Origin of the sequence: Georgenia sp. SUBG003, assembly GCF_000715355.2 — a bacterium.
Classification (GTDB): domain Bacteria; phylum Actinomycetota; class Actinomycetes; order Actinomycetales; family Actinomycetaceae; genus Georgenia.
Genome location: NZ_CP180204.1, coordinates 4334329 through 4385542, shown reverse-complemented (window position 1 = coordinate 4385542; position 51214 = coordinate 4334329). Strand labels below are relative to the sequence as shown.

The window sequence follows — 51214 nt, the reverse complement described above, 5'->3', positions numbered from 1 at the left end:
CCTGGCGCGGCGCCGAGCACCAGGAAGTACGGGCGTCGTGGGAGGGGTCGTAGAACCGCGCGAGCCAGCCGGAGGCCGCCGACCCCACGGCGACGGAGAGGAAGAACAGCGCGATCATCTGCGTGTGGAGGCCCGGGGCGCGAGCTTCGTGGAGAGCGACTGGCCCACCGGGGAGAGCAGCAGCTCGGCGATCGTGAAGAGGAAGAGGATCAGGACCAGCCACAGCAGCGGGGTGCTGTTCTCGCCGCCGCCGGCGTAGGGGATGAAGAGCAGGAACGCGATCCCCATGACGGTCGTGCCGATCGCGAACTTCCACGGCGTGGTCGGCTGCCGGGGACCCATGCGCTGCCACATCCCGGCGAAGACGCCGGCGAAGATGATGATGAAGATGGGGTTGATGGACTGCACCCAGCTCGGCGGCATGGTCCAGCCGAGGAACGTGCGGTCGAGGCGCTCGTCGGCGTACACGGCGACCACGCTCGACATCGCGTTCGACGGGTCGGAAGGCTCGTTCGTCGGCCCAGTTCGGGACGAAGGCGATCTTCTTCTCGTCGCGCCTCTGCGGGCGACCAGTTCCGCCATGCCCGGGGAAGTCACCGCGACAGTGTGCGCGTGGCGGTAGACGGTGTCGCAGTAGCGGTGAAGGGTGCGCTCGACCCAGCCGGCCCGTGACTCGTCGAGAAACCCGCTCGAGACGACCGTCTGCGGCCAAAGATCTTGGATGTGGACGACGAAGGGCTTGCGTCTCAGCGCCTTCAGCGCGAGCGCGGGAAGCGCAGCGGTGGCGGGGTCGAGTGTACAAGCACCGAGTCAACGTCGCGCAGGGCAGCAGTGGCCACCGCGGAAGCTGCCACAGCGAAACTCAGATAGTTGGTGGCCCGCTTGATCGGGTTGGAATCGTGGCTCGGGTAGAGGGGCGCCCGATGCACCGTGACATTTTGGATGTTTTCACGTCTGTATGGCCTGACCGAGTAGCCGGAGTAGACGGAACCGGTTGGATAATTCGGAACCCCCGTGACGACGTCGACCTTATGACCGCGCTGGTGCAGACTCCTCGAGATGATTCCCGGCAGGGCGGCGGACCCACGTTCGGGGTCGTACCACTGACTCACCGGAGCACGACCACCACCCCGAGACGCTCGTCGACGAGTCGAGAACGAGAAGGTCGATGCGTCGGCTCGGTCCAGCAGCACCGATGGCGCCGTCGACGCCACGTCGTCGCGCACCATGCGCTCCTGGAACGGGGAGACGAGGGACGGCTGGGCGGGCAGCACAGCAGCGGGGGACATGGCGCTGATCAGCGACTGTCGGGCGACGTACTGCAGGAGTTCGTAGCCGCCGCCGAGATGCTGAAAAGCGTCGCGTGAGACGCAGCTGCCGTACAGCAGGGCGCGGACGCGCTGGGTCACGGGCATCCTCCCCGAGGTTCCCGGCCCGTCCTTCACCGCTGGAGTGTCGCACGCGGGGCGGCTCTATTTTGGCTTTTCAGCTGGCCGGAACTGCCGTTCCGAAAACCCTCATACCGGAATTGCTCCTTGAGCAGCCGGAGGACGAGGGCGGCCTTGTACCCGGCGATGCCTCCGGTGACGCCGAGGACGATGCGCAACGCGCCGCCCGACGAGGTCGTGGCGGCGCGTTCCTGTGTGCTGCTCATGCGGGAGATTCTGCCCTGTCCCCGACGCAGGTGGCGTCGGGACGAGGCGGGTGCTCACTCCTCGATGCGGGTGAGGGTCAGCATGCCCTCGTTGACCTCGCGCATGGCGATGGAGAGCGGCTTGTCCTCCTGCGCGGCCGGGACGAGGGGGCCGACGAACTCGAGCAGACCCTCCTGCAGCTGCGCGTTGTAGGTGTTGATCTGACGCGCACGCTTGGCGGCGTAGATGACCAGCGCGTACTTGGAGTCGACCTTGTCGAGCAGCTCGTCGATCGGCGGGTCGGTGATGCCCTCGGGGGCGGCGACGGTTCCGTACATGGGTACCTTCTCCGGGCTCGGAATTCAGCGGGTTCGTGGGTGGCCGGGACGGCGCGACGGACGACCCGCACACATACAGCGGTCTACTCTACCCGTTCGGGCACGCCCATGAGGGTGAGCAGCTCGTCCGTGGCGCGTCCCACGCTGTCGTTGACCACGCGTGATCCAGTGCCTCCAGTGCACATGCGACGCCGCACGCAACGACGCTCACTACCGACGTATACCGGCTAAATCTACGGCGAGGACGGTAGCCCTGGTGGCGAGTTAAGCAGTTTCGGGCTGGGGCGCCAGTATTCGAACACCGCGCTGGGTGCCGTCGCCGGTACTTGTGGTGCGGTGGCGCGCTCTTGACGCGGTGAGCGCCTCCCTGGTCCGCGTGTCATTTGCCGACTGCGAAAGCCCACCGTTCGACCTCGTCCGGGGCAACAACGCGCTCTTCTGTTGAGAGCCGCTCCGCCCACGTCGAGAGCACCCTCATCGCCACCTCGTAGGTCTTGGGGCCGAACGCCTTCCGCGGGTTGGCGAACCAGGGCCACTTTAGTTCCCGGTACAGCGTGGTCATCACCCGTGCGTCGACGATCAAGCACGGATGTGCAGGGCGGCCCGCACCGGCGAAGTACAGGTACTGGCACTGTTCGACAACCCGCAAGTCATCGGGCTCAAGCACACCTCGCAGGATCTCTATGCTCTGGAACGGCTGCGCGCCGCCTACCCCGACAAGGTCTGCTTCAACGGCTTCGACGAGATGTTCCTCGCCGGGGCTGGCTGCCGGCGCTGATGCCGCCGTGGGAACGACGGTGAATCTTCAGCCCGAGCGTTTCCGTGCCTTGCGTGAGGCATTTGCCCGAGGAGCGTCGCCGAGCCCAGCTGCAGCGACAGATCAACCACGTGGTCGAGGTGCTCGTAGCGCACGGGATCTTTGCGGCGGTGAAGTACCTCATCACCCTCGACGGTTACGAGGCCGGTGCGTGCCGGGCGCCGTTCGCAGAGCTCGACGCGGCTGGGCGGTCGGCGATAGAGACACTGCACGCCCAGCTGCTGCAGGCGCGTGCAGCAGTGCCGGCACGGGCTGAAAGATGAACACGAAGGTGGCGGTCGCGACGATCGTGGACGTGGCGGCGCGTGCCGGGGTCTCGACCGCGACTGTCTCCAGGGTGATCAACGGCAAGTCCGTGCGCCTGATCTAGCGGACGCAGTGCGCGCGGCCGCCGAAGAGTTGAATTCACCCAACAGGACACTCCGTCCGGGCGTGTCGCGGGAGCGGGTGATAGTTTCTAAGTCCGTGGTCAACCATTCGACCCGGCTCCCCCGGGAACCAGGCCAGCATCCCCCGACAGATCGTGACGGGCGGCGTCGCCAGCTCGCTGGGGAAGGGCCTGACGGCCTCCAGCCTCGGCCATCTCCTCCGTGCCCGCGGGCTGCGGGTGGTGATGCAGAAGCTCGACCCCTACATCACGTCGACCCCGGGACGATGAACCCGTTCCAGCACGGCGAGGTGTTCGTCACCGACGACGGCACCGAGACCGACCTGGACATCGGCCACTACGAGCGCTTCCTCGACGTGGAGCTGTCCGGCAAGGCCAACGCCACCACCGGCCAGGTCTACTCCACCGTCATCGCCAAGGAGCGGCGCGGCGAGTACCTCGGCGACACCGTGCAGGTCATCCCGCACATCACTGACGAGATCAAGGCGCGCATGCGTGCCCAGGCCGAGCCGGCCGGCGAGGAGCCGCCGGACGTCATCATCACCGAGATCGGCGGCACGGTCGGCGACATCGAGTCCCTGCCGTTCCTGGAGGCCGCCCGCCAGGTGCGCCAGGACATCGGGCGCGACAACGTGTTCTTCCTGCACGTCTCGCTCGTGCCGTACCTCGCCGCTCGACGAGGAAGTTGGCCACGCCGCCCACGGTCTCTGCCGAGATCGGGATCTGCTCGTACGTGTCGGAATCCATGAAGACGAAGTCGTCGCCGTCCCGGTACAGGTACTGCATGTCGCGACGGTCGACGGTCGCGGTCTCGACCTTCGCCCGCGTTGAACGTCTTGTCGACCGTCTTGCCGGAGAGCACGTTCTTGATCTTCGTCCGGACGAAGGCGGGACCCTTCCCCGGCTTGACGTGCTGGAACTCGACGACGGACCACAGCTGCCCGTCGATCACGAGCACCATGCCGTTCTTGAGGTCGTTGGTCGAAGCCATGCTTGGGCCGTCCTAATGTCGGTTTCGTGTCGGGAACGGCGGCCGGTGACGCGTCTGGTCACCCGGCCGCTCAGCGCCCGTCAGGATACCTTGCCGAGCAGCAGCCCCGTCCTTTGGTGGCCTACGCCGGCGCAGCCAACTTCGACGATGAATCGGTGCCGGCGCCAGTCGTGAAGGCATACGACGAAGGCGTCCGATGCTTGTCCATTCAGGTCCCCAATGCCGCCGCCGCGATGCTGCGCAGCGCCCTGGCACAGGTCGTCCAAGACAAGGGGTCGGAGGCCGCCCGGGATAAGAAGACGCTCAACGACGCAATCAAACAGATGGTCAGCGAGCAGACACTGCCGCCAGTGTTCAAGGACTGGGCCGAGCACATCAAGAACATGGGCAACGCGGGCGCACATCCCGAGATTTTGGTGCAGTCACCATGGAGGAGGCGGAGGATCTGCGAGCTCTCGTCCTGCAACTGCTTCGGTTCCTCTACGTCCAGCCAGCCGCCCTTGAGAAGGCACGGAAAGGGCGATCCGGCTTCCCGGCGAAGAAGGCCGCAACGGCAAGCGTTTCGTCGGTCGACCACGGCGGAGCATAATCTTGCCGGAACTGTTGGAGTGGCTTACGGCGGGCGGCACCATTGCGGCCGCGGTGGTCCCATTCGTGTTGTTCCTGGTCGAACGAAGCGACCGTAAGTCCGCGGAAGCGGAGGTCTCCGCGATCCGGGCACGCGAAGATGAAGAGCGCGTCATGGCACAGGCGCGGCGAGTCACTATCGCGGCGTTGTAGTCGGTCTGACCGTGACGCCACAGGATGACGGTTCCGGCGGTCATGCGTGGCTGTCACCGTCGCCGTCGACCGGGGCGTGCAGGTCCGCCGGGAGGTCGACGACCGGGCAGTCTTTCCAGAGGCGCTCGAGCGCGTAGTACTCGCGGTCCTCCTCGTGCTGGACGTGGACGACGACGTCGCCGTAGTCCATGAGGACCCAGCGGGCCTCTCCGCCCTCCTTGCGCACGGCCTTGGCGCCCTCCTTGTGCAGCGCCTCGTCCACGGCGTCCACGATCGCCTTCACCTGGCGCTCGTTCGCCCCGGAGACGACGAGGAAGACGTCGGTCAGCACGAGCCGTTCCGAGACGTCGAGCGCGATGATCTCCTGCGCCTTCTTGTCGGCCGCGGCGCGCGCGGCGACGACGGCGAGATGGCGGGATCGGTCGTCAGCAGCCACAGGTCTCCTCGGGACGGGAAAGGGTCTCGGGTGATCCTACGGGTTGTGGCCGCCCGGGGCCGAGCGGCCGCGGCCATGGACTGGATCCGCATGGACGCGCCGTCGTCGATGAGCATCTCCGGCGCGGGGGCAGCCGGGCAGGTAGATGTCGACCGGACGATGTGGTCGACGCCCTGCACGATCGCGTAGTTGTTGAACATCCCGCCCGAGGACGCGCACACGCCCATGGAGATGACCCACTTGGCTCGGGCATCTGGTCGACGTTGCGGATGACCGGGGCCATCTTGTGGCTCACGCGGCCCGAGACGATCATCAGGTCGGCGTGGCGCGGAGATGCGCGGAAGACCTCCATGCCGAAGCGGGAGATGTCGAATCGCGGGGTGCCCGTGGCCATCATCTCGATGGCGCAGCAGGCCAGACCCATGGTCACCGGCCAGACCGACGACTTGCGCGCCAGGCCCACGATCGACTCGACCGTGCCCAGCATGAAGCCGGCGGGAACCTTCTCCTCGATACCCATGCGTGCTACCTCAGTCCCACTCGAGCCCGCCGCGGCGCCACTCGTACAGGTACGGCACCGTGATCAGGAAGATGAAGCCGAGCATGGCCACCAGACCGAAGAGGGCGAGCTCGGAGAACGCCACCGCCCACGGGTAGAGGAAGACCACCTCGATGTCGAAGATGATGAACGTCATGGCGACCAGGTAGTACTTCACCGGCAGCTCGGCAGCGTCGACGACCACCGTGATCCGGGAGATCTCCGGGTGCTCCGTGGGCCCCACCGCCAGGGAGTGGATGTTGAGGCCCGCCGGGCGAAGAGGGCGGCCACGCGCGTGAGGACGCCGGGCTTGTTCTCCACCAGCACGGACAGGGTGTGCCTGGTGCTCATCTGCTGCTCCTCACTCGTCGCGGTCCCACGCCGGGGTGATGCCGCGTGCGTACTGGATGTCGTCGTTGCTCACGCCCGCCGCCACCATGGGCCAGACCATCGCGTCGCGGCTGACCACGAAGTCGACGACGACGGGCTGGTCGTCGATCTCCATGGCCCGCTTGATGGTGTCGACGTCGGCGGTCGACGTGCACCGCAGCCCCACGCAGCCGTAGGCTCGGCGAGCTTGACGAAGTCCGGGATGTGCTTGGTCTCGTGGCCGGTGTGCAGGTCGGTGTGGGAGTAGCGGCCCTCGTAGAAGAGGGTCTGCCACTGCCGGACCATGCCGAGGGAGGAGTTGTTGATCAGGGCCACCTTCACCGGGATCTCCTCCAGGGCGCACGTGGCGAGCTCCTGGTTGGTCATCTGGAAGCAGCCGTCGCCGTCGATGGCCCACACGGTGGTCAGGACTGCACTCACCGCCGTGGTACCTGATGATAGCGATGCGCGTGCAAGCCGCCGTAGATCCCGCGTGCGTTCCGACTTCATAGATTTACTCGAGTCAATTGCAATGAATGAAGTATGGTGTCAAGGGATTCGCCGAAGTCGAGACCCTTCCTGCCAGTGACGTGCGCTCTGCGCTGTAGTTCGAGCCTGGAAGAGGCTGGAGCTGAACTAATTTGTCTATCTGCTTGGCGCACGCTCTTGGGCGAGTTCGGTCGATAAGAATAACACCGCCAGCCTCTCCGGCGGACGACCAGGGCGTCGAGTCCGTCACGAAGACGGGCCTTCCGAGTGCTAAGCATTCCGCGATGGCGTGCCCAAAATTCTCTCCATGCGTCGGGGAGACCAAGGCATCGTGTGAACGAATGAGGTCTGGCAATTCCGAACTGGACGCATGTCCTAACCACGTGACGGATACGTGGGCGGGTAAGAGTTCAGCCAATTGTTTCACATCGCGCAAGTAGGCACCGTCCTCGGCGTTGCCCGCGACAGTTAAGTGAGCCGGAGATGTGACTGACGAGTCTGTGGGAGAGTGGAAGTGATGGCGACGATGCGTGACGTCGCGGCGCTGGCAGGGTCAGCGCCAAGACGGTGTCCAGAGTGCTCAACCAAGACCCGCACGTGCGCTCGAGCACCCGTGAGGTGGTTGAGACGGCGATGCGGCAGCTCGACTATGTGCCGAACACCCTCGCAACCACCTCGGTCGGGCAGGTCACCCGTCATCGGGGTGGCCGTGCCCGACATCGTCGATCCCTTCTTCGCCGCGATCGTTCGCGCGGTCGAGCGGATTGCGCTCGCGCGTGACATGTCGACCCTTGTCACCACGTTGGGCGACGATCCCACACGGGAGCGTTCAGTCCTGGAGTCCCTGCTGCGCCGGCAGCTCGGAGGCCTCATCGTGGCCCCGATCGGTACGGACTACAGCTACCTGAAGCCGTGGGGCTCGCGGACCCCTTGGTTTCGTGGACCGATCGCCCGGACGACTGCCGTTCGACTCCTTCGTGGAAGACGACTACCGGGGGAGCGTTTGACGGAGCGAACCACCTGCTTCACCACGGGCATCGCCGCGTGGCATTCCTTGGTGACAGCCCAACTTTGACAACCACGTCAGCTTCGCGTTCGCTGGTGCTGCTGGTGGGGTCGGGGCGCTAGGTGCGGCCGTTACACAAGGCAGCGTGGAGGACGCGTTCTTTGACGGCGCCATGGTCGGGCTCGCGGCCGTGGCCGTGTGGGCGATCTACGCGGTTCTAGTTCTTGGTGTGTTGTGGGTAATGGGCCTGGGCCCGGATGAAGTGGTGTCGGGAGCGGGAGGAGAAGGTCGGGGCGCCACGTCGGATCGCCGGAGATGTCCGGGTGGCGGCGACGGGGCCATGATCCGCTTGTACCGGTCAGCCTTATCGCTGTCTTTGCCGTCCTCGGCGTGGTGTTCGCCGGAGTTTCGCTGTGGACGTGGCATGCGGAGGAGCCGTTTCGCGGGGACATGGCGACAGCGCATGCGAGGTGCTGGCTTGGGATCACGGGTGGCTCGGTCTTGGCGACCGCGAGCTTGTCGTCTGGTTTGTCGACGCCGGCACGGCGGTTACCGCTCGTGTCCGAGCCGAGGACGTCGTTGAGGAGGCCGTTCCTGCCCCGGGCGGCTACTTGACGGTGGAGTACCCGCCTGATGCACCGCAAGCTCGACCTGTCGGTACCGCGGAGACGAGGCGTGCGGCGATGAAGATCGTGTCGCAGGGGTAGGGACCCTGCGCGTCCACGCCCTCGACCTGGGCCAGCCGGACACCGGGGGCGATGTGGTCGATCTCCTCGCGGCCGAACTGCCCGTTCTCCCCGGCATGCGGGTTGAGCGCGCACACCGCGAGACGCGGCTTGTCGATCCCGTTGGCCCGGATCACGTCGTTGAGCAGACGGATCGCATCGAGGACGGACCGGGCGCTGATGCGCTCCGGCACCTCCGCGAGCGCACAGTGGGACGTCACCCGGGAGGTCGTGAGACCCGGGACGAAGTTGAGCTCGGAGGTGACGCCGTCGTGCTCCAGCTCCTTGGCGAACCAGCGGAGCTCGTCCTCCTCGTGCATGCCGGCGTCATGGAGTGCGGACTTGTTCAGAGACAGGAACATGATGGAGTCAACCCTGCCCTGCCTGTACATCTCGAGGCTGTCGAGCAGGTCGTGGAGCACGCGCGAGCCCCCGCGACGGAGGCGACGCCACGCTCGACCGGCTGGTCGGCCAGCTTCCCCGACGCAAGGCGCAGGCGAAAGAACCAGGCAAGAAGAACTAGCACCTCGCCGCCCCCTGCGCGGCGCCCCCGACCACCATCACCGCACCGGCGGTGACGTACGAGAAGAGGAACATCCGTGAGCGAGGACGAGAAGGCCGGTGTCGAGACCCCCGACCCGGGAGTTCCGAGACTGTGAAGCGCCTCGAGGAAGAGGGCGAGGTCGCGGCCGACTACCTGGAGGAGCTGCTCGACATCGCGGACCTCGACGGCGACATCGACATCGATGTCGATCATGGTCGTGCGGCCGTGGAGATCATCTCCGAGGAGGACGGCTCCCGCTGGCTCAAGCGTCTCGTCGGCAACGACGGAGAGGTGCTGGACGCGCTGCAGGAGCTTACGCGACTGGCGGTCCAGGCGAAGACCGGGGAGCGGAGCCGGCTCATGCTCGACATCGCGGGCTACCGCAAGGGCCGGCGCAAGGAACTGACCGAGATCGCCGAGCAGGCGATCCGAGAGGTGCGTGCTTCCGGCTCGCGCCAGATGCCTGGAGCCGTCACGCTGCCCGTTCTCTCCGTAGAGCTCGTCCTCGGTGGCCCCGTCGGGCCAGTCAAGATCCTCCGGGCACTGGGCGACAGCGATGCGCTCCGCATGCTTCCGCAGTTTCGTGACCAGTTCTTGGGCGTGCCGCTCGCACCGGAAGCCGGTCGCACAGGTGGGACACGACGTCTCTTCGCGGCTGGTGTCCGGCGGTCTCTCCGTCATGATCCAAACATACGTTCGACCACTGACATCGGGCGTGGGAGTAGAGAAACGCCCCGGCAGATGGGGAAGACCAGCGAAGAGCTGGGCGGGGCCAGCGAAGAGCCGGGGAGACGAGCGAAGAGCCGGGCAGGGCCAGCGAAGAGCCGGGCAGGGCGGGCCGCTGCTACCGTGCGGCCATGAGCCGACCGCCTGGTGACGCCAAGCAGGGTGACGGAAAGCCACGCGAGGACATGAGGGTCGTGGTGATGTGCATCCTCGCGCTCGCGGCCACCGCGTTCCTTCTGTACGTCACGCGCTGACGGTCCACGCACCCGGGCCGGGATGCCCCGCGCGTCGCCGTTCAGGTCGCCGTCCTTGATGTGGAGCAGCTCGATGCGGTCCCCGTGCTCCTCGAGGCCCGCGACGTCGCGCCCGCGTCCGCGGCCCAGAACGTGTCGAGCTGGAAGGTCACGTACCGGGGGTCCGTGTTCTCGACGATGATCTCCCACGCCGTCTTCGTCTCGCCGTCCACCTCGAACTGGGTGGTGAACTCCTGCTGGTGGTTGTGCCCGAAGACCTTGCCGGTGCCGTTCTTCACCGACGCCTCGCCGAGGCGGTTCAGCGACTCGGCGATGTCGAGCACCTGGTCGTACGTGGTGCTCCCGTCCCGGGCGATCCCGGACAGGGCGAACCCGCCCGAGCCCACGTACTTCTGGCCGACCTCCTTGGCGAACGCGAGCGTGTCGCCGAAGGTCGCCTCGTTCGTGCTGCCGTGGGAGGTGGGGACTTCAGGCCGTACTCCTTGAGCAGCGCGCTGAAGTCCTCCGCGCTGCGGCCCTCGTAGGTGCCGCCGAAAGGCTCGACGTTCTTGTAGCCGATCTCCGCGAGCTCGGCGAGGACGGCCTCCGTGCCGATCTCACGGGCCCAGCCGGCGTAGCTGAACATCTGGATCGAGATCTTGCTGGCTGGGATGCTGCGGCCGGCGCATTCAGCAGCCTCGCGCAACTCGCCCGCCACGGCCACAAGGTGGCGGTGCACAACCGCTCCTGGGCCAAGACGGAGAAGCTCGTCACCGAGCACGGCGAGGACGGGGTCTTCATCCCGTCGGAGTCGGTCGAGGACTTCGCCTCGCTCTCCAGGCCGCGCGTCGCGGTCATCATGGTCAAGGCGGGCCCGGGGACCGATGCAGTCATCGACCAGCTCGCCGAGCACATGGAGCCCGGCGACATCATCGTCGACGCCGGCAACGCCCACTTCCCCGACACGATCCGCCGCGAGAACGCCCTGCGCGAGAAGGGCCTGCACTTCGTCGGCTCGGGGGTCTCCGGCGGCGAGGAGGGCGCGCTGAACGGGCCGTCCATCATGCCCGGCGGCACCAGGGAGTCCTACGACCGCCTCGGCCCGATGCTCGAGGACATCTCCGCCAAGGTCGACGGCGTGCCCTGCTGCACCTACGTCGGCCGAGCGCCGGCCACTTCGTCAAGATGGTCCACAACGGCATCGAGTACGCGGACATGCAGCTCATCGCAGAGGCCTACGACCTGCTGCGGCAGGGCCTCGGCGCGTCGGCCGCCGAGATCGGCAAGATCTTCGAGGAGTGGAACTCCGGCGACCTCGAGTCCTTCCTCATCGAGATCTCCGCGGAGGTGCTGGGGCACACCGACCCGCAGACCGGCAGGGCGTTCGTCGACGTCGTGCTCGACCGCGCCGAGCAGAAGGGCACCGGCCGCTGGACCGTGCAGAACGCCCTCGACCTGGGGGGTGCCGGTGACCGGCATCGCCGCCGGTCGATCAGCGGCAGCCGCTCGGCTGAGCCGTGGTCCCGGGAGTCGCGGTTGTAACGGACCGCGGCGGTGACGGCGCCGGCCCCAGGAAGTCCGCGGCGATGGAGACCTGCGGGCACGCCGCGTAACAGAGCATGCAGTTGATGCACATCGCGTAGTCGTGGTACGCGAGCATCTGCTCGGGTGTCTGGGTGTTGGCAGGCCCTTCGACCGGGTGGTCGGGATCCTCCACCAGCCAGGGCCTGACCGAAGAGAGCGCCGACATGAACGGCTCGAGATCCACCACGAGGTCACGCTCGACCGCCATGTTCTCGAGCGGTTCCACGCGCAGCGGCCCCGGGGCGTAGTCGCGCACGAACTGCTCGCAGCCGAGCTTCGGCACGCCGTTCAGCATGAACCCGCAGGAGCCGCAGATAGCCATGCGGCACGACCAGCGGAACGCCAGCGTCGGGTCCCGGTGGTCCTTGATCCACGTCAGCGCGTCGAGCACGGACGTGTCCTGCCCCCACGGCACCTCGTACTCCATGAGGTGCGGAGCGTCGTCGACATCCGGCCGGTAGCGCTGCACCTGGATGCGGATCGTGCCGATGACCGCGGACGCCGCGGTGTCCGGGCTCTGCCCGGTGGACGAGCAGCGCGGGTGAGTGGGCGTGCGGCGCGGCTGTCGGCGGTCCGCGCGGCTGCGCTCACGGGCGTGCAGTCACCTTGTCGATCGTTTGCAGGATGAAGCGCTCCGTCTCGTACAGGTCGTTCGCTCGGTCGCTCTGCTGCACGTCCTCTGCGAAGACCACCCAGACGTCGGGACTCAGCAGCGCCTCGATCAGCGCGGGGCCGACGTCCTCCGGCACGGTCGCTTCCGTGGCGGACCAGTCCATGACCTCGCGCATCTCGTCAGGGGGCCATGTCCTGCTCGGTGGGGGTCAACGTTGGTGTTGCTGTCGACGTAGGCCCCCGAGGATCTTGCAGGTGCCGTCCCCGGCAGGCTGGGGGGAAGGGCAGGTGCTGGCAGACGAGGGAGTCCGCGTCCCACAGCGGTGCGAAGCCAACGGTCGGGAGCGGGGCCTGCCGGCCGGGCGTGGCCGACCTCGTCCACGTCGTCCTGCCCGATCAGGCCCGAGGAGGCACCCTCGAAGAAGGTCAGGTCCAGCACGCCGTCGTCGTCGAGGTCGCGCAGCGTCAGGCCGGAGACCGAACCGTCGGTCTCCTTGCGCACGAGAGGTCGAGGATGCGGATGATGCCGCGCTCGACGAGGTCGATGAGGAGCGGGAAGGCCTCGCCGCGCATGCGGTTGCCCGGGAACTCCAGCACGATGTAGTCGATCGGGCCGCTCTGCTCCAGCCCCTCGGTCTCGAACCCCGTGTTCTCCGCCATGGCGCTGCCTCCAGCCGTTCGACGCCTGCCTGTCCTGGTCTCCTTCAGGATGCGGACCCGTCCTGCTCCGCTGCGTCGTCCTGGATGGATGAGGTCGGGCGCTCGACGGCGGGCCGCCTCAGGTGCAGCTGCCGTACCTCCACGACATCGAGGTGGAGGGAGCGCAGCCGGGCGACCCCCGTGACCGCTGAGCTCGAGCACCCCGCTGCCCGGGTACGCCGCCGCCCTGACCGCCCTGGGCGAGCCGGGCGGGCAGCACGTCCACCGACACTGGGGTCCGCCGTCCTGAGCGGAACGGCTCCGGAGGGAGACGAGGAAGGCCCCGCACCATCTGGTGCGGGGCCTTCGGCCGTGGCTCCGACCGGCGTCGATCCGGTGACCTTTCGATTTTCAGTCGAACGCTCTACCAACTGAGCTACAGAGCCCTGACACGACGCCCGGTCTCTCGACCGCGTCCGTACCGGCGACGACGGGACTTGAACCCGCGACCTCCGCCGTGACAGGGCGGCGCGCTAACCAACTGCGCTACGGGGCCTCGTGTGAGGCGTGGAGCCTGGTACTGCTGTCGTGCTTCTCCTGCTGGTGGTGCGTACCCCCAACGGGATTCGAACCCGTGCTACCGCCGTGAAAGGGCGGGGTCCTAGGCCGCTAGACGATGGGGGCCCGTTACTGCTGTGGACGCCCGTGACGCCGGAGCGCCCCAAGACCTCGGACAGGGCATTCCCGTCGACCGCGCGACGACATCCTGCACCACCCCGCTCCGGTGGCACCGCTGCAGGACTCGACCATCACGCTCGGCTCCGACGACTACCCGACCTACCCCGAGCAGCGCACGTACTCCTTCCGTGCCCAGGTGCTGGACCTGTCCGGTCAGAACGTGGTGGTCAAGGGCGGCATCCGCAAGTTCGTCGACACCCTGCCGATGGTGGGCGGGACGACGACGAACAACCTCGGCCAGGTCATCCCGGTGGCCGTCCCGACACCACCACCTACCCGGGAACCGACTACTACGTCATCGAGCTCGGGGAGTACACCGAGCAGATGCACTCGGACCTGCCCGGGACGACGCTGCGCGGCTACCGGCAGGTCAACGCCCCCGACGGCCCGACCCCCGTACCACTACCTCGGCCCTCGGGTGCTCAACATAAAGGCGTCGGACGTTCCTGAGATGTCGGGCGCCGGCGACGTCGTCCTCGGCACCCAAGCTAGCCCGCTAGCGGTGTCCGCTGCACAAGCAGTCTCCTCGGCGGCGTTGCGAGGCGCCGGTTCACCAGGTCACTTCCCGCTGATCACACTGTTGACACCCAGCGTTAGCCAGCGGTGTGCAGCAGTAGCTGACCAGGTTGCCCTCATGAGAAGCGAGCGAGTTGGTCTCAATGCTGCTCGTTTTCCGCAAGGATGGTCGTGTGCCAAATCTCTACTACAGTGAACGCGCGAATGGGCCCGTTGCCCGCGAACGAAGCCAACTCCCCACGGTGGCCGCCCAGGGACTGCTACAGCTCGTCTCCATCAAACTCTCGGCGAACTGGTTCGCTCGCACGTTCCCGGAGCTTGAAGTTCTCGATGACGACGTCGGCGCGGGCGGCGAGGTCCTGGGCGGTCCGGAGGTCGTCGTCCTTGAAGTTCAGCACGATCGACTTCTTGTTGCGGTTGATCGACGCGTAGTAGGTGGACACCCCGTCGGGACGGACGGGTGGGACCCACGTGCGCGTGTCGTCCCCGCCCGGGCCCTCGACCTTGATCACCTCGCGCCGAGGTCGGCCAGCAGCATGGTCGCGTACGGCCCGGCCAGGATCCTGGAGAAGTCCGCGACGACGATGCCGTCCAGCGGACGGGCACCCGAAACGTCGTAGAAGTTGTCTGCATCCTCGTTGATCCCTTCGTGGCGGGCGCTTGCGTCCGCGTGACGGACAGTTGTCCGCGAAACGTGGTTCCACTCTGGAGGTGCCGCGCGCACCTGTCAAGCCCTTCAGCCGCAACGGGTCGTGCACGCGGCGTGCCGGGATCGCCGTGTCGACGGGTTCCACCCGGGCGGCGGGGGGTGGTACAACTGGCCGGAAGGCGGACAGTCGTCCGTGGACTCGGGTCGGCTACGGTGGCGTCCCGGAAATGGCAGTCGACGGCCTGGGGGGAAGCATGGCACAGGACGGGCGTGGGCCCGACTTGGACGACGGCGACCGCCACCAGCCAGGTCAGCGCGACCGGGATGAGGATCTTCCAGCCCAGCTTCATGAACTGGTCGTACCGGAAGCGCAGCAGGGTCCCGCGGGTCCAGATCATGAGGAACATGACCAGCCACATCTTGGCGATGAACCACAGCATCGGCCACCAGCCGGTGTTGAGGACGCCGTCGCCGATCGTGGACAGCGGCCACGGCGCGCGCCAGCCGCCGAGGAACAGGGTGGTCGCCACGGCCGAGACGTTGAACATGTTGATGTACTCGGCGAGGAAGAACCACGCGAACTTCATCGACGTGTACTCGACCATGTGGCCGGCCACGAGCTCGCCCTCGGCCTCGGGCAGGTCGAACGGCAGGCGGTTGACCTCGCCGACCATGGAGACCAGGTAGACGACGAACGCCGGGAACAGCGCGACGGCCAGCAGCAGCTGATCGACTGGCTGCACGAGAACGAGGTCGACACGGTCGTCGGCACCCTGGGCTGGGACGAGGCCGGCCGCCCGAACGGCGCCCACCTGATCCAGCAGTACATCGACGGCGAGATCAAGATCGTTCTCCCCGAGGACGCCGCCGAGGCCGAGCTCGTCCACCCCAAGCCGGAGTGGTGACCTTCCGGTGTCCGGACCCTTCTCTTCCAGGCCCTCGTCCTCGGGTGCTGCTCGGCGGGCTGTACGCGCTGCTCGCGGCCGGGCTGACGCTCTACTTCGGCATCATGCGGGTGGTGATGCTGGCGCACGCCGCCTTCATCGTCCTGTCCGCGTACATCTCCTGGCGCTTCGCGCAGGTGACCGGGCTGGACCCGATGCTCTCGTTGATCGCCACCGTGCCGGCCTTCTTCGCGCTCGGCTACGCCATCCAGCGCTTCCTGCTCACGCGGCTGAAGCCGGCGACGATGACGATGATGTCGCTCCTCACCTTCGCAATCGCGCTGGTGATCGAGGGCGTCCTAGGCATGGTGTACTCGGGCACCCAGCGGCGCATCAACCTGCCGTACGGCGCGGACAGCATCGGATTCCTCGGTGCGCGGATCCCGGTGGTGCAGATCATCTCCTTCGCGCTGGCCGCCGTCTCCCTGGTCGTCCTCTACCTCGTGCTGAAGAAGACCAGGTTCGGGCGGGCTCTGCGAGCGACCATCCAGCACCCGCAGGCCGCGCAGCTGGTCGGGATCGACACCAACCGGACGGCCGGGTTCGGCTTCGGGCTCGGTGAGACGGACCGCGAGGGGTGGGTTCGGGTCGCCCCCGGTGGAGAGCATGGAGACGACGTAGGAGCCCGAGTCGGAGCTGGTCACGAAGAAGATGGTCACCAGGAGGATCGCCAGACCGGAGAGCACCGGCCGCCCGGGAGGCCCTCGAGCATCTGGAACAGTGCCGTGTTGTTGTCGACCTGGCCCTCGCCGGTGATGAGTCCGCCGTCGCCGAAGAGCTGGCGGTACAGGGCGGTGCCGCCCATCACGGAGAACCACAGGAACGTCACGAGCGTGGGCACGAGCAGTACACCGATGATGAACTCGCGCACCGTGCGGCCGCGGGAGATGCGGGCGATGAAGATGCCTACGAACGGCGACCAGCTCATCCACCAGCCCCAGTAGTAGGTGGTCCAGCCGGCCAGCCACTCCTCGCCCTGGACCCCCTGGTAGGGCAGCGTCGAGAAGGACAGGCGCACGATGTTCTGCAGGTACGCCCCGATCGACTGGACGAACTCACGCAGCACGAACAGGCTCGGGCCGAGCAAGGTTCCCTCAGCCTGGTTGGCAATCAGGTGTCGAGTGCAAGTGCACAAGGGAGCTTGACTGTGAGACTGACAGGTCGAGAGGGACGAAAGTCGGAACTAGTGATCCGGCGGTGGCTTGTGGAAGCGCCGTCGCTCAACGGATAAAAGGTACCCCGGGGATAACAGGCTGATCTTGCCCAAGAGTCCATATCGACGGCATGGTTTGGCACCTCGATGTCGGCTCGTCGCATCCTGGGGCTGGAGTAGGTCCCAAGGGTTGGGCTGTTCGCCCATTAAAGCGGTACGCGAGCTGGGTTTAGAACGTCGTGAGACAGTTCGGTCCCTATCCGCTGCGCGCGCAGGAAACTTGAGAAGGGCTGTCCCTAGTACGAGAGGACCGGGACGGACGAACCTCTGGTGTGCCAGTTGTTCCGCCAGGAGCATGGCTGGTTGGCTACGTTCGGAAGGGATAACCGCTGAAAGCATCTAAGCGGGAAGCCTGCTTCAAGATGAGGTTTCCACCACCCTCGTGGTGGGAAGGCCCCCAGCAGACCACTGGGTTGATAGGATGGTTCGCTTCTTTACATTTCTCCGACGATCCCGATGCGGAACCTGCAATCGAGCAGAGGGCGCCCAGTGGCTGGGATCACGTCATGTTAATAGTGTCTTGCAGGACCCATTACTTGAGGCAGGCCCGCTATGGAGTGCCGACAGCACGCCGGCACCTAACAGGGCGGTTATGGACGCTCCTTGCGACGCGAGCGTCCATAACCGTTCGTGCTTGATACTCGGCCGGGAAGTGGGTTGTCGCTAGCTCAGCAGGAGTTGTCCAGTGAGACCGACAAGTCCTATCAGAGTGGCCACGATGACCATCGGAGCCCACCACCGCAGGAACCGCCGGCGCTTCTCCGGCTGGGACGAAGCGTCTCCAGCCTGATCAGCACCACGAAAGAGAACACCACGATGACGGCCAAGCCGGCGAGCGAGGCGGCACCGAGAGCGGTCTGCACAATCGAACCCTAGAACCGAGCGTCGCCGAGGTGTGGCAATTTCCGCCACACTGGCGCCGGACCGTGCGTATCGTCCGTACGGGTGAGAAACGATGAGGAGCGGGCCGCTGCCGCCGCCGATCCGCGCCTCCCTCCGTGGTGGTACTTCGCCGTGTTAGGCGCAGCTGTGGCGCTGAGCCTGACGCTCATGTGGGTGCATTCCCTCTTCCTTCTCCTTGGCGTCCTCGTCATCATCCCGTTGGAAATACTCCAGCCCGTAGACGTAGTCCTCCTCGGGCAGGCTCATGACGAACGAGTCGGAGTGGCACGCGCCCGCCGCGGTCACCTTCAGCCGCACCTGCCCGGGCCCGGGCTCGGGGGTCGTCGACCTCGACGACCTCCGGGGCGGCGCCGATCGTGCGGTACTGCAACGCCTTCATGCTCGTCCTCCTCCGTGTCCTTCTCCAGACCCGGCTCGTCCGCCGGCCGTTTTCAGCATGTCAGCGTCCGCTGAGACCCGCCCGGGCAGTTGGTCCCCCTTCGCCGCGCGCGCCCCCCCGCGGTGAGAGGATCGAGGCAGCAACCTGACCGGAGCGTGGAGGTTTGACGATGGCACTGCCGTACGACGACGACCCGAAGTTCGCCGAGTACGCCCACCCCGAACGGCTGGTGAGCACCGAATGGCTCGCCCGCCACCTCGGCACCGACGGCCTCGTCGTCGTCGAGAGCGACGAGGACGTGCTGCTCTACGAGACCGGCCACGTCCCCGGCGCGGTCAAGGTGGACTGGCACCTGGACCTCAACGACGAAGGACTGCTGGATCGCCCTCTTGACCACCCAGTACTTCTCGAGCTGGCCGTCCGCCGACTCCACGCCCGGCGCGAAGGCGAACGTGAAGTACAGGCAGGCGCCGGAGTGGTAGCTGTGCGAGAGGTGGCACATGATGAAGCCCTTGACGCCCAGCTGGTCGAACGCCTCGCGCGCGGAGCGGAGCGTGCCGGTGTAGACGTCCATGAGCCGAGACCACGGGCCGCGGTCTCCGAGACGTCACCCATCGCGCCGATGTCGAGGAGGAAGTCGCGGATGTACGGGGTGTCGAACTTCTTCTGGTCGTACAGCGCGCCCGGTCCGCGGCCGAGCTTGATACCGCCGTGCTTCCTCACGATCTTGCCGACGATGCTCTTCTCGGCCTTGACGCGCGCATCGCCGCCCTCGTAGCCGACGTAGGACAGGCACACGGCGTCGAGGTCCCAGCCACGCTTCTCGAGGACGTCGAAAAGCACCTTCTGGACCTTGCCGGACACGCCCTTGCTCGCCTTCTGCGTGGAGAAGGAGAACGCCGTCTCGTTGGCGTCGGAGACGCGGGGTGACGGAGGGGGTGCGCGTCGGACGTGGAGATCTCCTGCATCGCGGCCAGCGCCGCGTTCCACGAGGGGTACAGGAGGGCGGGTACGGGCGCAAGCAGATCCACGAGCTCGTCCACGCCGCCGACGCGATGCGGCGCGCACCCGGGACCATCGAGGTCCGCCTGACCGACGATGTCCTCTACGTGGCCAACGAGGGAGAGCCATTCAGCGAGGCTGGGGTCGTCGCGTTGCTGTACTCCCACTTGTCCCGCAAGGCGGATGACCAGATCGGCCGCTTCGGTCTTGGGTTCAAGTCGGTCACGGCCATCTCGAGCTCGCCTCAGATCTTCAGTAGATCGGGGTCGTTCGGTTTCGACAAGGCACGCTCCGAGGCGGTGATCCGCTCCAAGGTGCCAGCTGCACCGATGATCCCGGCCCTCCGCGTGGCTTGGGCGCTGTCGCCCTCGGAGTGGCGCGCGCGACGCGATCCTTGCCGACCTCATGCAGTGGGCAACGACAGTGGTCCGCATCCCGCTGGAGCGAGGGCAGAACCACCTTCTTGAAGACCTGACGTCTTTCCCCACCCAGCTGCTGCTCTTTGCCGACCATGTTCGCCGGCTGAGGCTCGTCGCCCCGGACCGTTCCGTGCGTGAAGCCACCGTCGTCATGGCGTCCGACGACGAACGGGTGCTGCAGGAAGGACGGTCCAAGACCAGATGGCGGGTCTTCTCGCGCGAGCACCGTCCGAGCCCCGCGCACTGACGGATGCAGGCTCGGTCCGAGCGAGGGAGTCCATCGAGCTGAGCTGGGCCGTCCCCCTGGAGGGCAGGATCGGCCTGGGCGACTTCTGGTCCTACTTTCCCGTCGACGAGCACACGACCCTCTCGGGTCTGATCAACTCTCAGTGGAAACTGACCGACGATCGTGTGTCTCTGCTCAAGGGGCCGTTCAACGAGGAGATCCTCACCCAGGTCCTTCCCGAGCTCGTGGCCTGTCTTCTGAGGTCAGGTCGAACGGGAGAGGCTCGGCGCCCGTCTCGGACGCGATGGCCTCGAGCTGCGCGACGTTGCGGCCCGCAGCAAGTACGTTTGCGCCCGCTCCGACAAGCTGGCGTACTGTCGCGCCGCCGATGCCGCCGCTTGCCCCCCGTCACGAGGATCGTGCCGTTGAAATCGGTCATAGGTCTCTTCCAATCACCGTTGGGCGCGGCTGCCGTAGCAGCCACCGTGCGGTCACACTATCCCGAGTTCTCGCGAATGACACCCCGTGACATGTGCGCGGATGTCACCGGTGACATGCAATACTTCTTCGATTGGGTGGTGACCCCGCGGGTGACCGGAGACGTCGATGACGACCAGGAGGGATGACGGTGAACGAGCACGACCGCGCGTCGGCTGTCGGACGCACCGCCACGGTTGCGTCCATGGACGACTTGGTGGCCCGATGTCAGGACCTTGTCGCTGCAGGCTCGCGCCGGATCCTCGGTGTGACGGGCACCCCAGGGCCCGCGTGGACAGCTCGAGGTAGAACCCCTCGAGCCCGTAGTCCTTGAGGAGGTCCAGCACGAAGGTCAGCAGCTCGCGAGCTCGTCCTTCATCTGCTCGCGGGTGCAGTAGATGTGGGCGTCGTCCTGGGTGAAGCCGCGGGCGGGTGAGGCCGTGCACCACCCCGGACTTCTCGTACCGGTAGACGTGCCCGAACTCGAAGAGCCGCAGCGGCAGCTCGCGGTAGGAGCGCCCGCGCGAGTTGTACACGAGGTTGTGCATCGGGCAGTTCATGGGCTTGAGGTAGTAGTCCTGGCCCTGCCGGGTGATGTTGCCCTCGGCGTCGCGCGCCTCGTCCAGGTGCATCGGGGGTACATCCCGTCGGCGTACCACTCCAGGTGCCTGGAGGTCTCGAAGAGCTGCGCCTTGGTGATGTGCGGGGTGTTGACGAAGGAGTAGCCGGCCTCGACGTGGCGGCGGCGGGAGTACTCCTCCATCTCCATCCGGATCATCGCACCCTTGGGGTGGAAGACGGGCAGGCCCGACCCGATCTCGTCGGGGAAGGAGAACAGGTCCAGCTCGGCGCCCAGGCGGCGGTGGTCGCGGCGCTCCGCCTCGGCCAGGCGCTCGGTGTACGCCCGGAGCTCGTCCTTGGAGGGCCAGGCGGTGCCGTAGACGCGCTCGCGCCTTGACGGTGGAGAGGAAACGGCCGGCGTCGGCGCCGTCGACCAGTCGGTGGTCGTAGGTCAGCGACAGGTAGATCATCGAGCGGATGCCGATGGTCTCGTTGCCGTCGCGTCCGCGACGACCATCGGGCGCTTGACGATCGTCCCGACCCCGAGGATGGCGACCTCGGGCTGGTTGATGATCGGGGTGTCGAGCAGCAGCCCGGCGGACCCGGTGTTGGTGATGGTGAAGGTCGAGCCGGAGAGCTCGTCCGGGGTCACCTTGCTGTCGCGGGTGCGGGCCGCGAGGTCGTTGATCTTCTTCGCGATGCCGCCGATCGTCGAGGTCGCGCGTCCTTGATGACCGGGACGAGCAGACCGCGCGGCGTGTCGACCGCGATGCCGATGTGCTCGGCGCCGTGGTAGATCACCTGCTCGTCGTCGATCGTGGCGTTGAGCTTCGGGTGCGCCTTGAGCGCCTCCGTCGCGGCCTTGACGAAGAACGGCAGGAACGTCAGCTTCGTGCCCTCGGCCGCCTGGAACGCGGACTTCGCCCGGGAGCGCAGGCCGGCGATGCGGGTGACGTCCACCTCCACCACCGAGGTGAGCTGCGCCGAGGTGTCGAGCGACTCGCGCATGCGCTTGGAGATGACCTTGCGCAGACGCGACATCTTCTCGGTCGTGCCGTTAAGTGATACCGGAAAGGTATGTGCCGAGCACTTCTGCGCGTGCCGGCCGAGGATCGGAGAGGCTGGCGCGGCCGCACCGCCGTCGTCGGCCCGGAAACTGAGGACTGCGACATTGGGTATACCCAACGGGTATCGGATAATGCGAAATCGCTTTTGGACATGCATCACAGGCCCTGCGTAGGCTCGCCACGGTTCCAGTGCCGACTGTCGGTGCTCCCTGGATTCACCCGGGTCCCGGTCTCTCGAAGAGGAGCTCAATGAACCGTTCACATCGCTCCCGTCGCGTCCTCGTGGTCGGCGCCGGGCTGTTCACCGCACTCACCCTCGCCGCGTGCGGCGGCAACGTCACGGCCGGCGGCGGCAACGAGGGCGAGACGTCGGCGGAGTCGTTCCCCCGACGGCCCTGTCACGATCCTCGTCGGCCAGGACGCCGGCGGCAGCACGGACCTCATCGGGCGAGCGCTCGCGACCACGCCTCCGACGACCTCGCGTCGCCGTGACCGTCGAGAACAAGCCGGGGGGCCAACGGGGCGCTCGCCGCGCAGGAGCTGGAGAGCCGTCGTGCAGCCCCAGGTGAACAGCGTCAGAGCTGTGATGCCGTTGATGCCGTCCATGAAGTTGGACGTTGACCACTAGAGGCATGAGAACCGCACCGACAAAGCACCACAGTGTGCCGCCGAGAGCGGCACCGACGACCGCACCGACGATGACCTGAAGTCCTAGTCGGGGGCACCGCAGGCAGATGAAACTCGTCGAGTAGCCCGACGACTGCGAGTGCTGCCGCTGCCGTCACGGCGGAGGCAGGCACGGTTACGCCGATTAAGGCCGCGACGACGCATGCGCCAACGACACCTGCGGCGCACGCGATCCCGCCGCCGCGAGGCACGGGTGTGTTGTGCGACGAACGGTGGTTCGGCACATCGAGGACGCCTCGTCCGAGCATCACCCGTCGTACGAGTGGAACGGCAGCGCAGGTGACTATCAGAGCGGCGACACCGACGACGAGAAGGTCCATCGCGCTCACGCCCGATGCCGCCGGTGACGGCCGCCCCACCGATGAAGGCCGCGGCGATCGCGTCCAGCTCGAACATGTTGCCCGCGGCGGGCTGTGCGCCGTTCGAGCGCGACGAGTACACGACGCCGGCGACGGAGGCCAGGAAGCCCATGTTGACGAAGATCCAGAAGTTCACCTTCTTGACCTTCACGCCCGAGAGCTGCGCCGCAGCGAGGTTGCCGCCGATGGCGTAGACGTGCCGCCCGAAGATGCTGCGCTTCGCCGCGCCGAGCGAGGATCAGCAGCGCCAGGAGGAGGAGGACGATCGGCAGCCCGCGGCTCCGGGAGAGCTGGTAGGCGAAGGCCATGACGACCGCCGCCACCAGGACCAGCTTGAGCACGAAGAGCGGCATGGACTCCACGGGCTGCTTGTACTCGATCTGGCGGCGCCGCGTGCGGTAGGCGTTGAAGGCGTACCCGGCCACCCCGATCGCCGCGATGACGAGGGTGAAGACGTCGAAGCCCTGACCGCCGAGCAGGCCGTTGAGGAAGCCGCTGGCGATCTGCTGGTACTCGCGCGGGAACGGCGAGAGGGAGACGTTGCCCAGGTGCTCGTCTTCGTGTACGCGCTGTTCCCGGTGCTCTCCATCTTCATGACGTCGCTGAAGTCCACGAGCGACATCCGCTCCGGGACGTTCCTGCCCCCGAGGGTGTCCTGGGAGAACTACCAGCAGATTCTCACCGCCGAGGGCGGGGCGCGAGACCTGTTCCTCCCGGCCCTGCGCAACTCGATCGGCATCTCGCTCATCGCGACGGCCATCGCGGTGGTGCTGGCGACGCTGGCCGCCTACGCCATCGCCCGCCTGGACTTCCGGGGGAAGAAGCTCATCCTGACGACGGCGCTCGGGGTGTCGATCTTCCCGGTGATCTCGATCGTGCGCCCCTGTTCAACCTCTGGCGCAACATCGGCCTGTACGACACCTGGCCGGGGCTGATCATCCCGTACCTGTCGCTGACCCTGCCGATCTCCATCTGGACGCTCGCCGCGTTCTTCCGGCAGATCCCGTGGGAGCTCGAGCAGGCCGCCCAGGTGGACGGGGCGACCCCGTGGCAGGCGTTCCGCAAGGCGATCGTGCCGCTCGCCGCGCCCGGGGTGTTCACCACCGCGCTGATCGCGTTCTTCATCGCGTGGAACGACTTCGTCTACGGCATCTCGCTGACCTCGACGAGCGCGGCCCGGCCGGTGCCGGCGGCGCTGGCGTTCTTCACCGGGGCCTCTCCACCCGCAGCGACAGGGTCTCGATGGCCCAGGCCGATGAGGGAAGGCGTTGGAACGGGGACACGGGCCGGGCCCATGTCGCGCGAGGAGCTGGCGCGGGCCTTGAGGATGAACGCGGGGCGCCGAGGTCCTTGTAGACGAGCCCGTTGTAGCTGGGGTCCGGGGTGTTGTAGTTGGGGAACCGCTCCGGGTGCGCGGACCAGTCGAAGGTCCCGCCGTCGACGATGCGCCCGCGATGGAGGTGCCGTGGCCCCCGAGGTACTTGGTGGCGGAGTGGATCACGATGTCCGCGCCGTGCCGGAGCGGCTGGATGAGGTACGGAGTGGCGATGGTGTTGTCCACGGCGAGCGGCACGCCGACCTCGTGGGCGACCGCGGCGACGGCCTCGATGTCGAGGATCGCGCCAGCAGATGCTCGACGACGGGATCGATCCGACCCCCCGCGGGCGAGCGCGGGCCCAAACGCCCAAACACCCACCCGGCCCCTAGCCTCGACGAACTCGCCGGCGGGAAGACCGCGATGATCGTCATGGCGACTGGTGGGCAGGGTTCTCTGAAGGGAGACGATGGGCGACGCCTACGCCGACGTGGCGACTGCGCCGATCCCGGTCGGCCCGGACGCGACGCGTCGTCGTCGATCTCGTACTCCTGGCTCAGCATGGTCAACGCGAACGCCGACGAGGCGGCCCAGGAGGCCTCGTGGAAGTTCCTCAGCTGGCTCAACGGCCCGGACTCGGGCGAGAACGGCTCCTCCGCGATGGGCGACATCCTCGGATGGGCATCCTGCCCTCGCGCACCTCCGATATCGACGCCCACCAGGACGCGCTGTCCGACCCCGTTCCTGAAGACGTACGTCGACGGCCTGCCGGACGCCACCCCCGTTCCCGACCGTCGTCGGCGGTGACGCGGCGAGCCAGGCGCTGCAGAAGCACATCGAGAGTCTGGTCTTCGGTCAGGCCACCCCGCAGCAGGCGATGGACGCGGCGGCGGCCGAGGTCGACGCCGCCAGCACAGGTCGGCCTCGGTGCGACACTTCTCGCCCTCGCGCCAGTCGACCTCGTCGATGTGGTCGAAGAGCGCGTCGAGGACGTGCAGGCCGGTGCGCACGGCTCGTACGCGGCCTCGTCGAGGACGTGGACCTGGACGCCGCCGGAGAAGCGCCCGGCGTGCTTGCTGGCGCTCGGGGTGGCGGACATGGGCCGGAACGTCACGCCCTCGAGGCCGCGGGCGTTGAGGTCCTCGGCCAGGGCGTAGGACTCGGTCTCGTCGATGTACGGCGCCCCGAACCACAGGAACGGCGTGGTGGTGCCGCGCCCCTCGGAGACGTTGATCGACTCGATGAGCCCGGTGCGGGGTAGACGATCGCCGTCTCGCGGGTGGGGATGTTCGGCGAGGGCAGGACCCAGGGCAGGTCCCAGTCGCTGACGATGGAGGACCGGTCGTAACCCTCCATCTCGACCACCTTCAGGTCCGCCGGCGTCTCGAGGAACTCGTCGTTGAAGAGCCGCGCGAGCTCGCCGACCGTCAGGCCGTGCTGCAGCGGGATCTCGCGCAGGCCGACGAAGGAACTGATCTGCGGGTAGTCGAGCACGGGACCGTCGATGCGGTCGCCGAGCGGGTTGGGCCGGTCGAGGACGACGAACGTCTTGCCGTTCTCCGCGGCGGCTCCATCGCGTAGTACATCGTCCAGATGTAGGTGTAGAAGCGCAGCCGTCCGCGATCGCCCGCGCGGTGGCCTCGAGCGTGACCACGGTCTGACGGATCAGGTAGCCGTTGCTCTTCTGGCCGAGGATCGCCCACTCACCCTCGTGGTCGGCCATGCCCCTCATCTCGAACAGCAGCGTGGCGATGCCGTACTCGGCCGCGATTCCGTTGCGTCCGATGGTGTTGGCGGTGCCGCCGACGTACTTGCCGATGTGCCCCCAGCCGGTCGGGTCGACGTCGTAGACGACCGAGCCCAGCCGCTTGGAGCTCTCGACCAGCTCGGGCGAGACGGAGCTCGTGGTCGGGTAAAGCATCGACCCGGAGACCAGCTGGCCGTCGACCTCGCTCTGGGTGCCCTGGTGGTGCAGGTCGATCATGTAGTCGATGTCGTACTTGCCCAAGACGTTCTTGTGCAGCGCCTGCGTCTCGGGCCGGAGCTTGGCGACGTGGTCACGATTGAGGTCCACCCCGCGTCTCGTGGCCGTTGTAGCTGGGTCCCTCCCCGGCGATCGCGGGGGAGGCGAGGCCGGCGCCGGGCGCGACGGCGCCAGTGAGGGTGAGTCGCTCGCCAGATCCAGACACAGCTCGACATCGAGGAGCTCCGTCTCACCGGTGTCGAACCACTCGACTAACGCACCCGACCCGGACGACCGCCGTCCACCCCAGCACTACCCAGAGGGCAGGGACGGGCTCCGTATGCAGCCACCGCCAGCCCGAACTCCCCGGAAAGTCAGGACCCGCCCTACAGCAGGCGTCTGGCGGCTTCAGAGAGAACACAGTCGTGACATCGACGATCGGCTACGCCGCAGCCCTCGAGCAGTTCGCGCCCATGGAGGCCGTGGAGTACTCGGCCCTCGCGGAGGAGCACGGGTTCTCGGGGGTGATGGCGGCCGACCACTTCCAGCCCTGGACGCCGACGCAGGGGCAGGCCGGCTTCGTGTGGAACGTCCTGACCGCGGTGGCCGAGCGCACCCGCGGGGACCTCGGGCCCGGGGTGACGGCGGGGCACCAGGATGTTGCCGAACGCCGTGAACAACGGCGTCGCGAACAGCAGCATCATGATCGTGCCGTGCATCGTGAAGAGCTGGTTGTACTGCTCCTTGGACTGCAGCAGCATCCCCGGCTCGAACAGCTCCGCACGGATCAGCAGCGCCAGCACGCCACCGACCATGAAGAACGCGAACGACGTGGCGACGTACATGTAGCCGATCGTCTTGTGGTCGGTCGACGTGACCCAGCCGATGACCATGCGCCCGAGGCTCTGCCGCTGCGGGCGGAGGCCGGGAACGTCGGGGTGGGTGGTGGTGATGGTCGCCATCAGTGCTGGTCCTCCTGCGTGACGAGGTACTGGCGGTTCAGCTCTTCCCCGAGCCGTCCCGTCTGGCCGGCGTCACGCAGCTCGGCCATCTTGTCGTCGAAGGTGGCCCGGTCGACCACCTCGACGTTGAAGAGCATCTCGGCGTGGAACTCCCCGCACAGCTCCGCGCACTTGCCGGAGTAGATGCCCTCCTTCTGCGGGGTGACGGTACACGCGACCGCATCCGGCACTGGCGTTCTAGGCAGACGCCCGCTGTTCGAGGTCCATCGCGGCGCGGATTACGAGGCTCCGGTGGCAGCATTCATTCTCGGCCTCGAAACACAGGACGATGACTGGGCCTGGGGCGGAGAACTCGACGAGATCGCGGAGCGCGTCGCGTGCCCGCGCGGTACCTAGAACCTCCGCGTCAAATCGCTGCTGGGCCGCTCTTCCTTCTGAACTCCGCGGTGCGGCAAAACCGGCCCTGTTGTCCTTGGGGTTCCCGAGGCGGGGAAATGCACGTACCGAACATCTGCAGCATCGAGAGCTGCGCTGAGAGCGCGCTTAGAGAATCCCGCCTTGCGAGAGATGGGGTTGAGCCGCACATCCGCAACGGTCTTCGCGCCGGTGGCCTTGGTGAGCGCGAGAAGGTCGTCGATCGAACGCCCCTCGTAGCCCCAGCCGATCAGTCGCTCCGGGGCACGAGGTCATGCCCCCGATCGTCCCACACGAGGAGCCTGCGGAACCTCCCACGAGCCGCAGGCTCTTCGACCGGGTCAGCCCCGATGGGCGAGGGCCGCCTCCCGCTCGCCGCGCGGGAGGTTGTGCACGCCGGAACGCACGAGCTCCGCGATGACGGAGCCGTTGTACAGCGTGAGGCCGAAGACCACGCCGTAGAACGGTGGCTCGGCGCTCCAGGCCCGGGACGTAGGAGAACAGCTGCCAGAAGAAGATCATCATGATCAGGACCGGGACCGCGCGGAAGAACTCCACCACGGTGCCGCACACGCCCCGCACGATCCGGGAGTGCGAGAGCCTGCCGAGGCCGAACAGCAGCCCGAAGACGTTGGCGGTGACGATCGACACCGCCGCTGCACGAAGGGTGTTCCACAGGCCGACCAGCAGGTAGTCGGCCCACACCGACTCGGTGAGGAACGGGTTCCACTTGGCGGCGGTCAGCTGACCCTTCTGGGCCAGCCCCCAGATCACCCAGGCGAGGACGCCCAGGACGATGACGGCGCCGACGACGTTGACGAGGGCGATGCGGCGACGCGTGCGGGACCCGGGGCGTCGAAGAGGACGGAGCTCATCGTGCGACCCCCAGTCGTCGGGACAGGTACGTGCTGACCAGGCCGATAGGCAGGACGATGATCACCCAGCCGAGCGCGATGACGAGGAAGATCGCGACCATCAGGTCCGGCCGGAACTCGATCATGGTGGCCATGACGGAGGCGGCCTGCACGACGCCGGCGGCCTGGCGACCGTGGTGTTCTTCGCGAGCGCGATGAGGGTGTTGCCGAGCGGTGCGATCGCGCCGGATCGGCACCACCGGTTCCGCCGCGCTCGCGGTCGACGGCGCCTTCACCCTTCCCGTGGACGAGCTCCGGCAGGCCTCGTCCGCCACCATGCCCAGGTACTTCGGCTGACCGCCGGCCACCCACGAGAGAGACCACGATGCTGCCCGAGCTTCAGGACGTGTACGACCAGGTCATCCGCCGCAACCACGGCGAGGCGGAGTTCCACCAGGCCGTCCGCGAGGTCCTCGAGTCTCTCGACCCGGTCGTCGAGAAGCACCCCGAGTACCGCGAGCACGCCGTCATCAGCCGGATCGTCGAGCCGGAGCGCCAGATCATGTTCCGGGTGCCCTGGGTCGAACGCCGGCCGCATCCAGGTCAACCGCGGCTTCCGGGTGCAGTTCAACTCCGCGCTCGGCCCGTACAAGGGCGGGCTGCGCTTCCACCCCAGCGTGAACCTGGGAATCATCAAGTTCCTCGGCTTCGAGCAGATCTTCAAGAACTCCCTGACCGGCCGGGGGATCGGCGGCGGCAAGGGCGGCTCGGACTTCGACCCGCACGGGCGCAGCGACGGCGAGATCATGCGGTTCTGCCAGTCGTTCATGACCGAGCTGCACCGCCACATCGGCGAGCACACCGACGTCCCTGCCGGGGACATCGGGTGGGCGGGCGCGAGATCGTCCCGTGCTCGCCCAACGCCGCCCCGACATGAACGTGGCCGAGGACGCCTACGCCGCCGCCGAAGGCGCCGACGTCGTCCTCCTCCTCACTGAGTGGAAGCAGTTCAAGGAACTCGACCCCGCACGCCTCAAGGACGCCGTCCGCAACCCCTGGATCATCGACGGCCGCAACGCCCTTGCCCCCACCACCTGGCGCGGGGCCGGCTGGACCTACAACGGCATCGGCCGCCCGTAAGAGTAGCCCCCCGTTACCTTCTTCGCAGCCCTCGGGTCGTGTTCGATCGGGGGGTGCTGGCCTGTCGGAACTCGGTATGGCTCTTTCCGCCAGTCGTTGATGATCGGGGGGGTTCCGCCGGGGCCGATAGGCGGCTGGTGATCGCTAATAGGGGCCCGGCCAGACACCCTGACCGGGTGCGGAGTCGCCTTCATAACGTGGATGCCGACACCCAGCCGCCGCGGACAGTCCAGCGTCACATCGCAAGCGGGCTCCCGGGGGTGCCCTATCGGGTTCGTCAAGCCGCACCGAGATCGTGCAGAAGTTCAGCGAGATGGTCGACTCCTTCGAGGGCGAGCGGATCGCGCTGAGCGTCTGGAACAACACCTCCCGCACCGTCTTCCCTCTCACCGACGACTACGCCCTGGTCAAGGACGAGCTGGACACGGCGGCGGCGGCGCTCGACTTCGACCTCGACGCCTGGGTGTACGACCAGGAGGCGCTGGAGAAGCTCGAGGACTTCCTCGTCGGCACCGTCTCCCTCGACAACGAGTCGTCCTCGCTCGTGGGGGACGGGCTCGCCACCTGCGCGCTCGCGTTCGACGCCTCGGAGACCGAGCGGTCCCGCTCGATCATCCTCGCCACCGACAACCTCGTGCTCGGCACCCCCATCTACGCCCTGCCGGAGGCAGCGGACCTCGCCGCGGAGCGGGACATCACCGTCCACGGCATGTACGCGTCCCTCACGGACGCCGGCTCGGCGCGCGCGAAGGCCGAGATGCAGAAGGTCGTCACCTCCGGCGGCGGCCTGTTCTTCGAGGCCGACGACCCCGGACGCTCGGCACGTCGGGGTGACCGTCGTACCAGGAGACGAACTCGGAGGCGCCGTAGCTGCCCTCGAGGTCGACGCCGGGGATGTCCAGCGGGGCGTCGCGGTCGGACCCCGTGGAGAAGATGACGGCGTCGTAGTGCTTCTGCAGCTCCTCGAGCGAGACGTCCTTGCCGACCTCGACGTTGCCGATCAGTCGCACGTCCCCGCGCTGGAGGATCTTGTAGAGCGCCACGATGATCTGCTTGATCCGCGGGTGGTCGGGCGCGACGCCGTAGCGCACGAGACCGAAGGGGGCGGGGAGGCGCTCGAACAGGTCGATGTTCACGTCGAGGCCGGACTTCGACAGGATGTCCGCGGCGTAGATGCCGGCCGGGCCGCGCCCACGAGTGCCACGCTCAGCGGGCGGGAGCTCGTCACTGGTACCTCTCGTCTGGGGTGTGCCGCCCGAGCGTGCACACGCACGCGTCCAGGGCGGAGCTTTCCGCCGTCCAGTGTATGGGCACCGGGCGTGGCACCACCGCCGCACCGTCGGCTCCAGGTAGGCGGCGAGACCGTGCCGGCCACCCTCCCGCCCGTAGGCCGGGACTCCCGTTGTACGCCGCCGAAGGGTGAGGCCGGGGTCGAAGCGGTTGAAGGTGTTCGCCCACACCACGCCCGCGCGCAGCCGGTCGGCGACGGCGAGGATCCGGCTGCCCTTCTCCGTCCAGATCCCGGCGGACAGCCCGTACGGGGGTGTTGTTCGCCTTCGCCACCGCCTCCGCGGGCGTGCGGAACGTCAGCACGGACAGGACCGGCCCGAAGATCTCGTCGCGCGCGATGCGGTGCGACGTGGAGCGCCGTGAAGATCGTGGGCGCGTACCAGAATCCGTTCTCCGGGATCGTGCAGGGGGCGCTCCACCGCTCCGCGCCCTCCTCCTCGCCGATCCGCGACAGCGTGCGGATGCGGTCGAGCTGCTCGGCCGAGTTGATCGCGCCGATGTCGGTGTTCTTGTCGAGCGGGTCACCGAGCCGCAGGGTCGACAGCCGGTCCTTGAGCCGGTCGATGACCTCGTCGTGGACGTTCTCCTGCACGAGGAGCCGCGACCCGGCGCAGCACACGTGGCCCTGATTGAAGAAGATGCCGTTGACGATGCCCTCGATGGCCTGGTCCAGCGGTGCGTCGTCGAAGAGACCAGGATGACGCACAGCGCGACGAACATCAGCAGCACGATCGGGAAGGCGAGCACCATCCAGGTGAAGAAGGGGATGGTCTCTCCCGTCGCCTCCTCGATCAGCCCGCGACCGATGAGGTTCGGCGGGCTCCCCACCGGGTGAGCAGGCCGCCGACGCTCGCGCCGTAGGCGACCATGAGCATCAGGGCGGTGGCGAAGCGCAGGCGGCGCGGGTCGACCTCCTTCCCCGACTCGGAGGACATGACGCCGGTGATGAAGGTGACGATGCCGACGCCGATGGGCATCATCATGGCCGCCGTCGCCGTGTTGGACACGAAGGCGCTGAGCAGGGCGGTGATCGCGCCGAACGCGATGATGATCCTTACGGCCGAGCTGCCCACGCCGGCAGGCTCAGCACGCCGAACGCGAAGCGGCGGTCGAGGCCGTGCTTGCGCATGGACTCGGCGATGATGAACCCGCCGACGAACACGAACAGCGTGGAGTTGCCGAAGAGGGCGAACACCTCGTCGGCGGGAGCGACCTGGAAGATCACCACCACCGACATCGCGAGGATCGCCGTCACCGGGATAGGGATGGCCTCGGTGATCCAGTAGATGATGACGAAGGTGAGGATCCCGGCCAGCCGCTGGGCCGGCTCGTCGAGGGTCCCGGCGGCGAGGTAGACGGCGATCCCGGCGAGCGGACCGACTGCTGGAGCGGCGCTACGGCGTCGGGGTCCGGATGATCGCGGCCCTCATCACACTCCTCGCCTACACCGGCATCGCGGCGTACCAGTTCACCGGCGGCGGGTACATCCTCAGCGTGATCACGCCGCTCTCGCCCGAGGCCGGAGCGATCGTCGTGGCGGTGCTGGTCACCTTCCTCGCCGTCGGCGGTGGCCTGAAGTCGGTGGCCTGGAGCGACTTCTTCTCCGCGCTGGTCATCGTGCTCGGCCTCATGGCCGCACTGCCGATCGTGCTGGGCGGCGAGATCGGCGGGTGGAGCGAGTTCCGGCAGGGCCTGCCGGAGACGCACACCTCCCTCACCGGCGGTCTGTCCGCCCTCCAGCTGCTGGGCTACTTCCTGCCGCTGTTCCTGCTCATCCTGGCGGACCAGAACATGTACCAGCGGCTCGGCGCCTCCCGCGACGAGCACGAGGCCCGAGTGCGCCGATCTGCAACGGAGACGACATGGACACGACCTACCGGATCGCCGCCATCCCCGGCGACGGCATCGGCAAGGAGGTGATGCCCGCGGCCCAGAGAGTGCTCGACACGGTCGGCAGCAGTTTCGGCATCCGCTTCGAGTGGAGCGAGCTGGAGTGGTCGTGCGAGTACTACGCCCGCACGGGTCGAATGATGCCGCCCAACGGGCTCGACCAGCTGCGGGAGTTCGACCAGATCTTCCTCGGTGCGGTGGGCTACCCGGGGGTGCCCGACCACGTCTCCCTCTGGGGCCTGCTCATCCCGATCCGCCGTGCCTTCCGTCAGTACATCAACCTCCGCCCCGTGAAGCTGCTGCCCGGTATCGACAGCCCGCTGCGAGACGTTCCGGCCGGCGGCATCGACTTCGTCGTGGTCCGGGAGAACAACGAGGGGAGTACTCGGAGACGGGCGGGCGGATGTACCGCGAGACGCCGGACGAGTTCGCCATCCAGGAGTCGGTCTTCACCCGGCGCGGCGTGGAACGGGCCATGCGCTACGCGTACGACCTGGCCCAGGTGCGGGGCAAGCGGCTGGCCTCGGCCACGAAGTCCAACGGGATCATCCACACCATGCCGTTCTGGGACGAGATCTTCCGCGAGCTCGCGGCGCAGTACCCGGACGTGGCGACCAGCGAGTTCCACATCGACGCGCTCGCTGCGCTCTTCGTGCTCGACCCGGCGCGCTTCGACGTCGTCGTCCCACATCGGGTAACCGCGGAGTGTCCCCAACGCCACCCTGCCGTCCACACAGCCTCCTGTGGACATGTGGGTACCGGTGCCCGGCACCTGCCGCTCCACCTGTTGACGACCGCACGGCGCCGGCGGCGACGACAGCCTGTCAGGACTGGTATTCCGCCGGTCGGATCCTTTGAGCCAGTCAAACCACATGGGTGTAGTTCTCCACAGGGATCTGCACAGCTGTGGACCGACGAGGGCGTTATCCACAGTTGTTCACACAGCGGTGGAAACTTACATCCGTGTAGTTGTCCCCAGCTGGGGACATACCTGTGGGTAACCAGCAAGAGCGCGTGGATGGTGGCCCTGCGGGCGCGGTGTGAGGGACCTACATCCGGGCCAGTGGCGGGGCCGTCGTCCGCAGCCCCCATGGTGGTCGTCCGCCGCCCCGCAGGGCGGATGTCTCCCACCCACGGTCCGGCGAACCCGCTGGCTTGGCGGCCGTCTCAGGCGGCACCGCCTCAGTGGCAGAGCGGGTCCAGGCCGCAATGCGTCGCAGATCCCCGGTGCGCCCGGTTAGCCCGCCGCATCCATCGCGGGCTTCGCCCCCCGTCCGAGTCCCATCGGCGTCGCTCTCCGGCCGTCCACACCCTGTGACCCAGGCATCCACATCGGGTAACCGCGGAGTGTCCCCAACGCCACCCTGCCGTCCACACAGCCTCCTGTGGACATGTGGGTACCGGTGCCCGGCACCTGCCGCTCCACCTGTTGACGACCGCACGGCGCCGGCGGCGACGACAGCCTGTCAGGACTGGTATTCCGCCGGTCGGATCCTTTGAGCCAGTCAAACCACATGGGTGTAGTTCTCCACAGGGATCTGCACAGCTGTGGACCGACGCCGGGCGTTATCCACAGTTGTTCACACAGCGGTGGAAACTTACATCCGTCCGCCTGGCCTACTCCGAGATCCTGCCCGACGACGAAGGGCACCACCTGCGGCGGGGTTCCTGCGCCGGGCCGCGGCCTACTCCGCCGCCCACGGCATCACCCGGATCGAGCGCGTCATCACCGAAACGCCTGGGCCTACAAACACTCCCTGCGCGAGGTCGTCGCCGAGCTCGGCGCCAGGCAGAAGTTCATCAAGCCGCACTGCCCCTGGCAGAACGGCAAGGTCGAAAGGCTCAACCGCACCCTGCAGACCGAGTGGGCCTACCGGCAGGTCTTCACCAGCAACGCCGAACGCGCCGCCGCCCTTGCCCCCTGGATCGAGTACTACAACACTCAAAAGACGCCACAGCGCACTCGGCGGCCTCCCGCCGATCAGCCGACTGTCACCAACCTGATGGCCGGGTACACCTAGAGCCGCACGGCGGTCGCTGTCCGGGCCGCCGCTCAATCCAAGCCGGTGGCAGTTCATTCGTATTTCAGAATGGCAGGTACGAGCTTACGACGTCACCTAGCGCGGTCGTTACGATCAACGCGGTAACTAACGGGAACGGCAACGTCGACGCCATTTCTCAAGAGTGCGCACTCCAGGGCTCGGGACATTTCGACCCGACGCCACCGGGCGGCTTCGGGGTCATCACGGATAGCGGCGTTTCGACGTGCGATGTGCCCACGACCGTTGACCAGCCGGTATCCGGTGATCAGGGTGCGAATCTTTCGCAGACATGCACTTACGAGCAACTGGTCGCGGTGGTTGACGCAGCGGAGCCGATCCCGATACCCGTTCACAACGGTTTCGCAGGCACCGGTAGCAATGCGACATATCACGTCTACGGCCACGTCGGCTTTCGCCTCACGGGTTTCGGTCTGAATCTCGGGGGGTCGGCCCGCACGTACGGGAATGCCACCTGTAGCGGCGCCGGTAACAACAATCAGTGCCTCACTGGCCAGTTCATGAATCTGGTGGATGCAGACGCAGAACTGGATCCCTCCGCCCCGGACCTGGGGTCGTTCACCTTCAAACTGATTGATTGATGACATGAATCGACGCACAATCGCCGTTCTTGGCGCCGTTCTCGTCGCGCTCGTTGGCGCCGGCCTTGTTTTCGTCTACGTGAGCGGTGCCGAGCAGCGCGCCATGGCGAACCAAGCACCCGTTGAAGTGATCGTAACCACGACGCCTATTCCCGAGGGCACCCCGGCCGAGCAATTATCGGACTCGACCAGCCGGAACAGGCCCACCGCCGGAAAACGCACGACACACGACGAAAAAGGCGAAGGCCCCGGATCCCGGGGCCCTTCGACTGGCGGTAGCGGTGGGATTTGAACCCACGGAGGCTGTTAACCTCACACGCTTTCGAGGCGTGCTCCTTAGGCCGCTCGGACACGCTACCTCGCCGGACGATGCTACCGGTGCCGTCGTCGCCGCCCAAAATCGGCAGAAGTGCGACCCGTCACCCTCAGCAACTGGCGACCGCCGGAGCAGCGATCCCCGGGTCGCCCGACAACCGCACTTCCGTCCCCTCCCGCCCGGCGTACCGTCCAGATCGAGACGTCCTGCTCAAGGAGGAGACATGACGACCATCTCGGGCTACGACTACGAGACCGCTACGGCATCGCCCGTGTCGCTCGAGGAGCTGCAGCTCCTCAAAGCGTCCGTGCTCTTCGGCCCCGCGGACGAGGCTGCCCTGCGCCAGGCCGGCGAGGTGCTGTCCGACCAGATCGAGGACGTGCTCGACGTCTGGTACGGCTTCATGGGCTCGCACCACCACCTGCTCGCCCAGTTCTCCCGGGCCGGACGGTGAGCCGGTCAGCCGCTACCTCGACGCGGTGGTGGTCAGCGGAGCCAGCTGTTGCCGACCTTGCCGGCCCACCACTTGCCCAGGCCCCAGGTGTCGCCGGCGAGGGTGGTGGCGGAGATGATCAGGACCGCGGCCTCGATCCAGTGGGAGTCGGTGATGGGGTTGGTGCCGCCGATGGCGAGGGGAGCTCGGCGAGGTACATGAAGAGCATGAGCAGGGAGCCGGTGACGGCGGCGATCTTCAGGCCGGCGCCGGTGATCATGGCGACGCCGATGCCGAGGAGGCCGGCCATGAACAGCACGTCGCCGAAGGGGTTGGCGAAGAGCTGGAAGAAGCCGGCGAAGGGGCTCTCGATGCCGTTGATGAATCCCTGGGCGGGGGTGCCGCCGTTGATCCAGGCACGCTCGGCGGGGGTCATGTAGCCCAGGCCGAGGAGCTTGTCGAGGAACGCCCACAGGAAGGTCCAGCCGATGACGATGCGGCCGGCGGCGAGCGCCTTGCGGGCGGCGCCCGCCTGCTTGGCCGGTGACTGTCCAGGCGTGGCTCACCCCTGCCACTAGTGGCCTCCACGGTGCGTCCTGGCCGGTGGCTCGCCGCAGGTGATCGACGCACGCGGCGGTGGCGTCGTGGACGGTGGGTTCGTCGGGTTGGTGTTTCGCGCGCAGCTCGCGGTGACAGCGAGGAGCGTCGCGGCGAGGAGGACCGCGGTGGTTTGACGCATGGGCGACGGCTCCCGTCCGAGGGTGGCTGGCTGTGACGGTAGCGGGCCCCGAGCATGAATCGCGTGAGGCAAACTTGATTTCTTCCCTGCCGTGGTGGTGCGGGGCGGGCGCTCCATGCGGTTGCCGGCCGTGGAACGGGCCGGTACCCACGAGCAGCTGTCGGAGACGTCATCCGGGTCGGCGTTCTTCATCGCGCGACGCTCACCCCAGCACACCCGGATAGGAGACATGTCATCTAGGTGTGTGGTCTACTATCCCTGGTCCTCAGCCGCCTGATCCTGGGCCTCCTCGCCCTAGCCCCGATGACCGGGTACGACATCAAGCGACACCTCGATTCGACCGTCCGGCACTTCTGGGCGGCGGACAAGGCGCAGGTGTACCGCGCCCTCGCCTCGCTCGTGAAGGACGGCTACGCCACCGTCGAGGTGGTGCACCAGGAGACCCGACCGGACCGGCAGGAGCACCACATCACCGAAGCTGGCCGGGCAGCGCTCCACGAGTGGCTGGCCTCGCCCCTGTCCGTGCCGGCCGAGCGCGACCTCCTCGCCCGGGCGTCTTCGCCGGCGAGCTCGGTCGGGATGAGGTGCTCGACCTCCTGGCCCAGCGGCGGGCCCACACCGAGCAGCTGCTCGCCGCGCTCACCGCCATGCAGCGCGCGCTCGGGTTAGCCATTTCAAAGTTGCGGCATGTATTCCTGAGACGCTAGCGCGGTGACGCAATCGCTTATCGGGCTCGCCCCGTGTGTCGACGAACTCCCAGGACCTCCAGCTGCAGCGCGACGCTTTCGAGGCTGCCAGCTGTATCCGGATCGAGGAGAAGGTCAGCAGCCGATCGAGCAGGCGCCCTGGCTTGGAGCAGGCGCTGGACTTCCTCCGCGACGGCAGCGACACCCTTGTCGTCTGGAAGCTCGACCGTCTCGGTCGGTCGACCAAAGAGATCCTCACCATCGCGGACAGTCTGAGCGACCGTGGGATCGGCCTGCGTGTGTTGAGCGGCACGCTCGTCGGCACCTACACGCCGACGGGAGAGGGGAAATTCTTCTTCACCGTCATGGCCGCGTTTGCAGAGCTCGAGCGCGACATCAACCGTGAACGTACGATGGCCGGCCTCGCGGCTGCGCGCGCGCAGGGTCGAGTCGGCGGCCGACCCACGGTGATGGACGCAGACAAGATCGCGGCGGCAGGTTTCGACAAGCCGCCGGGGAGACCCGACGCAGACGTAGCCAGAGCCCTTGGCGTCGTCTCGGGCGGCCGTCTACCGGCACCTCGCAGGCTGACGCTGGTCTTCCGGAGCGGTGTGGCGCTCACGATGCAGCTGCGCCGCCTGGCCGCCTTGAGCGCCAGAAGATCCTCGACCAGTACCAGGAGGAGGAGGCGAAGATCCGCAACTTCAAGGCGATCCTCGCGTCCCCCGAGCGCCAGCGCCAGATCGTCGGCGAGGAGCTCACCACCATCGTCGACAAGTACGGCGACGAGCGGCGCACCACGATCGTGCCCTTCGACGGCGAGATGTCCATCGAGGACCTCATCCCCGAGGAGGAGGTCGTCGTCACCATCACGCGCAGCGGCTACGCCAAGCGCACCCGGACCGACAACTACCGCTCGCAGCGCGGCGGGAAGGGCGTGCGCGGGGCGCAGCTGCGCGAGGACGACATCGTCGAGCACTTCGGTGTCACGACGACGCACCACTGGCTGCTGTTCTTCACCAACCTCGGCCGTGTCTACCGCGCCAAGGGGGTACGAGCTGCCCGAGGGCGGCCGCGACTCCAGGGGCCAGCACGTGGCCAACCTGCTCGCGTTCCAGCCGGGCGAGACCATCGCCCAGGTGGTGGCGCTGAGGGACTACGACCAGGCCCAGTACCTCGTCCTGGCCACCCAGCGCGGGCTGGTGAAGAAGACCCGCCTGCAGGAGTACAACACCAACCGCTCCGGCGGCGTCATCGGCAGGTCGTCGTGCAGGCCGAGGGTGGCAACGCCCCCGACCTGGCGATCTTCCCGCAGCCCGGCCTGCTCCAGCGCATGGTCAACGACGGCCATGTCGTGGCCGCCCCCGACGCGGTCGAGGAGAAGGTCGACGAGGGCTGGTCCGAGGACTGGAAGAACTACGGCACCGTCGACGGCGAGTTCTACGCCGCCCCGCTGATGCGTCCGTGAAGTCCTTCGTCTGGTACTCGCCGAGCGTTCGAGGAGAACGGCTACGAGGTCCCGAAGACGTGGGACGAGCTGATGACCCTCACCCAGACCATCGCCGACGAGCAGGGCTCGGACACCACCAAGCCCTGGTGCGCGGGCATCGAGTCCGGTGGGGCCACCGGCTGGCCGGCCACCGACTTCATCGAGGACATGGTGCTGCGCTCCGCGGGCGCCGACGTGTACGACCAGTGGGTCGCAGGCGAGATCCCGTTCAGCGCCCGGGCGTTGCCCGCGGGCGCCGCCGGGACGTGCTTGCCTGTCCCGGCCCTGGTGTCCGCGTCTGTCACGGCCTTCATGGAGAGAGTGCTCACTACGGACTCCTCGTGCCGTGAGCGACCGCCCGCCGGCCGTCGCTCGCCTGCGCTGCACGATATGCACCGTCCTCGGTGCGCGTCACCGTTTTGTCAGCGCTGTGCGAACCGGCGAGTGATACGACCGTTTCGCTCCGGTGCCGCGGCCGCCGGCGCGTCGGGGTTCACCCTTGTCCACCCCCTCGTTTTCAACCGCGCTCATCCGCACCTCTCGTCGATGCCAGGTGCGGGCCGCTGATTACCTGACCGGGTGATTTCGGCGCCCCGTCCGAGGAGGGACCACATGGCATCGCAGCTTTCCGCCGCGGTCGTTGGAGCCGGCTACTGGGGGCCGAACCTCGCCCGCAACTTCCGGAGCAGCCCGGACTGGGATCTCGTGGCCGTGTGCGACCTCGACGTGGAGCGCGCCCGCTCCGTCGTAGGCGCGCGGAGCACGGTCGACGTGATGACCTCCTTCGAGCAAACCCGTTCCGCATAGACATCGTCGAGGAGGTGCTCACCGCGACGGAGTCGACGGCGTGACGCTCGTGCTTACCTCTACGAAGGCCTCTTGGCCTGAACCAGAGATGACTTCCCGGGGTCAAGCGGTTCCTCAAGAACCAAGGATTAGCTGGCGCGGTCGGGAGCCGGCAGGTCCAGTTCGGGATGGCCACACAGGTTGCCGAGTTCCTCGACGGGCAGCGTCGGCTTCCCGGACGCGATGTCGTTGATGATGAATTCGCCGAGGTGTTGCTGCTGCTCTGGGCTGAGCTGTACGCCGGGTAGGACGGCGAGCAGGCGTAGAGCGCGGGGCTCCCGTGCCGAGCGCTTCTGCGGTGACCGTCGCGATCCACTCGTCCGACCTCAGGCGGCGGGCGGCCATGGTGAGCCAGTCCATCTGCCGGTAGTAGAGATCTTCCGAGGTGCAGGTGCCGAGCAGCACCTCTCGTGCACGTGGCAGATCCAGACTCGCCGGGTCGAGGTCCGACAGTCCCATAAGGAGCCACAGCGCGTGCCTAGCGGCCACCGGCGTCCCCTGGCTGAGCGTGGTGAGCAGGAACGGGCGAACCTCGTCGTCGAGGGCCCGAGCGAGTTCTCCGACCGGGCGGAACTCTCGGCGGTCCGGACCAAGAACGTACGACCTGACGACTGCGGCGCCGCGGCGGCGCTGGGCTTCGGTGAACTCGGCCTGATCCTTCCTAGACTCCAAGGGCCGGGTCGTGAGCCCGGTGGAGCCGTGGGCCTGGTAGGCCGCTCAGCCCGACGCAGTCGGCGGCTCTGCAGGCGCACACCTGGGAGGGGCAGGAAGTGGGAAGACGCGTGACTTCGCTAGGAGTCGCCGGGATGGTCGTGGCCGGGTCGCTCGTCGGTCTGCCGACGGCATCTGCCAAGGGTGGAGCGATCGGTGGGAGCGGAAGCGGCTTCTACCTGTCCGACACGTTCTCGTCGAAGGCCAACATCGAGCTCACCTACGGGTCGGCGGCCGACGACGTCTTCGTCGGCGACTGGGACGGTGACGGCGTCGACACCCTCGCCGTCCGGCGAGGCAACCTGTACCACGTCAAAAACAGCCTGACCTCCGGCGCCGATTCCGTCGTGGCGTACGGCCGGTCCGACGACACCGTTCTCGTCGGCGACTGGGACGCCGACGGCAAGGACACGTTCGCGGTCCGCAGGGGCTCCGAGTACCACGTGCGCAACTCCATGAGTTCAGGGGTCGCCGACAAGATCGCCTACTACGGTCGTGGGCATGCTGCACTGGCGGAACTGGACGGCACCCCGATGCACGAGCCCGGTCCTCCTCCTGCCCGTCACGCTCGAGTCCGACGGCCCCCGATCCATTCCGCACCTCCGCAGCGCCGACGAAGACGCCGTCATCAACCCGGCCCTCGTGCTGCGGATGCAGGAGTTCGGGGTCACCATCCCGACGTTCGACGACCTCGAGGACGAGTCGCTGGACGGGCTGTTCGGCGCGGTCACCGGGGCGGTGGGGGACGGAGCGGCTGGGAGATCAAGCCAACGGTCGTCCTCTCCACATTCACGTTCCATAAGGAGGCGATGTACCGGGACCTCATCGACAACCAGGCCGCCATCGCCGCGCACCCACTCGTGGCGGGCGCTGGCGACCAAGAACCCGGCCTGGTTCAGCATCACGCGAGGACGCAGACGATGACCGCGGAGTACCCGCCACCCCCGCCGCCTCCACCCCCGCCGAGCGCCGCGGTATGGCCCGCGATCTGCACGTCAGCCGGCAACATGCTGATCGTGGCGGCCGACCAGCGAAACGGAATGAAGGCCGTCATGAACGCGCCCGGTGGCCCGGCGACAATCAGCAAGGATGAGCTCGCGGAAGCGAAGGGTGACCTGGTCCGGTACCTCGGTAACCATGCTCCCGCGATTCTCCTGGATCCCGAGGTGGCGCTTCCCCGCCTGGTTGACGAGGACCCTCAGCCGCGACACCGCACTTGTGGTCGGCATGGACGCTTCTGGATACGTCACTGTCGACGGATTGCGCTACACGAAGTTCGTCGAGGGCGTAACCCCCCGGACGGTGCGTGAGTTGGGTGGCGACGTGGCCAAGATGCTGTTCTACATGCGGCCGGATCGTCAGGACACGAACTCCCGCGTGGCGCAGGAGATCCGTCAGCTCGTCCGGGACTGTGCCGACGAGGGCCTCCTTCTGATCGTCGAGATCCTGACGTACCGTCTCGAGGACGAAACTCCCGAAGAGTACGAGAGGGTATTCCCATCTCTTGTCGCGGACGCGGGCCCGGGACCTCACCTGCCACCTTCCCCGGCTGCGCGCGCGTCGGTGGTGTGCGACCTGGACCACCGCATTGAAGCGTTCGGGTTTTCGTGCCGCTCTCATACTGGCTGGGCCTCGGGCTCGAGGGCAGCGTAGTGGGCCTGCTCGTGCTCGACGGGCGGGACCATCCCGATGCTGGAGTGCAGCCGGGTGTTGTTGTACCAGGCGACCCACCCGGCGGTGGCGAACTCGACGTCGGCGAGGGTCTTGTACGCCCCGTCGTGGAAGACGGTGGTGGCGATGCACTCGGTCTTGTACAGGCCGATGATCGACTCCATCAGGCGTTGTCGTAGGCGCCGACGGTGCCGATCGAGGGTGCGATGTCCTCCACGGCCAGGTGCTCGGTCAGTCGGATCGAGGTGTACTGGCTGCCCGCGTCGGAGTGGTGGATCAGCTGCCCGCGGGCGACGGGCCGCTCCTCGCGGTCGCGCTGCCAGATCGCCATGCGCAGCGGGACCATGACCAGGTCGGTGACCTTTGTGCGCTGGGCGTGCCAGGCCAGGATCCGCTGGGCGAAGACGTCGACGATGAAAGCGACGTAGACGAACCCCTCCCAGGTCCGCACGTAGGTGAAGTCGGTGACCCACACCAGGTTCGGTGCCGGCGCGGTGAAGTCCCGGTTCAGCAGGTCCCCAGCCCGTTTGCCGTCCCTGCCCGGCACGGTGGTGCGGTGGCGCCGTGCCGGCGACCCGTGGTTCAGCGTACTAAGCCTCGATCCACCGATGGATGGGCCGTGTGTAGGTGGCGGGGCGAGTGAGAATGCCCCGTCTGGCCTGGGAATATATGACTTGTCTATTCGTATCGCCGTTCAAGAAGGTGTCATGGTGCAACCGGTGAAGGCGCGCAGGCGAGCCTAGGTCGAGGATGCATAAGCGCGGTTGGGCTCGTCGAAGAGCGCAGAGACGGCCGGGTATTATCCGCGTCCGGTCCCGACCACTAACGGCGTGGGAACGTCGCGTCCTCGTGCTGCCAGCGGCGGCCGTCACTGGCGGGCTGGCTGCCAGTGGCTGCACGTCGGGTACGAGCCTCAATTGGAGACGCTAGACATCCACTCCTGCAAATTCCGAAAGAAAGCCCCGGACCTCCTCAATGACAACCAGTAGACGATCGTTAAACGGCCGCGGTGCGTAGCGAAGCGGGGCAGCACGCAGCGTCGGGCTGGATGCTCGTCGGCAGCTATCTGCGGCGAAGTGACACGCGGCGCACGGGTCAACGCCATCAGCCCCGGGCATCGTCATCACCCCGCTGGCCCGCGACGAGCTGACCGGACCACGCGGGGCGGGATACCGCCGCATGCTCGAAAGTCCCCGGCGGGCCGCGCCGGGACCCCCGACGAGATCGGCACCTGGGCGCCTACCTGCTCGGCCCGGACGCGGGCTACGTCTCGGGCAGCGACTTCCTCATCGACGGCGGCGTCACCGCCTCGTACAAGTACGGTCCCCTGCAGCCACAGTCGACCACCGACAACTGAGCCCCCCAACACGCCGTCGAATGCACCTCACGCATCGACAGCGCGGTACTGCCGAGAGCCGGGGCCCCTTGGGCGGCGGCATCGCTGACGAGGCACCCCAGTTCACCCCTTCGTGAAGTCCGGCTTGCTGTGGGTTGAGCAGCCAGGTCCTGAAGCGCGATCGTGCGCAGGCTGGCGTCGCTATACCGTTCGTTACTGCTGCCTGGCGCCGGAGGGCGGTCAGACGTTCCAACCCGGGGACGAAACCAGCGCGCGTCATGAAGTCGTCCAGCAGGGCCGTACCAGCCGTCCGACGGCTTGAGGAGCATGATGAGCGACAAGCTCCTTCCCTTATCGACGTGATGCTCGAGGAGGTGCGGGAGACGAGGCGAGAATCTCGTTCATCGGTGCTAGCCCGGTGGAGTCGCCTGCAGGGGGCGTTTGGGCTACCACATCTTCTTCGGCAGCGGGCCCACGTGCAGTGTCTTCAGGTCGAGCAGCACGGCGTCGCGCGGCATGTCATCGGCGGCCAAGGACTCCACTCGGGTCACTCCGCCGTCGGCGCGGATGAGTTCGCTGGTGAGACGCTGGTGCCAGTGGCCGTGGGCGAGCAGCGCCGGTCGGGTCCGCTCCACAGCCTGGCGCACGAGGTCCCGTGAGTTGTTCGCACGCGCGACGACATCGTCAGGGAGTTTGAGCTGGCTCCGGAGCTGGACGCGGTTGGTGCTCGTGGGTTAGGAGCACGTCCAGAGGATCATCGCCGAGCTGCTCGATGTCCTCCTGTGTGGGCTCCTCAAGGTCGGCCCAGAGCGTCATGCCCTCGCGTCGCCGGTCGCGGTCGACGGAGAAGGCCCCACCAACGCCGACCTGGCGGCCCTTGGGGGTTGCGACCTTCGCCGCGGGGCGATGCTCGCTGCGGGCGTTGCGGAACCGCTGGACCGGGTCGGGGATGGCCAGGCCGTTCTGCTGGCCGTGGTGCCACAGCATCCCCCGCGATCCCGACGAGGAGGAACAGCACCACCGTGACCTGGGCGAAGCTGAAGAGGTCGAACAGCATCCCGGAGACCGCGATGGACGTGATCGCCGCGAGGACCGCCTGCGCCCGCGAGGCGTCGGCGAGAGACGTGGCGCGCATGGCGCCTCCCCGGCGCTCGCGAGAGCCAGCACGAAGAAGGCGATGGTCGCGCCGAGAAGCACGATGCCGCCCTCGACGAGCGACATCAGGTACTGGTTGTCGAGGAGGACGTACTCCTCGGGCAGGAAGGTGCCGAGCCCGCGACCGATCCAGGGCGACTCCGCGAAGAACTTGTCGACCACCGGGTAGTCGTCCAGTCGTGCCGTGACACTGTCGTCCTCCGCCGCTCCGAGGAAGAAGCCGGTGATCGTGCCGAGGAGTCCCGGCAGAGTCGCACGGACGAGGACGAGCGCTCCGAGGGCGACGACCAGAAGGTTGAGCCGCTCCCGGACCGAGAGGCACATGGCGTAGACGAGCCTCCTCGTGCCCGAGTCCCCCGGAGACGACGACGGTGTCCACCGGCGCGGTCCAGCGCTGCAGGGACTCCTGGCCCTGGAGCGACAGGCCCGAGTCGCACTCGACGGGTCCCCCGCCGGGCGTGAGCAGGACGACGCGATAGCCGGGCACGGCACCCAGCGCGTGGCGAGGCACAGGGCCGAGGTCACGCAGGAGATGTCGAGCAGCTCCACCCCCGGCGTACCCCACGACCGCGACGAGCCGTTCACTCATCGGTCACCGCCCCCGTGCCTGAGAGACATCCGTCCCACGTCCCAGCCATCCCCCCACGCTACCCCTAGGGGGTATCACGCTGGAGGGAAATGCTAGTGCCGTCCACCAACCACGTGGGATCCGGCCGCCCGCTCGGCCGCTCGGCGAACAAGCGGACCGCATCCCACTCACGACGGCGGGAAGACCATGAGCCACATCAGTCCAGAGTTCGCCAGAACGATCCACGAGGAGCGCCTCGCGGAGGCGGAACACCTCCGGCAGCTCCGCCACCTTCCCGAGGGCCAGGTGGCCGGGCGCTCGCTGCCGGCCGGTGCCCGTCGGCTCGCCCGTCGTCACCGCCTGGATCGAGGCGCCCGGTGAACCAGTAGATCACCGCGCCGCCGGTGACGATCCCCCAGCAGGAACGGCGGGTGCATGATCGACGAGGTTCTCCAGGTCCGTCGTCAGGCCGTCCGTGAGCGCCATGACGATGGAGAAGATCATCGTCGTGCCGACGACGGCGGTGCCGATCAGGACGGGCTTGGCGGTGGCCTTGAAGGTGTTGCCCGCGCCGTCGTTCTCCTCGAGCATCTGCTTGCCGCGGTCCCAGCGGACCTCGAAGCCGTGCTCGCGGCGGATCTCGTCCTCGACGCCGGCGATCTCCTCGATCATGGACAGCTCGTAGACGCTCTGGGCGTTGTCGGTGACGGGGCCGTAGGAGTCGACGGCGATGGTCACCGGCCCCAGGCTCAGGAAGCCGAGCGACCAGCCCGAACGCGAAGACGGTGGGCGCGAGCATGAGGGCGCCGAGCCCCTGCAGGCTCACCAGGTACGCGCCTCCGGTGAGGGCGACGACGACGATCCCCAGCCAGAAGGCGGAGAAGTTGCCGGCGACGAGACCGGAGAGGATGTTCAGCGACGCCCCGCCCTGGCGCGAGCTCTTGACGATCTCGCGCACGTGCCGGCTGCCCGTGGAGGTGAACGCCCGGCACGAGGTCCGGGATCACCGCGCCGGCCAGCGGTGCCGAACGAGACGATCGTGGCCAGCTTCCCACCACAGTCCCGTCGGGGGTGCTCGGGGGACAGCACCGCCCAGGCCACCGCGTGAGGTCGGCGAGGATCGACAGGACCGAGGTCAGCCGCACGAGCGCGGTGAGGGCGTCTCGAAGTTGAGCCAAACGGGCGGTCCTCATCGGACATCACCGCGACCTCGAGAACCCGGGTTTCCCGCAACCCACCCATGCCGGGTCCCACCGCACCTTGCGAGACGCACTCCGGGGCGTGAAGAGATGGGTCGGCGAGACGGAACTGCCAGGCCGCTGGGTCGAACTCGACGGCCGGTCGGTACCGGGTGTGTTCCGCACCAGAGACCTGCACGTCGACCGTCACTACTCATCGGTGATGAAGGCGCGAATCCGTTCCGTGCCGCCTGGCGGCTCTCGGCTCGACGTTGCCGATCGACTTCTCCCGCGCTGCTGGCGCGAACACACGGCCGGGGCGGGTGACGTACTGGGAAGGCTCTCCTGGGACCGCCCGTCGGTCACGCTCCGAACCGAGTTCTCCAAGCCGGAGAAGGGAAGGTTCCTCCATCCCGACGAGGACCGGGCCCTGACGTTGATGGAGGGGCGCTGATCCAAGGCTTCCCCAAGGAGCACCGGTTCGTCGGTTCGAAGACCGCCATCGCACGACAGATCGGCAATGCAGTGCCCGTTCAGTTGGCAGAGGCGCTGGGGCGACATATCGCTCATGCCTTGGTGTCGACGCCCTGACGCCTTCGAACGCCTATGAAACGGACAGGGGCGGGGATGTTCGCGCTGGGAGGTCGCTATCCGAGGTTTAGGAACCCTTTGGCGAGTCTCGAGAACCTGTATCCGCTTCTTTCATCAGTTAGTCCTTCGCCCCTGGCGTGGCAGCCCGCCACGGGCTGAAATGGCGCGGTGGTCGCTCGTCGACGCCGTTGCTCCTTGGTCCGATCGAGGCCGTCAGTTAGTCGGGCGCCGGGAGCTGTGCTGTGGGCCCGTCACTGTTGCTTCGAGCACGAGGGTTAGATTTCTCCTTGCCCTATCAGCTCCTACAGGCGGTCACTGCTGTCGGGAACCTGACACGGGGAGGTGTCGGCCGTCATGGAGGTTGCAGCGGACGAGGAGCAGATCGTCGAGCGCGTCGCGGCGCTGGACATCGGCAAGGGTGAGGTGGTGTGCTGCGCGCGGGTCCCGGGCCCGCACCGGCGGCGGATGCAGGAGGCTGCTCGGGCTGCGGAACGTGGTGCCCGTGCTGGGCCTGAACAGTCAGATCGCACTCATCTGCGTGTACCTGGGCGGCGCCCTCGGCGTGAACACGTTCCTGATGTACGGCTTCTTCAACACCGTGCCGCGCGAGCTCGACGAGGCCGCCAAGATCGACGGCGCCACGCACGCCCAGATCTACTGGACGATCATCCTGCGCCTGGTGGCGCCGATCCTGGCCGTCGTCGGCCTGCTCTCCTTCATCAGCTCGTTCTCCGACTTCGTCATCGCCCGCGTGATCCTGCAGTCCGAGCAGAACTGGACGCTGGCGGTGGGGCTGTACGGCTGGGTGTCCTCGTTGCTCGAGGCGAACTGGGGCCTGTTCGCCGCCGGGGCGGTGATCAGTGCGCTGCCGGTGCTCCTGCTCTTCATGTTCCTGCAGCGCTACATCGTGGGCGGACTGACGGCGGGCGCGCAGGCTAGGTTGCCGGCGACCACGTCCACCGGTGCGAGTGGAGCGTTCTTCGTCGGATGCCAGTCTGCGGCGATTTCGGGATGCCTGGTGGCGAGGTCGTTGAAACCGGCAAGGACCTTCCTGTTTGCGCAGATGGGACAGCCGGAGCCCGACACGCGCTTGACGATTACCGCCTCGAACGCGTGCTCCCGGGGGCACTGCCAATAAGCCTTACGCCCACTTCCAGCGGTGACCATGGACGGGAGCAGTTCACTGTTGCGCGTTGGGTGCCACTCTGCGGCGACACTGGCATGAGTGGAGGCAAGATCATTCACGCCGGCGATGACTTTTGTCCCGCACAGACTGGGCAGCCTTTCCCAGCTACCCGGTTATACGGTGCCGCCGTGTAGCGGTGGCCGCGTGCGCACACCCAATGGTGTTTCTTCTTGGAACCGGCGACGATGCCCTCGGGTCCAAGTGCACCGTTTCGTTCCGCGTCCCACTGTGCGGCTATCTGCGGATGGGTCGTGCCGAGGTCGTTGTAGCCCTGGAGCACCCGGAGGTTCGCGCACACGGGGCAACCCTGACCACGACCGGATCGTGCGTCGACCGTTGCCTTGTAGCGATGCCCGAGACCGCAGATCCAGCCCACCTTCAGGCCACTGCCAGGCCTGACGGTGGACGGTGAGGTCCCGGGAATTGTGGCAAGTGAAGTCACGCCGCCGGTCCGGGCAGTCTGATGGGGCGTTCCAGTCGCTCGACCAGAGTGGCGAACTGGGTTCGATTCGCCGAGACCAAGGCGACGATACTGACGGCTGGCCTCGGGGTGGTGCTCACCATGCTCATGGCGAAGGTCGACCTGGTGGTGACCGTTCTCGCTCAGGGATGCCGGTCGGCGCTGATTGTAGGAGGACTTGCCCTCGTCGTACTTGTCACCTTCCTCTGGACCCTCTTCTGGCTCATGCGGGCGATCGGTCCTCAGAAGTCCGTCAACTACTCGCGACTCAACCGCTTCGCGTGGCCTTCACTCCTCCAAGCGAGCACCGCGCAGGTCGTCGAGCACGTGGGACGGGTGAAAGTCAGTGATGACGCCTGGCAGCAGGTGGTGGATCTGGCTCGACTGGCCGACCGCAAATTCACGGCTTGTGGTCGAGCGGCCTGGGGCTTCGCGGTGCTCATAGTGGCCGGTCTGTGGGCCAGCGTGGCCGGGCGGCCGTTGAGCACCCGGACGGCGGAGTCGCCGCGCCCGATCCCGCACACCGTCCGGTTGCCGAACATCTCGTTGAGCGTGGCGAAGGCCGACGCGGTCACGGTCACGTCCCGGGTGAGCGGGTTGGTGACCATCGGGCCGACCATCACCTTGCGGGTGTGGGCGAGGATCTGGCTGTAGACGACGAAGGGCTCCTGCCACAGCAGGTGGGAGTCGAACGTCCACACGTGGGAGAAGCCGTGCGTCTCCGCCAGGCGGGCGAGATCCACCACCCGCGACGGCGGGTTGTTCTGCAGCACGACACCGAAGTCCATGGGTCAGGCCTCCTCTACACGAGGTACTGCGACAGGCAGCGGCGCAGGTACTGGCCGTGGCCGGCCCGGCCACGGAACTGACCATCGTCGACCACGACCGTCCCCCGCGAGATGACGGTGTCCACATGGCCGTCGACCTCGAACCCTTCGTAGGCGGAGTAGTCCATGTTCATGTGGTGCGTCCGGCCGACCCCGATGCTCGTGTGCCCGTTCGGGTCGTAGACCACGACGTCGCCGTCAGCCCCGGGGCGATGACGCCCTTGCGCCCGTACAGGCCGAACATCCGGGCCGGCGTCACGCAGCACAGCTCCACCCACCGCTCGAGGGTGATCTCGCCGGTGACGACTCCCTGGTACAGCAGGTCCATCCGGTGCTCCACCCCGCCGATCCCGTTGGGGATCCTGGCGAAGTTCCCGACGCCCATCTCCTTCTGGTCCTTCATGCAGAACGGGCAGTGGTGTCCGCCGATAGCATCTCGACCATGCCCGACCTTCACCTTTTCCAGCGTCGCGCGGACCCTCCGCCCGCGAAGGTCAACGCCGTCACTCTGACGGTGTCCGGCACGGTGCTGTGGATCGTCGCCACTGTGGTCGTCGGGGTACTCGAGATGCTCGGCCGGGTACCGGAGAACTGGGTCGACGTGTGCTTCGTCGGGCGTGGGGATGGCGTCGTCGGGTGTGCTGGGCTACGTCCACGAGTACCGGAGGCGCCGCCGGGCCGCCTGAGCCGCCCTCCACGGGCAGGTCTGCAGAACTTCGCTCGAACGGGAACCAAACGGGCACCCGAGGTGTTCTACTAGGTACCCCCGGGGGCGACGGTGCGGCTTTCCCCCAGACGCATCGGCTGCCTCCGGGGGCCCTTTCCTTGCTCTCTCCCCGCCGACCGGCACCGCGGGTTCTCGGCTCCCTTCAGCGTTCCCGCCCGTAGCTTCCCACCCTTCAGCGCGCTGTTCCCTGCCGCTCAGCTCTCGCAGACGACGCCGACGGGGACTACTGCATGATCGGTTAGAGCCTTGAGGCGTGACCTGGTGTGCCAGCCCAGGAAGCCGTCGGCCCCGGTTACCAAGACCCGCATCAAGCGGCTCCCACCTTGAGAGCCTCGAATTCAGGCAGAGTTAGCAGAAGTTCTCTTGTCTGCTCGACGGTAAGGCGTTCGGCGTTCTCCGACGTGTAATCGTCCAGGCGTGCGGTCTTCGTGTCACCCTCGTCGAAGTAGAGCTCGTACTGCATGGACCGCGCATCGAGCGGGACGCGGAAGTACCCGCCCTGGTCCTCTGCGGTGACCATCTCTTCGCGGCTGAGAAGGGTTTCGTGCATCTTTTCGCCGTGCCGGACCCCGATTACCCGCACCTCTGGCTCGTCGTATCCCAGTAGCGAAGCTACAGCGAGGGCAAGTGTGTGAACCGTGCTAGCAGGAGCCTTTCGCACGAAAAGATCGCCAGGGGCGGCGTTCAGAAATGCGTGGTAGACGAGGTCCACAGATTGGTCTAGAGACATAAGGAAGCGGGTCATGTGGGGTTCGGTTAAGGTCAGGGGCTGTCCCGACTCCAGTTGTTTTACGAACATGGGAATAACTGAGCCTCGGGAGTACATCACGTTGCCGT

General features: G+C 67.2%; 54 protein-coding genes, 3 tRNA genes, 42 pseudogenes and 3 other annotated features (1 of these 102 cut by a window edge). Of the genes and pseudogenes, 40 read left to right on the top strand and 59 right to left on the bottom strand.

All coding sequences use genetic code 11. From position 1 onward, the window contains the following. Positions 1-11 precede the first annotated feature (11 nt). From DA06_RS24735 to DA06_RS24710, 6 genes and pseudogenes are all read right to left on the bottom strand, one after another. Positions 12-480: pseudogene (locus DA06_RS24735) on the bottom strand (oligopeptide:H+ symporter); the annotation flags it as partial. Between the two features lie 120 nt (positions 481-600). Further along, positions 601-723: pseudogene (locus tag DA06_RS24730) on the bottom strand (hypothetical protein); the annotation flags it as partial. Between the two features lie 32 nt (positions 724-755). Next, positions 756-1409 (bottom strand): DUF6270 domain-containing protein, encoded by a 654-nt coding sequence (locus DA06_RS24725; protein ID WP_418606330.1) that lies wholly within the window; start codon positions 1407-1409, stop codon positions 756-758. A 32-nt stretch (positions 1410-1441) separates the two neighbouring features. Beyond that, positions 1442-1654, bottom strand: a complete 213-nt coding sequence (locus DA06_RS24720) for a hypothetical protein (RefSeq protein ID WP_418606329.1) — start codon at positions 1652-1654, stop codon at positions 1442-1444. A gap of 54 nt (positions 1655-1708) precedes the next feature. Next, on the bottom strand, positions 1709-1972 hold the full coding sequence (gene rpoZ, locus DA06_RS24715; RefSeq protein WP_043503010.1) for a DNA-directed RNA polymerase subunit omega: 264 nt from the start codon (positions 1970-1972) through the stop codon (positions 1709-1711). Between the two features lie 379 nt (positions 1973-2351). After that, positions 2352-2639, bottom strand: coding sequence for a hypothetical protein (locus DA06_RS24710; RefSeq protein ID WP_418606328.1), 288 nt, complete (start codon positions 2637-2639; stop codon positions 2352-2354). On the opposite strand from DA06_RS24710, the gene DA06_RS24705 reads away from it, so the two are divergent. The 4 genes and pseudogenes from DA06_RS24705 to DA06_RS24690 form a co-directional block, all read left to right on the top strand. After that, positions 2562-2750 carry a dihydrodipicolinate synthase family protein gene (locus DA06_RS24705; protein WP_418606327.1) on the top strand — a complete coding sequence of 63 codons (189 nt, stop codon included), beginning with the start codon at positions 2562-2564 and terminating at the stop codon, positions 2748-2750. The two genes, DA06_RS24710 and DA06_RS24705, sit on opposite strands and share 78 nt — an antisense overlap. Before the next feature lie 53 nt (positions 2751-2803). Then, positions 2804-3052 (top strand): hypothetical protein, encoded by a 249-nt coding sequence (locus tag DA06_RS24700; protein WP_418606325.1) that lies wholly within the window; start codon positions 2804-2806, stop codon positions 3050-3052. Further along, entirely contained in the window at positions 3049-3159 is a 111-nt protein-coding gene (locus DA06_RS24695) for a LacI family DNA-binding transcriptional regulator (RefSeq protein WP_418606324.1), read from the top strand. The genes DA06_RS24700 and DA06_RS24695 overlap by 4 nt, the downstream gene beginning before the upstream one ends. Positions 3160-3254: 95 nt before the next feature. Further along, positions 3255-3845: pseudogene (locus DA06_RS24690) on the top strand (CTP synthase); the annotation flags it as partial. A gap of 4 nt (positions 3846-3849) precedes the next feature. Here the strand turns inward: DA06_RS24690 and DA06_RS24685 are convergent. Further along, positions 3850-4168, bottom strand: a pseudogene (locus tag DA06_RS24685) (elongation factor P); the annotation flags it as partial. Between the two features lie 116 nt (positions 4169-4284). Here DA06_RS24685 and DA06_RS24680 point away from each other — a divergent pair. Continuing rightward, the gene (locus DA06_RS24680; protein ID WP_418606323.1) at positions 4285-4854 is read left to right on the top strand and encodes a DUF4145 domain-containing protein; all 570 of its coding nucleotides are present in this window, start codon (positions 4285-4287) and stop codon (positions 4852-4854) included. Positions 4855-4988: 134 nt separating this feature from the next. On the opposite strand, the gene rsfS is transcribed toward DA06_RS24680, so the two are convergent. The 6 genes and pseudogenes from rsfS to DA06_RS24650 form a co-directional block, all read right to left on the bottom strand. Then, positions 4989-5384, bottom strand: coding sequence for a ribosome silencing factor (gene rsfS, locus DA06_RS24675; RefSeq protein WP_043507278.1), 396 nt, complete (start codon positions 5382-5384; stop codon positions 4989-4991). A gap of 104 nt (positions 5385-5488) precedes the next feature. Further along, positions 5489-5904: pseudogene (locus DA06_RS24670) on the bottom strand (NuoB/complex I 20 kDa subunit family protein); the annotation flags it as partial. A 10-nt stretch (positions 5905-5914) separates the two neighbouring features. Beyond that, positions 5915-6103: pseudogene (ndhC, locus tag DA06_RS24665) on the bottom strand (NADH-quinone oxidoreductase subunit A); the annotation flags it as partial. A 69-nt stretch (positions 6104-6172) separates the two neighbouring features. Next, positions 6173-6273, bottom strand: a pseudogene (locus tag DA06_RS24660) (ACT domain-containing protein); the annotation flags it as partial. Positions 6274-6283: 10 nt separating this feature from the next. Continuing rightward, positions 6284-6714 (bottom strand): annotated as a pseudogene (locus DA06_RS24655) (thiamine pyrophosphate-dependent enzyme); the annotation flags it as partial. A 100-nt stretch (positions 6715-6814) separates the two neighbouring features. Then, positions 6815-7252, bottom strand: a pseudogene (locus tag DA06_RS24650) (glycosyltransferase); the annotation flags it as partial. Between the two features lie 92 nt (positions 7253-7344). Between DA06_RS24650 and DA06_RS24645 the strand changes: the two are divergent. Then, positions 7345-7560: pseudogene (locus tag DA06_RS24645) on the top strand (LacI family DNA-binding transcriptional regulator); the annotation flags it as partial. Then, entirely contained in the window at positions 7490-7855 is a 366-nt protein-coding gene (locus DA06_RS24640; RefSeq protein ID WP_418606322.1) for a hypothetical protein, read from the top strand. The pseudogene DA06_RS24645 and the gene DA06_RS24640, both read left to right, overlap by 71 nt. A 538-nt stretch (positions 7856-8393) precedes the next feature. On the opposite strand, the gene DA06_RS24635 is transcribed toward DA06_RS24640, so the two are convergent. Then, a complete protein-coding gene (locus DA06_RS24635) occupies positions 8394-8933 on the bottom strand; it encodes a 4-hydroxythreonine-4-phosphate dehydrogenase PdxA (protein WP_418606320.1) in 540 nt (179 codons plus the stop codon). 233 nt (positions 8934-9166) lie between these two features. Here DA06_RS24635 and DA06_RS24630 point away from each other — a divergent pair. Both DA06_RS24630 and DA06_RS24625 read left to right on the top strand, forming a co-directional pair. Continuing rightward, a pseudogene (locus DA06_RS24630) lies at positions 9167-9505 on the top strand (protein jag); the annotation flags it as partial. Positions 9506-9912: 407 nt separating this feature from the next. Further along, a complete protein-coding gene (locus DA06_RS24625; protein ID WP_418606318.1) occupies positions 9913-10035 on the top strand; it encodes a hypothetical protein in 123 nt (40 codons plus the stop codon). Between the two features lie 41 nt (positions 10036-10076). Here DA06_RS24625 and DA06_RS24620 read toward each other — a convergent pair whose 3' ends face one another. Continuing rightward, positions 10077-10358, bottom strand: coding sequence for a hypothetical protein (locus tag DA06_RS24620; RefSeq protein WP_418606317.1), 282 nt, complete (start codon positions 10356-10358; stop codon positions 10077-10079). Next, entirely contained in the window at positions 10334-10732 is a 399-nt protein-coding gene (locus DA06_RS24615) for a hypothetical protein (protein WP_418606315.1), read from the bottom strand. Before DA06_RS24615 ends, DA06_RS24620 begins: the two co-directional genes overlap by 25 nt. Here DA06_RS24615 and gndA point away from each other — a divergent pair. Further along, positions 10661-11518: pseudogene (gndA, locus tag DA06_RS24610) on the top strand (NADP-dependent phosphogluconate dehydrogenase); the annotation flags it as partial. The gene DA06_RS24615 and the pseudogene gndA sit on opposite strands and share 72 nt — an antisense overlap. Here gndA and DA06_RS24605 read toward each other — a convergent pair. From DA06_RS24605 to DA06_RS24585, 5 genes are all read right to left on the bottom strand, one after another. Next, positions 11507-12067, bottom strand: coding sequence for a 2Fe-2S iron-sulfur cluster-binding protein (locus DA06_RS24605; RefSeq protein ID WP_418606314.1), 561 nt, complete (start codon positions 12065-12067; stop codon positions 11507-11509). The pseudogene gndA and the gene DA06_RS24605 sit on opposite strands and share 12 nt — an antisense overlap. Before the next feature lie 118 nt (positions 12068-12185). Then, a complete protein-coding gene (locus DA06_RS24600; protein ID WP_043507235.1) occupies positions 12186-12386 on the bottom strand; it encodes a hypothetical protein in 201 nt (66 codons plus the stop codon). A gap of 289 nt (positions 12387-12675) precedes the next feature. Further along, positions 12676-12870: a hypothetical protein gene (locus DA06_RS24595; RefSeq protein WP_418606313.1), complete on the bottom strand. Its 195-nt coding sequence runs from the start codon at positions 12868-12870 to the stop codon at positions 12676-12678. Positions 12871-13222: 352 nt separating this feature from the next. Next, a tRNA-Phe gene (locus DA06_RS24590) sits at positions 13223-13295 on the bottom strand. 165 nt (positions 13296-13460) lie between these two features. Continuing rightward, positions 13461-13533 (bottom strand) — tRNA-Glu (locus DA06_RS24585). Between the two features lie 100 nt (positions 13534-13633). Here DA06_RS24585 and DA06_RS24580 point away from each other — a divergent pair. Continuing rightward, positions 13634-14299 (top strand): hypothetical protein, encoded by a 666-nt coding sequence (locus DA06_RS24580; protein ID WP_418606312.1) that lies wholly within the window; start codon positions 13634-13636, stop codon positions 14297-14299. Positions 14300-14420: 121 nt separating this feature from the next. On the opposite strand, the pseudogene DA06_RS24575 reads toward DA06_RS24580, so the two are convergent. Both DA06_RS24575 and DA06_RS24570 read right to left on the bottom strand, forming a co-directional pair. Further along, positions 14421-14746 (bottom strand): annotated as a pseudogene (locus DA06_RS24575) (CoA transferase); the annotation flags it as partial. Positions 14747-15033: 287 nt separating this feature from the next. After that, positions 15034-15468 (bottom strand): annotated as a pseudogene (locus tag DA06_RS24570) (complex I subunit 1/NuoH family protein); the annotation flags it as partial. On the opposite strand from DA06_RS24570, the gene DA06_RS24565 reads away from it, so the two are divergent. Beyond that, positions 15358-15657, top strand: a complete 300-nt coding sequence (locus DA06_RS24565; protein WP_418608419.1) for a hypothetical protein — start codon at positions 15358-15360, stop codon at positions 15655-15657. The pseudogene DA06_RS24570 and the gene DA06_RS24565 overlap by 111 nt on opposite strands. Positions 15658-15761: 104 nt before the next feature. After that, positions 15762-16190: pseudogene (locus tag DA06_RS24560) on the top strand (branched-chain amino acid ABC transporter permease); the annotation flags it as partial. A gap of 126 nt (positions 16191-16316) precedes the next feature. On the opposite strand, the pseudogene DA06_RS24555 reads toward DA06_RS24560, so the two are convergent. Both DA06_RS24555 and DA06_RS24550 read right to left on the bottom strand, forming a co-directional pair. Further along, a pseudogene (locus DA06_RS24555) lies at positions 16317-16762 on the bottom strand (BCCT family transporter); the annotation flags it as partial. Positions 16763-16777: 15 nt separating this feature from the next. Beyond that, positions 16778-16921, top strand: a sequence feature (23S ribosomal RNA rRNA prediction is too short). Between the two features lie 19 nt (positions 16922-16940). Continuing rightward, positions 16941-17100 (top strand) — a sequence feature (23S ribosomal RNA rRNA prediction is too short). 19 nt (positions 17101-17119) lie between these two features. Next, positions 17120-17339: a sequence feature (23S ribosomal RNA rRNA prediction is too short), on the top strand. A 695-nt stretch (positions 17340-18034) separates the two neighbouring features. Beyond that, positions 18035-18191, bottom strand: a pseudogene (locus DA06_RS24550) (NAD(P)-dependent alcohol dehydrogenase); the annotation flags it as partial. A 169-nt stretch (positions 18192-18360) separates the two neighbouring features. On the opposite strand from DA06_RS24550, the pseudogene DA06_RS24545 reads away from it, so the two are divergent. The 3 genes and pseudogenes from DA06_RS24545 to DA06_RS24535 form a co-directional block, all read left to right on the top strand. Next, a pseudogene (locus DA06_RS24545) lies at positions 18361-18573 on the top strand (sulfurtransferase); the annotation flags it as partial. A gap of 544 nt (positions 18574-19117) precedes the next feature. After that, positions 19118-19660: a sacsin N-terminal ATP-binding-like domain-containing protein gene (locus DA06_RS24540; RefSeq protein ID WP_418606311.1), complete on the top strand. Its 543-nt coding sequence runs from the start codon at positions 19118-19120 to the stop codon at positions 19658-19660. After that, positions 19599-19859, top strand: a complete 261-nt coding sequence (locus tag DA06_RS24535; protein WP_418608417.1) for a hypothetical protein — start codon at positions 19599-19601, stop codon at positions 19857-19859. Before DA06_RS24540 ends, DA06_RS24535 begins: the two co-directional genes overlap by 62 nt. A gap of 201 nt (positions 19860-20060) precedes the next feature. On the opposite strand, the pseudogene DA06_RS24530 reads toward DA06_RS24535, so the two are convergent. From DA06_RS24530 to DA06_RS24520, 3 genes and pseudogenes are all read right to left on the bottom strand, one after another. Next, positions 20061-20231 (bottom strand): annotated as a pseudogene (locus DA06_RS24530) (3-oxoacyl-ACP reductase); the annotation flags it as partial. Positions 20232-20329: 98 nt separating this feature from the next. Further along, positions 20330-20845 (bottom strand): annotated as a pseudogene (locus DA06_RS24525) (aminoacyl--tRNA ligase-related protein); the annotation flags it as partial. A gap of 26 nt (positions 20846-20871) precedes the next feature. Further along, entirely contained in the window at positions 20872-21093 is a 222-nt protein-coding gene (locus DA06_RS24520) for a hypothetical protein (RefSeq protein ID WP_418608415.1), read from the bottom strand. A gap of 12 nt (positions 21094-21105) precedes the next feature. Here DA06_RS24520 and DA06_RS24515 point away from each other — a divergent pair, with 12 nt between their 5' ends. Continuing rightward, positions 21106-21273, top strand: a complete 168-nt coding sequence (locus DA06_RS24515) for a hypothetical protein (RefSeq protein WP_418608413.1) — start codon at positions 21106-21108, stop codon at positions 21271-21273. On the opposite strand, the pseudogene DA06_RS24510 reads toward DA06_RS24515, so the two are convergent. Next, positions 21263-22013: pseudogene (locus DA06_RS24510) on the bottom strand (2-oxo acid dehydrogenase subunit E2); the annotation flags it as partial. The gene DA06_RS24515 and the pseudogene DA06_RS24510 sit on opposite strands and share 11 nt — an antisense overlap. A 179-nt stretch (positions 22014-22192) precedes the next feature. Here DA06_RS24510 and DA06_RS24505 point away from each other — a divergent pair. Continuing rightward, positions 22193-22435, top strand: a complete 243-nt coding sequence (locus tag DA06_RS24505; RefSeq protein ID WP_043507170.1) for a hypothetical protein — start codon at positions 22193-22195, stop codon at positions 22433-22435. A 522-nt stretch (positions 22436-22957) separates the two neighbouring features. Here DA06_RS24505 and DA06_RS24500 read toward each other — a convergent pair. Beyond that, positions 22958-23537, bottom strand: a pseudogene (locus DA06_RS24500) (ABC transporter permease subunit); the annotation flags it as partial. On the opposite strand from DA06_RS24500, the pseudogene DA06_RS24495 reads away from it, so the two are divergent. Continuing rightward, a pseudogene (locus DA06_RS24495) lies at positions 23496-24208 on the top strand (carbohydrate ABC transporter permease); the annotation flags it as partial. The pseudogenes DA06_RS24500 and DA06_RS24495 sit on opposite strands and share 42 nt — an antisense overlap. Here DA06_RS24495 and DA06_RS24490 read toward each other — a convergent pair. The 4 genes and pseudogenes from DA06_RS24490 to DA06_RS24475 all read right to left on the bottom strand — a co-directional run. Continuing rightward, positions 24204-24607 (bottom strand): annotated as a pseudogene (locus DA06_RS24490) (PLP-dependent transferase); the annotation flags it as partial. The pseudogenes DA06_RS24495 and DA06_RS24490 overlap by 5 nt on opposite strands. Before the next feature lie 319 nt (positions 24608-24926). Next, positions 24927-25538, bottom strand: coding sequence for a hypothetical protein (locus tag DA06_RS24485; RefSeq protein ID WP_418608205.1), 612 nt, complete (start codon positions 25536-25538; stop codon positions 24927-24929). A gap of 101 nt (positions 25539-25639) precedes the next feature. Beyond that, positions 25640-25897, bottom strand: a pseudogene (locus tag DA06_RS24480) (exo-beta-N-acetylmuramidase NamZ domain-containing protein); the annotation flags it as partial. Positions 25898-25916: 19 nt separating this feature from the next. Then, positions 25917-26381: pseudogene (locus tag DA06_RS24475) on the bottom strand (carboxypeptidase); the annotation flags it as partial. 359 nt (positions 26382-26740) lie between these two features. Between DA06_RS24475 and DA06_RS24470 the strand changes: the two are divergent. Continuing rightward, positions 26741-26914 (top strand): annotated as a pseudogene (locus DA06_RS24470) (LLM class flavin-dependent oxidoreductase); the annotation flags it as partial. Here DA06_RS24470 and DA06_RS24465 read toward each other — a convergent pair. From DA06_RS24465 to DA06_RS24445, 5 genes and pseudogenes are all read right to left on the bottom strand, one after another. Next, positions 26891-27229: pseudogene (locus tag DA06_RS24465) on the bottom strand (cbb3-type cytochrome c oxidase subunit I); the annotation flags it as partial. The pseudogenes DA06_RS24470 and DA06_RS24465 overlap by 24 nt on opposite strands. Beyond that, entirely contained in the window at positions 27229-27459 is a 231-nt protein-coding gene (locus DA06_RS24460) for a hypothetical protein (protein WP_418606310.1), read from the bottom strand. The gene DA06_RS24460 and the pseudogene DA06_RS24465, both read right to left, overlap by 1 nt. A 7-nt stretch (positions 27460-27466) precedes the next feature. Next, positions 27467-27813 (bottom strand): annotated as a pseudogene (locus DA06_RS24455) (DUF488 domain-containing protein). Further along, on the bottom strand, positions 27773-28417 hold the full coding sequence (locus tag DA06_RS24450) for an ABC transporter permease subunit (protein WP_418606309.1): 645 nt from the start codon (positions 28415-28417) through the stop codon (positions 27773-27775). Before DA06_RS24450 ends, DA06_RS24455 begins: the two are co-directional and overlap by 41 nt. A gap of 97 nt (positions 28418-28514) precedes the next feature. Next, positions 28515-28670, bottom strand: a complete 156-nt coding sequence (locus DA06_RS24445) for a hypothetical protein (protein ID WP_418606308.1) — start codon at positions 28668-28670, stop codon at positions 28515-28517. Positions 28671-28731: 61 nt separating this feature from the next. Here DA06_RS24445 and DA06_RS24440 point away from each other — a divergent pair, with 61 nt between their 5' ends. The 4 genes and pseudogenes from DA06_RS24440 (at position 28732) to DA06_RS24425 (ending at position 30574) form a co-directional block, all read left to right on the top strand. Further along, positions 28732-28854: a hypothetical protein gene (locus tag DA06_RS24440; protein WP_418606306.1), complete on the top strand. Its 123-nt coding sequence runs from the start codon at positions 28732-28734 to the stop codon at positions 28852-28854. Positions 28855-28882: 28 nt separating this feature from the next. Continuing rightward, positions 28883-29399, top strand: a pseudogene (locus DA06_RS24435) (Glu/Leu/Phe/Val dehydrogenase dimerization domain-containing protein); the annotation flags it as partial. A 31-nt stretch (positions 29400-29430) separates the two neighbouring features. Beyond that, complete coding sequence (locus DA06_RS24430) at positions 29431-29637, top strand: UDP binding domain-containing protein (RefSeq protein ID WP_043507122.1); 207 nt, start codon at positions 29431-29433, stop codon at positions 29635-29637. A gap of 295 nt (positions 29638-29932) precedes the next feature. Continuing rightward, positions 29933-30574 (top strand): hypothetical protein, encoded by a 642-nt coding sequence (locus tag DA06_RS24425; protein ID WP_418606304.1) that lies wholly within the window; start codon positions 29933-29935, stop codon positions 30572-30574. On the opposite strand, the pseudogene DA06_RS24420 reads toward DA06_RS24425, so the two are convergent. From DA06_RS24420 to DA06_RS24400, 5 genes and pseudogenes are all read right to left on the bottom strand, one after another. Further along, positions 30456-30865 (bottom strand): annotated as a pseudogene (locus DA06_RS24420) (pyridine nucleotide-disulfide oxidoreductase); the annotation flags it as partial. The gene DA06_RS24425 and the pseudogene DA06_RS24420 overlap by 119 nt on opposite strands. A 172-nt stretch (positions 30866-31037) precedes the next feature. After that, positions 31038-31133: pseudogene (locus DA06_RS24415) on the bottom strand (hypothetical protein); the annotation flags it as partial. 106 nt (positions 31134-31239) lie between these two features. Further along, positions 31240-31633: pseudogene (locus DA06_RS24410) on the bottom strand (aldehyde dehydrogenase family protein); the annotation flags it as partial. Between the two features lie 85 nt (positions 31634-31718). Continuing rightward, positions 31719-32000: an SLC13 family permease gene (locus DA06_RS24405; protein WP_052437077.1), complete on the bottom strand. Its 282-nt coding sequence runs from the start codon at positions 31998-32000 to the stop codon at positions 31719-31721. Next, positions 31982-32290 (bottom strand): SLC13 family permease, encoded by a 309-nt coding sequence (locus DA06_RS24400; RefSeq protein ID WP_418608204.1) that lies wholly within the window; start codon positions 32288-32290, stop codon positions 31982-31984. Before DA06_RS24400 ends, DA06_RS24405 begins: the two co-directional genes overlap by 19 nt. A gap of 17 nt (positions 32291-32307) precedes the next feature. Between DA06_RS24400 and DA06_RS24395 the strand changes: the two genes are divergently transcribed. From DA06_RS24395 to DA06_RS24380, 4 genes and pseudogenes are all read left to right on the top strand, one after another. Then, entirely contained in the window at positions 32308-32847 is a 540-nt protein-coding gene (locus DA06_RS24395; protein ID WP_418608203.1) for a sodium:solute symporter family transporter, read from the top strand. Beyond that, a pseudogene (locus DA06_RS24390) lies at positions 32790-34135 on the top strand (isocitrate/isopropylmalate family dehydrogenase). The gene DA06_RS24395 and the pseudogene DA06_RS24390 overlap by 58 nt, the downstream one beginning before the upstream one ends. Before the next feature lie 291 nt (positions 34136-34426). Then, a pseudogene (locus DA06_RS24385) lies at positions 34427-34821 on the top strand (integrase core domain-containing protein); the annotation flags it as partial. Positions 34822-35089: 268 nt separating this feature from the next. Beyond that, positions 35090-35458, top strand: a complete 369-nt coding sequence (locus tag DA06_RS24380; protein WP_418606303.1) for a hypothetical protein — start codon at positions 35090-35092, stop codon at positions 35456-35458. A 270-nt stretch (positions 35459-35728) separates the two neighbouring features. On the opposite strand, the gene DA06_RS24375 is transcribed toward DA06_RS24380, so the two are convergent. After that, positions 35729-35817, bottom strand: a tRNA-Ser gene (locus DA06_RS24375). A 180-nt stretch (positions 35818-35997) separates the two neighbouring features. On the opposite strand from DA06_RS24375, the gene DA06_RS24370 reads away from it, so the two are divergent. Then, a complete protein-coding gene (locus tag DA06_RS24370) occupies positions 35998-36228 on the top strand; it encodes a protoglobin domain-containing protein (RefSeq protein WP_052437076.1) in 231 nt (76 codons plus the stop codon). Positions 36229-36346: 118 nt separating this feature from the next. Here DA06_RS24370 and DA06_RS24365 read toward each other — a convergent pair whose 3' ends face one another. After that, complete coding sequence (locus tag DA06_RS24365; protein WP_418606302.1) at positions 36347-36643, bottom strand: hypothetical protein; 297 nt, start codon at positions 36641-36643, stop codon at positions 36347-36349. 543 nt (positions 36644-37186) lie between these two features. On the opposite strand from DA06_RS24365, the gene DA06_RS24360 reads away from it, so the two are divergent. The 3 genes and pseudogenes from DA06_RS24360 to DA06_RS24350 form a co-directional block, all read left to right on the top strand. Then, a complete protein-coding gene (locus DA06_RS24360; protein WP_418606301.1) occupies positions 37187-37615 on the top strand; it encodes a PadR family transcriptional regulator in 429 nt (142 codons plus the stop codon). A 73-nt stretch (positions 37616-37688) separates the two neighbouring features. Then, positions 37689-38021 (top strand): annotated as a pseudogene (locus DA06_RS24355) (recombinase family protein); the annotation flags it as partial. Positions 38022-38249: 228 nt separating this feature from the next. Beyond that, a pseudogene (locus DA06_RS24350) lies at positions 38250-38888 on the top strand (DNA gyrase C-terminal beta-propeller domain-containing protein); the annotation flags it as partial. Positions 38889-39141: 253 nt separating this feature from the next. Here the strand turns inward: DA06_RS24350 and DA06_RS24345 are convergent. After that, entirely contained in the window at positions 39142-39450 is a 309-nt protein-coding gene (locus tag DA06_RS24345) for a hypothetical protein (protein ID WP_418606300.1), read from the bottom strand. A 283-nt stretch (positions 39451-39733) separates the two neighbouring features. Here DA06_RS24345 and DA06_RS24340 point away from each other — a divergent pair, with 283 nt between their 5' ends. Next, a complete protein-coding gene (locus DA06_RS24340; protein ID WP_418606299.1) occupies positions 39734-39928 on the top strand; it encodes a Gfo/Idh/MocA family oxidoreductase in 195 nt (64 codons plus the stop codon). A gap of 830 nt (positions 39929-40758) precedes the next feature. On the opposite strand, the gene DA06_RS24335 is transcribed toward DA06_RS24340, so the two are convergent. Then, positions 40759-41121, bottom strand: a complete 363-nt coding sequence (locus tag DA06_RS24335; RefSeq protein ID WP_418606298.1) for a hypothetical protein — start codon at positions 41119-41121, stop codon at positions 40759-40761. A gap of 58 nt (positions 41122-41179) precedes the next feature. Here DA06_RS24335 and DA06_RS24330 point away from each other — a divergent pair, with 58 nt between their 5' ends. Then, complete coding sequence (locus DA06_RS24330; RefSeq protein WP_418606297.1) at positions 41180-41602, top strand: DUF4011 domain-containing protein; 423 nt, start codon at positions 41180-41182, stop codon at positions 41600-41602. 165 nt (positions 41603-41767) lie between these two features. Then, entirely contained in the window at positions 41768-42331 is a 564-nt protein-coding gene (locus DA06_RS24325) for a hypothetical protein (RefSeq protein ID WP_418606296.1), read from the top strand. Here the strand turns inward: DA06_RS24325 and DA06_RS24320 are convergent. The 3 genes and pseudogenes from DA06_RS24320 to DA06_RS24310 form a co-directional block, all read right to left on the bottom strand. Beyond that, a pseudogene (locus DA06_RS24320) lies at positions 42295-42917 on the bottom strand (IS3 family transposase); the annotation flags it as partial. The gene DA06_RS24325 and the pseudogene DA06_RS24320 overlap by 37 nt on opposite strands. Positions 42918-44131: 1214 nt before the next feature. Next, a complete protein-coding gene (locus tag DA06_RS24315) occupies positions 44132-44332 on the bottom strand; it encodes a hypothetical protein (protein WP_043507037.1) in 201 nt (66 codons plus the stop codon). Between the two features lie 37 nt (positions 44333-44369). Further along, entirely contained in the window at positions 44370-45164 is a 795-nt protein-coding gene (locus DA06_RS24310; RefSeq protein WP_418606295.1) for an O-antigen ligase family protein, read from the bottom strand. Between the two features lie 451 nt (positions 45165-45615). Here DA06_RS24310 and DA06_RS24305 point away from each other — a divergent pair, with 451 nt between their 5' ends. Next, positions 45616-45789 (top strand): hypothetical protein, encoded by a 174-nt coding sequence (locus tag DA06_RS24305; RefSeq protein WP_418606294.1) that lies wholly within the window; start codon positions 45616-45618, stop codon positions 45787-45789. Positions 45790-45798: 9 nt separating this feature from the next. On the opposite strand, the gene DA06_RS24300 is transcribed toward DA06_RS24305, so the two are convergent. Together DA06_RS24300 and DA06_RS24295 are read right to left on the bottom strand one after the other, a co-directional pair. Then, positions 45799-46146, bottom strand: a complete 348-nt coding sequence (locus tag DA06_RS24300; protein ID WP_052437074.1) for a sodium/proton-translocating pyrophosphatase — start codon at positions 46144-46146, stop codon at positions 45799-45801. A gap of 85 nt (positions 46147-46231) precedes the next feature. Next, positions 46232-46366, bottom strand: a pseudogene (locus tag DA06_RS24295) (hypothetical protein); the annotation flags it as partial. A gap of 323 nt (positions 46367-46689) precedes the next feature. Between DA06_RS24295 and DA06_RS24290 the strand changes: the two are divergent. The 3 genes and pseudogenes from DA06_RS24290 to DA06_RS24280 form a co-directional block, all read left to right on the top strand. After that, positions 46690-47040 carry a hypothetical protein gene (locus tag DA06_RS24290; RefSeq protein WP_418606293.1) on the top strand — a complete coding sequence of 117 codons (351 nt, stop codon included), beginning with the start codon at positions 46690-46692 and terminating at the stop codon, positions 47038-47040. Further along, positions 46932-47177 (top strand): DNA cytosine methyltransferase, encoded by a 246-nt coding sequence (locus DA06_RS24285; protein ID WP_418608201.1) that lies wholly within the window; start codon positions 46932-46934, stop codon positions 47175-47177. The genes DA06_RS24290 and DA06_RS24285 overlap by 109 nt, the downstream gene beginning before the upstream one ends. 475 nt (positions 47178-47652) lie before the next feature. Then, positions 47653-48108: pseudogene (locus DA06_RS24280) on the top strand (ABC transporter permease subunit); the annotation flags it as partial. On the opposite strand, the gene DA06_RS24275 reads toward DA06_RS24280, so the two are convergent. From DA06_RS24275 to DA06_RS24260, 4 genes and pseudogenes are all read right to left on the bottom strand, one after another. Then, the gene (locus DA06_RS24275; RefSeq protein WP_418608199.1) at positions 48078-48344 is read right to left on the bottom strand and encodes a zinc-ribbon domain-containing protein; all 267 of its coding nucleotides are present in this window, start codon (positions 48342-48344) and stop codon (positions 48078-48080) included. The pseudogene DA06_RS24280 and the gene DA06_RS24275 sit on opposite strands and share 31 nt — an antisense overlap. A 74-nt stretch (positions 48345-48418) precedes the next feature. Further along, positions 48419-48805 carry a zinc-ribbon domain-containing protein gene (locus DA06_RS24270; protein ID WP_418606292.1) on the bottom strand — a complete coding sequence of 129 codons (387 nt, stop codon included), beginning with the start codon at positions 48803-48805 and terminating at the stop codon, positions 48419-48421. 476 nt (positions 48806-49281) lie between these two features. After that, positions 49282-49611: pseudogene (locus DA06_RS24265) on the bottom strand (LLM class flavin-dependent oxidoreductase); the annotation flags it as partial. A gap of 14 nt (positions 49612-49625) precedes the next feature. Further along, a pseudogene (locus tag DA06_RS24260) lies at positions 49626-50085 on the bottom strand (amidohydrolase family protein); the annotation flags it as partial. A 7-nt stretch (positions 50086-50092) separates the two neighbouring features. Here DA06_RS24260 and DA06_RS24255 point away from each other — a divergent pair. After that, entirely contained in the window at positions 50093-50410 is a 318-nt protein-coding gene (locus DA06_RS24255) for a DUF2530 domain-containing protein (protein ID WP_418606291.1), read from the top strand. A gap of 274 nt (positions 50411-50684) precedes the next feature. Here the strand turns inward: DA06_RS24255 and DA06_RS24250 are convergent, their stop codons facing one another. Both DA06_RS24250 and DA06_RS24245 read right to left on the bottom strand, forming a co-directional pair. Next, positions 50685-51203 carry a polysaccharide biosynthesis protein gene (locus DA06_RS24250; protein WP_418606289.1) on the bottom strand — a complete coding sequence of 173 codons (519 nt, stop codon included), beginning with the start codon at positions 51201-51203 and terminating at the stop codon, positions 50685-50687. Further along, positions 51203-51214, bottom strand: the end of a protein-coding gene (locus DA06_RS24245) for a carbohydrate ABC transporter permease (RefSeq protein WP_418606288.1). 348 nt of this gene lie beyond the right edge of the window; the window shows 12 of its 360 coding nt (coding positions 349-360); its start codon lies beyond the right edge, outside the window; it ends in the stop codon at positions 51203-51205. Before DA06_RS24245 ends, DA06_RS24250 begins: the two co-directional genes overlap by 1 nt.

Coding starts and splice junctions, on each gene's coding strand:
- DA06_RS24705 (WP_418606327.1), top strand. CDS start 2,562: ATGTGCAGGGCGGCCCGCACCGGCGAAGTACAGGTACTGGCACTGTTC.
- DA06_RS24625 (WP_418606318.1), top strand. CDS start 9,913: ATGAGCCGACCGCCTGGTGACGCCAAGCAGGGTGACGGAAAGCCACGC.
- DA06_RS24370 (WP_052437076.1), top strand. CDS start 35,998: ATGACGACCATCTCGGGCTACGACTACGAGACCGCTACGGCATCGCCC.
- DA06_RS24535 (WP_418608417.1), top strand. CDS start 19,599: ATGCAGTGGGCAACGACAGTGGTCCGCATCCCGCTGGAGCGAGGGCAG.
- DA06_RS24310 (WP_418606295.1), bottom strand. CDS start 45,164: ATGTGCCTCTCGGTCCGGGAGCGGCTCAACCTTCTGGTCGTCGCCCTC.
- DA06_RS24330 (WP_418606297.1), top strand. CDS start 41,180: ATGCTGCACTGGCGGAACTGGACGGCACCCCGATGCACGAGCCCGGTC.
- DA06_RS24595 (WP_418606313.1), bottom strand. CDS start 12,870: ATGGCGGAGAACACGGGGTTCGAGACCGAGGGGCTGGAGCAGAGCGGC.
- DA06_RS24430 (WP_043507122.1), top strand. CDS start 29,431: ATGAACGTGGCCGAGGACGCCTACGCCGCCGCCGAAGGCGCCGACGTC.
- DA06_RS24325 (WP_418606296.1), top strand. CDS start 41,768: ATGAGCTCGCGGAAGCGAAGGGTGACCTGGTCCGGTACCTCGGTAACC.
- DA06_RS24505 (WP_043507170.1), top strand. CDS start 22,193: ATGAACCGTTCACATCGCTCCCGTCGCGTCCTCGTGGTCGGCGCCGGG.
- DA06_RS24695 (WP_418606324.1), top strand. CDS start 3,049: ATGAACACGAAGGTGGCGGTCGCGACGATCGTGGACGTGGCGGCGCGT.
- rpoZ (WP_043503010.1), bottom strand. CDS start 1,972: ATGTACGGAACCGTCGCCGCCCCCGAGGGCATCACCGACCCGCCGATC.
- DA06_RS24255 (WP_418606291.1), top strand. CDS start 50,093: ATGCCCGACCTTCACCTTTTCCAGCGTCGCGCGGACCCTCCGCCCGCG.
- DA06_RS24600 (WP_043507235.1), bottom strand. CDS start 12,386: ATGCGCGAGGTCATGGACTGGTCCGCCACGGAAGCGACCGTGCCGGAG.
- DA06_RS24520 (WP_418608415.1), bottom strand. CDS start 21,093: ATGATCCGGATGGAGATGGAGGAGTACTCCCGCCGCCGCCACGTCGAG.
- DA06_RS24250 (WP_418606289.1), bottom strand. CDS start 51,203: ATGTACTCCCGAGGCTCAGTTATTCCCATGTTCGTAAAACAACTGGAG.
- DA06_RS24340 (WP_418606299.1), top strand. CDS start 39,734: ATGGCATCGCAGCTTTCCGCCGCGGTCGTTGGAGCCGGCTACTGGGGG.
- DA06_RS24305 (WP_418606294.1), top strand. CDS start 45,616: ATGAGCCACATCAGTCCAGAGTTCGCCAGAACGATCCACGAGGAGCGC.
- DA06_RS24365 (WP_418606302.1), bottom strand. CDS start 36,643: ATGACCCCCGCCGAGCGTGCCTGGATCAACGGCGGCACCCCCGCCCAG.
- DA06_RS24720 (WP_418606329.1), bottom strand. CDS start 1,654: ATGAGCAGCACACAGGAACGCGCCGCCACGACCTCGTCGGGCGGCGCG.
- DA06_RS24275 (WP_418608199.1), bottom strand. CDS start 48,344: ATGGTCACCGCTGGAAGTGGGCGTAAGGCTTATTGGCAGTGCCCCCGG.